General features: G+C 66.2%; 48 protein-coding genes (2 of these 48 only partly in view). 25 read left to right on the forward strand and 23 right to left on the reverse strand.

The features are described 5' to 3' along the window. Positions 1-4,404: the 5' portion of a glutamate synthase large subunit gene (gene gltB, locus MJO58_RS27165; RefSeq protein WP_239721544.1), read on the reverse strand. 180 nt of this gene lie to the left of the window's left edge; only the first 4,404 of its 4,584 coding nucleotides appear in the window; its start codon is at positions 4,402-4,404; its stop codon lies beyond the left edge, outside the window. 639 nt (positions 4,405-5,043) lie between these two features. Here gltB and MJO58_RS27170 point away from each other — a divergent pair. Continuing rightward, the gene (locus MJO58_RS27170) at positions 5,044-6,282 is read left to right on the forward strand and encodes a MinD/ParA family ATP-binding protein (RefSeq protein ID WP_239721545.1); all 1,239 of its coding nucleotides are present in this window, start codon (positions 5,044-5,046) and stop codon (positions 6,280-6,282) included. An 11-nt stretch (positions 6,283-6,293) separates the two neighbouring features. On the opposite strand, the gene sigI is transcribed toward MJO58_RS27170, so the two are convergent. Next, complete coding sequence (gene sigI / locus MJO58_RS27175; protein WP_239721546.1) at positions 6,294-7,178, reverse strand: RNA polymerase sigma factor SigI; 885 nt, start codon at positions 7,176-7,178, stop codon at positions 6,294-6,296. Between the two features lie 107 nt (positions 7,179-7,285). On the opposite strand from sigI, the gene MJO58_RS27180 reads away from it, so the two are divergent. Together MJO58_RS27180 and MJO58_RS27185 are read left to right on the forward strand one after the other, a co-directional pair. After that, positions 7,286-8,122, forward strand: a complete 837-nt coding sequence (locus MJO58_RS27180) for an NmrA family NAD(P)-binding protein (protein WP_239721547.1) — start codon at positions 7,286-7,288, stop codon at positions 8,120-8,122. 23 nt (positions 8,123-8,145) lie between these two features. Then, the gene (locus tag MJO58_RS27185) at positions 8,146-8,586 is read left to right on the forward strand and encodes a nitroreductase family deazaflavin-dependent oxidoreductase (protein ID WP_090597883.1); all 441 of its coding nucleotides are present in this window, start codon (positions 8,146-8,148) and stop codon (positions 8,584-8,586) included. 152 nt (positions 8,587-8,738) lie between these two features. On the opposite strand, the gene MJO58_RS27190 is transcribed toward MJO58_RS27185, so the two are convergent. After that, entirely contained in the window at positions 8,739-9,020 is a 282-nt protein-coding gene (locus MJO58_RS27190) for a WhiB family transcriptional regulator (protein ID WP_090597885.1), read from the reverse strand. Positions 9,021-9,464: 444 nt separating this feature from the next. Here MJO58_RS27190 and espM point away from each other — a divergent pair, with 444 nt between their 5' ends. The 15 genes from espM (at position 9,465) to MJO58_RS27265 (ending at position 27,893) form a co-directional block, all read left to right on the forward strand. After that, a complete protein-coding gene (gene espM / locus MJO58_RS27195; RefSeq protein WP_090597887.1) occupies positions 9,465-10,586 on the forward strand; it encodes an ESX-1 type VII secretion system transcriptional regulator EspM in 1,122 nt (373 codons plus the stop codon). A 273-nt stretch (positions 10,587-10,859) separates the two neighbouring features. Then, positions 10,860-12,164 (forward strand): EspA/EspE family type VII secretion system effector, encoded by a 1,305-nt coding sequence (locus MJO58_RS27200; RefSeq protein WP_090597889.1) that lies wholly within the window; start codon positions 10,860-10,862, stop codon positions 12,162-12,164. Positions 12,165-12,237: 73 nt separating this feature from the next. Next, the gene (locus MJO58_RS27205) at positions 12,238-12,552 is read left to right on the forward strand and encodes an ESX-1 secretion-associated protein (protein ID WP_090597891.1); all 315 of its coding nucleotides are present in this window, start codon (positions 12,238-12,240) and stop codon (positions 12,550-12,552) included. Continuing rightward, positions 12,552-13,430, forward strand: coding sequence for an ESX secretion-associated protein EspG (locus MJO58_RS27210; RefSeq protein ID WP_090597893.1), 879 nt, complete (start codon positions 12,552-12,554; stop codon positions 13,428-13,430). The genes MJO58_RS27205 and MJO58_RS27210 overlap by 1 nt, the downstream gene beginning before the upstream one ends. A 31-nt stretch (positions 13,431-13,461) precedes the next feature. Then, positions 13,462-14,073, forward strand: a complete 612-nt coding sequence (locus MJO58_RS27215) for a hypothetical protein (RefSeq protein ID WP_239721548.1) — start codon at positions 13,462-13,464, stop codon at positions 14,071-14,073. Further along, positions 14,070-15,791, forward strand: coding sequence for a type VII secretion AAA-ATPase EccA (gene eccA / locus MJO58_RS27220; RefSeq protein ID WP_090597897.1), 1,722 nt, complete (start codon positions 14,070-14,072; stop codon positions 15,789-15,791). The genes MJO58_RS27215 and eccA (MJO58_RS27220) overlap by 4 nt, the downstream gene beginning before the upstream one ends. Positions 15,792-15,794: 3 nt before the next feature. After that, on the forward strand, positions 15,795-17,237 hold the full coding sequence (gene eccB / locus MJO58_RS27225) for a type VII secretion protein EccB (protein ID WP_090597899.1): 1,443 nt from the start codon (positions 15,795-15,797) through the stop codon (positions 17,235-17,237). After that, complete coding sequence (eccCa, locus tag MJO58_RS27230) at positions 17,237-19,522, forward strand: type VII secretion protein EccCa (RefSeq protein ID WP_090597901.1); 2,286 nt, start codon at positions 17,237-17,239, stop codon at positions 19,520-19,522. Before eccB ends, eccCa begins: the two co-directional genes overlap by 1 nt. Then, on the forward strand, positions 19,519-21,273 hold the full coding sequence (gene eccCb / locus MJO58_RS27235) for a type VII secretion protein EccCb (RefSeq protein WP_090597902.1): 1,755 nt from the start codon (positions 19,519-19,521) through the stop codon (positions 21,271-21,273). Before eccCa ends, eccCb begins: the two co-directional genes overlap by 4 nt. A gap of 278 nt (positions 21,274-21,551) precedes the next feature. Next, positions 21,552-22,793, forward strand: a complete 1,242-nt coding sequence (locus tag MJO58_RS27240) for a PPE family protein (RefSeq protein ID WP_239721550.1) — start codon at positions 21,552-21,554, stop codon at positions 22,791-22,793. A 97-nt stretch (positions 22,794-22,890) separates the two neighbouring features. Then, entirely contained in the window at positions 22,891-23,193 is a 303-nt protein-coding gene (locus MJO58_RS27245; RefSeq protein WP_338048752.1) for a WXG100 family type VII secretion target, read from the forward strand. A gap of 43 nt (positions 23,194-23,236) precedes the next feature. Next, positions 23,237-23,530, forward strand: coding sequence for a WXG100 family type VII secretion target (locus tag MJO58_RS27250; protein ID WP_090597907.1), 294 nt, complete (start codon positions 23,237-23,239; stop codon positions 23,528-23,530). A gap of 106 nt (positions 23,531-23,636) precedes the next feature. After that, positions 23,637-25,508, forward strand: coding sequence for a MinD/ParA family ATP-binding protein (locus tag MJO58_RS27255; RefSeq protein ID WP_239721552.1), 1,872 nt, complete (start codon positions 23,637-23,639; stop codon positions 25,506-25,508). Beyond that, positions 25,505-27,073, forward strand: a complete 1,569-nt coding sequence (gene eccD, locus MJO58_RS27260) for a type VII secretion integral membrane protein EccD (protein ID WP_090597911.1) — start codon at positions 25,505-25,507, stop codon at positions 27,071-27,073. Before MJO58_RS27255 ends, eccD (MJO58_RS27260) begins: the two co-directional genes overlap by 4 nt. Before the next feature lie 85 nt (positions 27,074-27,158). Further along, complete coding sequence (locus MJO58_RS27265; RefSeq protein ID WP_239721554.1) at positions 27,159-27,893, forward strand: hypothetical protein; 735 nt, start codon at positions 27,159-27,161, stop codon at positions 27,891-27,893. A gap of 91 nt (positions 27,894-27,984) precedes the next feature. Here MJO58_RS27265 and MJO58_RS27270 read toward each other — a convergent pair whose 3' ends face one another. The 3 genes from MJO58_RS27270 to MJO58_RS27280 form a co-directional block, all read right to left on the reverse strand. Then, a complete protein-coding gene (locus MJO58_RS27270) occupies positions 27,985-30,222 on the reverse strand; it encodes an EspK C-terminal domain-containing protein (RefSeq protein WP_239721555.1) in 2,238 nt (745 codons plus the stop codon). 191 nt (positions 30,223-30,413) lie between these two features. After that, positions 30,414-31,892 carry an EspB family ESX-1 secretion system-associated protein gene (espB, locus tag MJO58_RS27275; protein WP_090597916.1) on the reverse strand — a complete coding sequence of 493 codons (1,479 nt, stop codon included), beginning with the start codon at positions 31,890-31,892 and terminating at the stop codon, positions 30,414-30,416. A 472-nt stretch (positions 31,893-32,364) separates the two neighbouring features. After that, on the reverse strand, positions 32,365-33,084 hold the full coding sequence (locus tag MJO58_RS27280; RefSeq protein ID WP_090597918.1) for an FkbM family methyltransferase: 720 nt from the start codon (positions 33,082-33,084) through the stop codon (positions 32,365-32,367). A 161-nt stretch (positions 33,085-33,245) separates the two neighbouring features. On the opposite strand from MJO58_RS27280, the gene MJO58_RS27285 reads away from it, so the two are divergent. Genes MJO58_RS27285 through MJO58_RS27305 form a run of 5 tightly spaced genes read left to right on the forward strand, consistent with a single transcriptional unit; the run spans position 33,246 to position 37,498 of the window. Continuing rightward, a complete protein-coding gene (locus MJO58_RS27285) occupies positions 33,246-34,214 on the forward strand; it encodes a TauD/TfdA dioxygenase family protein (protein WP_239721556.1) in 969 nt (322 codons plus the stop codon). Positions 34,215-34,227: 13 nt separating this feature from the next. After that, positions 34,228-35,067 carry a DUF6065 family protein gene (locus tag MJO58_RS27290; RefSeq protein WP_239721557.1) on the forward strand — a complete coding sequence of 280 codons (840 nt, stop codon included), beginning with the start codon at positions 34,228-34,230 and terminating at the stop codon, positions 35,065-35,067. A 7-nt stretch (positions 35,068-35,074) separates the two neighbouring features. After that, positions 35,075-36,067, forward strand: coding sequence for a sulfotransferase family protein (locus tag MJO58_RS27295; protein WP_239721559.1), 993 nt, complete (start codon positions 35,075-35,077; stop codon positions 36,065-36,067). Positions 36,068-36,071: 4 nt separating this feature from the next. Then, a complete protein-coding gene (locus tag MJO58_RS27300) occupies positions 36,072-36,725 on the forward strand; it encodes a hypothetical protein (protein ID WP_239721560.1) in 654 nt (217 codons plus the stop codon). Then, positions 36,722-37,498 carry a hypothetical protein gene (locus MJO58_RS27305; protein ID WP_239721562.1) on the forward strand — a complete coding sequence of 259 codons (777 nt, stop codon included), beginning with the start codon at positions 36,722-36,724 and terminating at the stop codon, positions 37,496-37,498. Before MJO58_RS27300 ends, MJO58_RS27305 begins: the two co-directional genes overlap by 4 nt. Positions 37,499-37,502: 4 nt before the next feature. On the opposite strand, the gene MJO58_RS27310 is transcribed toward MJO58_RS27305, so the two are convergent. The 17 genes from MJO58_RS27310 to MJO58_RS27390 all read right to left on the reverse strand — a co-directional run bounded on the left by MJO58_RS27310 (position 37,503) and on the right by MJO58_RS27390 (position 55,792). Then, positions 37,503-38,093 carry a DUF4254 domain-containing protein gene (locus tag MJO58_RS27310; RefSeq protein WP_090597929.1) on the reverse strand — a complete coding sequence of 197 codons (591 nt, stop codon included), beginning with the start codon at positions 38,091-38,093 and terminating at the stop codon, positions 37,503-37,505. Then, positions 38,086-39,075: a glycosyltransferase family 9 protein gene (locus MJO58_RS27315; RefSeq protein ID WP_239721563.1), complete on the reverse strand. Its 990-nt coding sequence runs from the start codon at positions 39,073-39,075 to the stop codon at positions 38,086-38,088. The genes MJO58_RS27310 and MJO58_RS27315 overlap by 8 nt, the downstream gene beginning before the upstream one ends. Positions 39,076-39,152: 77 nt before the next feature. Then, entirely contained in the window at positions 39,153-40,172 is a 1,020-nt protein-coding gene (locus tag MJO58_RS27320) for a glycosyltransferase family 9 protein (protein WP_090597934.1), read from the reverse strand. Positions 40,173-40,183: 11 nt separating this feature from the next. Further along, positions 40,184-40,969: a sulfotransferase family protein gene (locus MJO58_RS27325; RefSeq protein WP_239721565.1), complete on the reverse strand. Its 786-nt coding sequence runs from the start codon at positions 40,967-40,969 to the stop codon at positions 40,184-40,186. A 54-nt stretch (positions 40,970-41,023) separates the two neighbouring features. Then, entirely contained in the window at positions 41,024-41,371 is a 348-nt protein-coding gene (locus MJO58_RS27330; RefSeq protein ID WP_239721566.1) for a YbaB/EbfC family nucleoid-associated protein, read from the reverse strand. 148 nt (positions 41,372-41,519) lie between these two features. After that, positions 41,520-42,920 carry a type VII secretion protein EccE gene (gene eccE / locus MJO58_RS27335; RefSeq protein ID WP_239721567.1) on the reverse strand — a complete coding sequence of 467 codons (1,401 nt, stop codon included), beginning with the start codon at positions 42,918-42,920 and terminating at the stop codon, positions 41,520-41,522. Positions 42,921-42,928: 8 nt separating this feature from the next. Next, positions 42,929-44,275, reverse strand: coding sequence for a type VII secretion-associated serine protease mycosin (gene mycP, locus MJO58_RS27340; protein WP_090608262.1), 1,347 nt, complete (start codon positions 44,273-44,275; stop codon positions 42,929-42,931). Positions 44,276-44,432: 157 nt separating this feature from the next. Beyond that, positions 44,433-46,283, reverse strand: coding sequence for a type VII secretion AAA-ATPase EccA (gene eccA / locus MJO58_RS27345; RefSeq protein ID WP_239721568.1), 1,851 nt, complete (start codon positions 46,281-46,283; stop codon positions 44,433-44,435). Then, positions 46,280-47,821 (reverse strand): type VII secretion protein EccE, encoded by a 1,542-nt coding sequence (gene eccE / locus MJO58_RS27350; protein ID WP_090597940.1) that lies wholly within the window; start codon positions 47,819-47,821, stop codon positions 46,280-46,282. Before eccE (MJO58_RS27350) ends, eccA (MJO58_RS27345) begins: the two co-directional genes overlap by 4 nt. Beyond that, complete coding sequence (gene mycP / locus MJO58_RS27355; protein ID WP_434086391.1) at positions 47,818-49,467, reverse strand: type VII secretion-associated serine protease mycosin; 1,650 nt, start codon at positions 49,465-49,467, stop codon at positions 47,818-47,820. Before mycP (MJO58_RS27355) ends, eccE (MJO58_RS27350) begins: the two co-directional genes overlap by 4 nt. A 5-nt stretch (positions 49,468-49,472) precedes the next feature. Next, positions 49,473-50,966 carry a type VII secretion integral membrane protein EccD gene (gene eccD / locus MJO58_RS27360; protein WP_090597942.1) on the reverse strand — a complete coding sequence of 498 codons (1,494 nt, stop codon included), beginning with the start codon at positions 50,964-50,966 and terminating at the stop codon, positions 49,473-49,475. Beyond that, on the reverse strand, positions 50,967-51,995 hold the full coding sequence (locus tag MJO58_RS27365) for a MinD/ParA family ATP-binding protein (RefSeq protein ID WP_239721570.1): 1,029 nt from the start codon (positions 51,993-51,995) through the stop codon (positions 50,967-50,969). Between the two features lie 35 nt (positions 51,996-52,030). Further along, positions 52,031-52,864: an ESX secretion-associated protein EspG gene (locus tag MJO58_RS27370; protein WP_239721571.1), complete on the reverse strand. Its 834-nt coding sequence runs from the start codon at positions 52,862-52,864 to the stop codon at positions 52,031-52,033. Positions 52,865-52,923: 59 nt separating this feature from the next. Beyond that, on the reverse strand, positions 52,924-53,214 hold the full coding sequence (locus tag MJO58_RS27375) for a WXG100 family type VII secretion target (protein ID WP_090597946.1): 291 nt from the start codon (positions 53,212-53,214) through the stop codon (positions 52,924-52,926). 43 nt (positions 53,215-53,257) lie between these two features. Then, a complete protein-coding gene (locus MJO58_RS27380; protein ID WP_090597947.1) occupies positions 53,258-53,581 on the reverse strand; it encodes a WXG100 family type VII secretion target in 324 nt (107 codons plus the stop codon). 140 nt (positions 53,582-53,721) lie between these two features. Beyond that, on the reverse strand, positions 53,722-54,228 hold the full coding sequence (locus MJO58_RS27385; RefSeq protein ID WP_239723470.1) for a pullulanase: 507 nt from the start codon (positions 54,226-54,228) through the stop codon (positions 53,722-53,724). A 121-nt stretch (positions 54,229-54,349) separates the two neighbouring features. Next, positions 54,350-55,792 carry a CCA tRNA nucleotidyltransferase gene (locus MJO58_RS27390; protein WP_090597949.1) on the reverse strand — a complete coding sequence of 481 codons (1,443 nt, stop codon included), beginning with the start codon at positions 55,790-55,792 and terminating at the stop codon, positions 54,350-54,352. Between the two features lie 263 nt (positions 55,793-56,055). Between MJO58_RS27390 and MJO58_RS27395 the strand changes: the two genes are divergently transcribed. Beyond that, positions 56,056-56,787, forward strand: coding sequence for an NUDIX hydrolase (locus MJO58_RS27395; protein WP_239721573.1), 732 nt, complete (start codon positions 56,056-56,058; stop codon positions 56,785-56,787). Continuing rightward, a protein-coding gene (locus MJO58_RS27400; protein WP_239721575.1) for a DUF6049 family protein crosses the window boundary here: on the forward strand, positions 56,784-57,671 show its beginning. The gene runs 1,524 nt beyond the window's last position; only the first 888 of its 2,412 coding nucleotides appear in the window; it begins with the start codon at positions 56,784-56,786; its stop codon lies beyond the right edge, outside the window. Before MJO58_RS27395 ends, MJO58_RS27400 begins: the two co-directional genes overlap by 4 nt.

Raw genomic sequence — 57,671 nt, forward strand, 5'->3', positions numbered from 1 at the left:
TGCCTGGATGATGCCGTGCAGGAACTCGACGTCATCGGAGTCGAGCGTCTCCAGATCCACCATCTCGGTGTTCAGGTTCTGCGGCAGTACCTCGCCGGGGTCGTAGACGTAGGCCACACCGCCGGACATACCGGCCGCGAAGTTACGCCCGGTGTGGCCGAGAATCACCACCCGGCCGCCGGTCATGTACTCGCAACCGTGATCGCCAACACCCTCGACCACGGCGTGCGCGCCGGAGTTACGGACCGCGAACCGCTCGCCGACCACGCCGCGCAGGAAGGCCTCACCGCTGGTGGCGCCGAACAGGATCACGTTGCCGCCGATGATGTTTTCCTCGGCGACGTAGTCCACCGGCGCATTGTCCGACGGCCGCACCACGATCCGGCCGCCAGACAGACCCTTGCCTACGTAGTCGTTGGCGTCGCCGTACACCCGCAAGGTGATGCCCTTGGGCACAAAGGCGCCGAAGCTGTTGCCCGCAGAGCCGTCGAAGGTGATGTCGATCGTTCCGTCCGGCAAGCCTTGGCCGCCATAGGCTTTCGTCAGCTCGTGACCGAGCATGGTGCCCACCGTACGGTTGACGTTGCTGATGGTGGTGGAGAACCGGACCGGTTTACCCGAATCCAGCGCCTCGCGGCTCATCACGATCAACTGCTGATCCAGCGCCTTGTCCAGGCCGTGGTCCTGACGCGAGCTGCAATACAGGTCCTGGTTCATGAACGCGGACTCCGGCTCGTGCAGCACCGGGGCCAGGTCCAGCTTGTGCGCCTTCCAGTGCGCACGCGCCAGCGTGGTGTCCAGCGACCCCACTTGGCCGACGGCCTCGTTGAAGGTGCGGAAGCCCAACTGCGCCATGTACTCCCGGACTTCTTCGGCAATGAACATGAAGAAGTTCTCGACGAACTCCGGCTTGCCGGTGAAGCGATCCCGCAGCACCGGATTCTGGGTCGCCACACCGACCGGGCAGGTGTCGAGGTGGCAGACCCGCATCATGATGCAGCCCGCGACGACCAGCGGTGCGGTGGCGAAGCCGAACTCCTCGGCGCCCAGCAGCGCGCCGATCATCACGTCGCGGCCGGTCTTGAGTTGTCCGTCCACCTGGACGACGATCCGGTCACGTAATCCGTTGAGCAGCAAGGTCTGCTGCGTCTCGGCCAGACCCAGCTCCCACGGAGCACCCGCGTGCTTCTGCGACGTGAGCGGCGTGGCACCGGTGCCGCCGTCGTGGCCGGAGATCAGCACCACGTCGGCGTGTGCCTTGGACACACCCGCCGCCACCGTGCCGACGCCGTTCTCGGAGACCAGCTTGACGTGCACGCGCGCCGAGGGGTTGGAGTTCTTCAGGTCGTGGATTAACTGCGCAAGATCCTCGATCGAATAGATGTCGTGGTGCGGCGGCGGCGAGATCAGGCCGACGCCGGGCGTGGAGTGCCGGACCTCTGCCACCCACGGGTACACCTTGTGCCCCGGAAGTTGGCCGCCCTCACCGGGTTTGGCGCCCTGGGCCATCTTGATCTGAATGTCGGTGCAGTTGGTCAGGTAGTGCGATGTGACGCCGAACCGCGCCGACGCGACCTGCTTGATCGCGCTGCGGCGCCAATCCCCGTTGGGATCGGGATCGAAACGCTTGACGTCCTCGCCACCCTCACCGCTGTTGGATCGCCCACCCAGGCGGTTCATCGCGATGGCGAGCGTCTCGTGCGCCTCGGCGGAGATCGAGCCGTAGCTCATCGCCCCGGTCGAGAACCGTTTGACGATCTCGCTGGCGGGTTCGACCTCGTCCAGCGGAACCGGGGGTCGCACGTCGCCGCGGAACTTCAGCAGTCCGCGCAACGACGCCATCCGCTCGCTCTGGTCGTCTACCAGGCGGGTGTAGTCCTTGAAGATCTTGTACTGCCCGGTGCGGGTGGCGTGCTGCAGCTTGAACACGGTCTCCGGGTTGAACAGGTGGTACTCACCCTCCCGGCGCCACTGGTAGTCCCCACCGACCTCGAGTTCGCGGTGCGCGCGCTCGTCCGGCCGGTCCAGATAGGCCAGATCGTGCCGCACGGCGACGTCGGTGGCGATGTCGTCCAGCGTGATGCCGCCGGTCGGGCAGACCAGCCCGGTGAAGTACTCGTCGAGCACGTCCTCGGAGATCCCGATGGCCTGGAACAGCTGGGCGCCGGTGTAGGAGGCCAGCGTCGAAATGCCCATCTTGGACATGACTTTCAGCACGCCCTTGCCGGCGGCCTTGACGTAGTTGTTCAGCGCCTTGTCGCGGTCGATCCCGTCGATCACACCGCGGTCGAGCATGTCCTCGATCGATTCGAACGCGAGGTACGGGTTGACCGCGGCCGCGCCGCAGCCGATCAGCATCGCCATGTGGTGCACCTCGCGGGCATCACCGGATTCGACGACCAGACCCACATGGGTGCGGGTCCGATCGCGCACCAGGTGGTGGTGCACCCCGGCGACGGCGAGCAGCGACGGTATCGGTGCCATCTGCTCACTGGAATCGCGGTCGGACAGAATGATCACCCGGGCGCCATCGGCGATCGCGGCCGACGCCTGCGCACGCACCTCTTCCAGTGCGGATGCCAGCCCGGCGCCACCCTCGGCGACCGGGTACAGACAGCGAATCACCTTGGAGCGCATGCCATGTGGGTGCCCGTTGATCGGGTCATCGGGATTCAGGTTGATCAGCTTGGCCAGCTCGTGGTTACGCAGAATCGGCTGTCGCAGCATGATCTGGTGACACGAGTATTCGTCCGGGCTGAGCAGGTCGCGCTCACCACCGGTGGTGCCCTGCAAACTGGTCACCACCTCTTCGCGGATAGCGTCCAGCGGCGGGTTGGTCACCTGGGCGAACAACTGGTGGAAGTAGTCGTAGAGCATCCGGGGGCGCTGCGAAAGCACCGCGACCGGGGTATCGGTGCCCATCGACCCGATCGGCTCCGCGCCGGTGCGCACCATCGGCGCCACTAGCAGGTTTAGCTCCTCATAGGTGTAGCCAAAGGCCAACTGCCGCATGACAAGTCGATCGTGCGCCATCCGCACGTACTCGCCCTGTGGCAATGACTCGAGCGGCACCAGGTTCTTGTCGAGCCACTCCTGATACGGGTGCTCGGCGGCCAGCTCGGCCTTGATCTCCTCGTCCGAGACGATGCGGCCCTGGGTGGTGTCCACCAGGAACATCCGGCCCGGCTGCAGGCGCATCCGCTGCACCACCGTCGACGGGTCCAGGTCCAAGACACCCGCCTCGGACGCCATCACCACCAAACCGTCTTTGGTGACCCAAATGCGGGACGGGCGAAGGCCATTGCGGTCCAGCACCGCGCCCACGACGGTGCCGTCGGTAAACGTCATCGATGCCGGGCCGTCCCACGGTTCCATCAGCGACGCGTGGTACTCGTAGAACGCGCGCCGCGCCGGGTCCATAGTCTCGTTGCGCTCCCAGGCCTCCGGAATCATCATCAGCACCGCGTGCGGCAGGCTGCGTCCGCCCAGGTGTAACAATTCCAGCGCCTCGTCGAAGCGCGCGGTATCAGACGCGCCCGGGGTGCAGATCGGGAACAACTTCTCCAGATCGTCGACCGACCCGAAGATGTCGGTCTTTATCAGCGCCTCGCGGGCGCGCATCCAGTTCTCGTTTCCGGTGACGGTGTTGATCTCGCCGTTGTGGGCGATACGCCGGAACGGATGCGCCAGCGGCCAGGACGGGAAGGTGTTGGTCGAGAAGCGGGAGTGCACGATGCCCAGTGCGCTGGTCATCCGGTCGTCTTGCAGGTCAAGGTAAAAAGCCTTGAGCTGCGGGGTTGTCAGCATGCCCTTGTAGACCATTGTCTGGCCGGAAAGGCTTGGGAAATACACGGTTTCGCGGCCGGGCCCGTCTTGGCCAGGGCCCTTGGTACCGAGTTCGTGCTCGGCGCGCTTGCGCACGACGTAGCAACGGCGTTCCAGCGTCATGTCGGAAGCGCCGGTCATGAACACCTGCCGGAAGGTGGGCATCGCGTCGCGGGACAGCGCCCCCAGCGACGAGTCGTCGGTGGGCACATTGCGCCAGCCCAGCACCGTCAAGCCCTCGGATTCGGCGATCTTCTCCACGGCGGCACACGCGGCCGCGGCATCCTTGGACGATTGCGGCAGAAACGCGATACCGGTGGCATAGCTGCCCGGCGCGGGGAGCTCGAAGTCCACGACGTCGCGCAGGAATGCGTCCGGGACCTGAATCAGGATGCCCGCGCCGTCACCGCTGCGCGGCTCGGCGCCCTGGGCGCCACGATGCTCGAGGTTGACCAGTGCGGTGATCGCCTTGTCGACGATGTCGCGGCTCCGTCGGCCGTGCATGTCGACGACCATGGCAACCCCGCACGAATCGTGCTCGAACGCGGGGTTATACAACCCAACGCGCTTGGGCGTCATATGCACCTGCCTCTTCACCAGAACCTGCTGCGCGGCCGTTTTATTGGCTCCGATGGGGCTGCACCCGGAGGTTGCGAGCCGGCCCCTTCGGTCTTGTCGATAGGCTGTCTCCCAGGCGGAAAATGGTCCGATGGGGGAATCGTCCGTGCGGCGCTGAACGGTGGCGTGTACCCGGTCTCGACAAGTCGTAAAACGATATGACAAAAACCGCCTGACATGCCAACTTGGCCAAGTCTAACCCGCCGGGTAGCGCCAACGTAAATTCGCTGCGGCGACGATCGATGACCGGGGCAAATGTGCTTTAACCGCCGACAATCCCCCCGCGACAGCACAGACCCGAAACAGCCGGTCGCCGCCCCGGCCACCTATTCGGGTTTGCTGTGACCCCGGCCTTCGGATCGCGCCGGGATGGCCATGATCACACTGCGCGCGCGCATCCGTGCGGACGATCTCGATAAGGCGAGGCAGCCATGCCGCCCGTATTGCGCGCCGGCATGCGCGCCGGGGACCCCGGCCGTCACACCGGCACCGCGTTGGGGCCGACCGAGTTTGCGCGATACAAATGAGGGGCGCGCGGGGAGATACTGGGCCGATGCCGGCCCAGCGCGCCACGATCGATCGCCCGGCACCGAGGAGCCCATGAACGAGCGCGACGAATTCCTGCGGGACCGTCTGCAGCCCGACCGGCCCGGCACCCCCGCCGGTCCCCCTCCCAATCGCCAGCGAAGCGCACCGCCCCCAGCAGTTCCCCCGCCTCCGCGGCCACCCGGACCGCCGCCGTCGTTTCCACCGCGGCCACCGCAGCCGCCCCAGCCACGGCCCCCCGCCGGGCCGCCACCTCCGCGTCAGCCGCCCGTGGAGCAGCCGCGCCAGCAGGTCGCCTCCCCACCTCCGGCGCGGCCCGCCGGGCCACCCGTGCGGCCGGCTTCCACTCCGCCGCCCGTCATCCCGGCACCCGACGGTGCCCTGGTGCCCACCGGCAGGCCCGAACTGCCCGACACCGGGTGGCGACGCATCCTTCGGCTGCTCACCTTTGGCCTCGTCAAACTGGGTCCGTCGCCCGCACAACAGCAAGACGCCCAATTCGAAACCACCATCCGCACCGGCTTCCGCGGCAAGCACAAGGTCGGCGTCGTGGGTAAGGGCGGTGTCGGAAAGACCTCCGTCGCCGCCAGCGTCGGGTCGCTGTTCGCCGAGCTCCGTCGCGGGCAAGACCACGTGGTAGCGATCGACGCCGATACCGCCTTCGGCCGGTTGAGCAGCCGGATCGATCCGCGGTCGACGAGTTCGTTCTGGGAATTGACCGCCGACAAAAACCTCGAGACCTTCACCGACGTGGCGCAGCGAGTGGGCCGCAACGCGGTGGGCCTGCATGTGCTCGCCGGTGAACCGGCGTCCGGTCCACGCCGCGTGCTCGATCCCGCGATCTACCGGGAGGCCGCGTCGCGGCTAGATCGCTATTTCACGATCTCGGTCATCGACTGCGGCTCGACGATGGATTCACCGGTTACCCAGGAAGTGCTGCGCGACCTGGATGCGCTGATCGTGGTGTCCTCGCCGTGGGCCGATGGGGCGTCCGCGGCCGCCCGGACCATGGAATGGCTGTCGGATCAGGGCATGACCGAGTTGCTGCACAACACGATCGTGGTGCTCAACGACTCCGACGGGCACGCCGACAAGCGCACCCGGGCGCTGCTGGCCCGCGAGTTCGTCGACCACGGACAGCCGGTGGTCGAGGTCCCCTACGACCCTCACCTGCGCCCCGGCGGCGTCATCGACGTGACGCACGAGATGGGCCGCCCCACCCGCCGTAAGTTGTTGCAGGCCACCGCGCTGATCGCCGAGTTTTTCGGGAGGAGCCCCGAGCGGGCGAGCTGACCCGTCGCGCTTCAGCTGGCCGCGATCCGCGCCGACGGGTCGGCGATCGCCTCGATCTTGGTGACGAGGGCACCGCGCATGGTCAACACGATGGCGGCGAAAAGCCGGCGCTCGGCGAAGGCGAGTACCACCGGTTGCCCGGCGGGACCACTGACCAGGGTGACGCCCGGCCCCAGATAGCGCATCAGGTTGGTGGCCACCGCATCCGGACCATGGTTGATCTGCGGCGGCGGCGCCGGGTCGGCAAGGACGGTGCCCACACCCCAGACCGTCGGGTCCAGGACGGCGGTCAGCGCGGCGATGTCGCCGTTGGCGCAGGCGGTGATGAATTTCTCGGTGACCAGCTGGTGCTCGGCGGGGGCTACTTCAGTGGCCTTGGGCTGTGCCGCAGTGAATTTCGAGCGGGCGCGCCGCGCCAGCTGACGGCAGGTGCCGACCGGCCGTCCCACAGTTTCGGCGATCGTCTCGAACGGGACACCGAACACGTCGTGTAATACGAACGCGACGCGTTCGCCGGGGCTGAGCCGTCGCAAGACTTCCATCAACGCGGCGCGGACCTCGTCGTCCAGGGTGACCCGATCCGCCGGGTCCAGGCTGCGCGACTCGGCGACTTCGGCGCCGGGATCGCCACGGTCGGGCTCGCTCAACCGCTCGTAGCGCATTCGCGCCGAGCGCACCTGGTCGAGGCAGAGCCGGCTCGTGACGACGGTGAGCCAGCCACGGATGTCGTCGACTTCGTCGGTCCCGGTCCGCGACAGCCGCAGAAAAGCTTCTTGCGCAACATCTTCGGCGTCGCCGACGTCACCGAGGATTTGATACCCGAGATTGACCAGGTAGGGGCGGTGACGACGCCAAGCATCGGTGAGCTGGTCCGTTGGCGGCCGCGACTGGTTCATAACACATCGACGATCTGGTGCCGGAAAAAGTTACGTCTACCGACTGTAACTTTCCCGCCGTCGCGCCCGTCGTTGAGGAAGATCTTCGACCTTTCAGGAGGAACACCATGACCATCGTCGTAACCGGGGCGACCGGCAATGTCGGACGCCCCCTCGTTGCCGACCTCGTCGCCGCGGGCGCACGGGTGCGCGCCGTGACCCGCACCCCGAACACCGCCGGCTTTCGCTCGCCCGTCGAGGTGCTCGATTCAGCGGGCGAAGCGCTGCGGGGGGCCTCGGCGGTTTTCTTGAACTCGCGCGCGCTCGGCGAAACTCTCGCCGACGTCGTGGCCGAATGCCGGCGCGTAGGAGTCACCAAACTGGTTGCGCTGTCGGCGATCAACGTCGATGACGACTTCTCACGACAGCCGTCGCGCTTTCGCGGCGACCGCAACCGCGAGGTCGAGCAGCTGGCCGTCGGCTCGGGCCTGGCATGGGTGAGCCTGCGGCCCACGGTCTTCGCGACGAACTTCGCCGGGATGTGGGCCGCACAGATCCGCGCCGGCGATGTGGTAGCCGGGCCGTATGCCGCGGCATCGACCGCTCCGATCGTCGAGAGCGACATCGCGGCTGTCGCGGCTCGCGCTCTGCTCAGCGATGAGCTTGTCGGTCAACGGGTTCCGTTGACCGGTCCCCAGGCGCTGACCAACGCGGAACTGGTGGGGATCATCGGCACGGTGCTGGGGCGCCGACTGCACTACCGCGAGATTCCGGCGCAGGCAGTGCGGCAACGCTTCATCGATTTGGGTTTCGGCGCCGAGTTCGGCGACGCGTATACGGCCATGCTCGCCGAAACGCTGGACCACCCGGCACTTGTCACGCACGACGCGGAGAAGATCCTCGGCCGGGCACCACAGTCCTTCGCGCAGTGGGTGTCCGAGCACCGAGACCTGTACACGGGCTAGATCCCAGAAAAGGAGATTCAGACATGTCCGAACCACAGCCGCCGCGCTACCTCAAGCCGATGAACAAGGTGATGATGGCGGTGCAGAAACTGGGGATACCGACCGGGCCCGCCATGGTACTCACCGTGCCCGGCCGCAAGTCCGGTCAACCGCGCAGCACCCCGATGACGCCGTTTGAATTTCAGGGTGGCCTCTATGTCGTCGCGGGCTACCCGGGCGCGGACTGGGCGGCGAACGCCCGGGCCGCGGGTGCCGGCACCCTGGCCCGGGGCCGACGATCCCGCGAGGTCAGGATTGTCGAACTGACGGCCGAACAGGCGCGTCCGGTGCTGCGTGAGTTTCCGAAGAAGGTGCCCGTTGGGGTGTCGTTCGCCAAACGTTCGGGAATGGTGCGCGACGGGACGTCCGACGAATTCGAGGCGCTGGCGGGGCGGGTCTGCGTCTTTCGCTTCGATCCGGCGTGAGATGCAAGACAGCGCGAGAACCGTGGCTGGTTCTCGCGCTGTCCATTCGCCGGTCCGGGCTACCGAGGGGGCGCTCCAAAGATGGAGCCGCTCAACTGTTTCCACTCCGGTCCCGGGCGTTGTTCAACTGCGGACGCCTCAGGAGGCCGGCGTTAGGCCGATTTGGCGGTCTCGCGCACCGGGTATCCGTTGCGCTCGGCTAGCGACCGTAACTGGTTCAGGGCGAAGGCGCGCGGGCGGCCCGACTCGGGAATCACGACGCCGGCCCACAGGCCCTCGGCACCGGCTGACTCGACGGCATCGCGGGCACACATCCAGCGGCGGGGGCAAGCCCGGCACAGGGCCTTGGCCTCGTCGTCGGGAGCGGTCGTCCAGCGGTCCGGGTCCTGGGTGCACGCGCCCAACGGGATGTTGTACAGGGTTGTTGCGGTCATCGCTACGTTCCTCCAGAAAGCGTTGCAGTTCTGCGTCCTATGACTCGAAAGGGTATAGCACTAACCATCGCGATGCAACAGTTTGATGCTTTGTTTCCTTTCGGGCCTGCACGCAGGCGCTTCGGCCCATATTTCACGCGCCGCAGGCTTCACCTGGCTGAACTGGCGGAAAACGGTGGCGAAACGGTGCCTCAATGGTGGAGCCAACCAGGTCATACTCCCGGACGCGGGGACGCCGTGGCCGATATCGGCCGGGTGGAGTCTCAAACTGTAGCGGTGATGCGGTTGCGCGGTGGTTACTCCGAGGCGCCGTGCGCGGGCCGATTCCGTAACAACTTGACGTAGAACTGTAGCGGCGCGATAGAATTTGACGGGTGCAGCAGTTAAACTCCTGCTGGCGGACCGCCCGCCGCCGCGCAAATAGTGAGCGAGGAATCACCGACGATGTCCAGCGCCGCCTCGACTGCCCGCCCAGCTCTGCTGGTGGTGCACAGCGGCGACACATCGCACGCGATCGACCCCGGGCGCGGCGTGGTGACCATCGGCCGCGAACCTCAGGCCGGTGTGCAAATCGATGATCCTCAGCTCTCGCAGGAGCACTTGCGGGCCGAAACCACCGATGGACAGTGGCGCATCGTCGACAGCAGCCCGAGCGGCATGTTCGTCGACGGATTACGGACGACCTCCGTGACGATCACCGACAAGACGATCGTCCGGTTCGGGGACCCCACAGCGGGGAAAGCCCTGACGTTTGAAGTCGTCAGGCCGCCGAAATCCGTTGATCCACAGAAGGTTAGCGATTCCGATGAGCAGGGGGACAACATCGCGCCAATCGATCTGGATCCGGGCGTGGTTCGCGCCGGAGCCGCAGCCGCCGCCCGCCGTCGCGAACTCGACATCAGCCAGCGCAGCCTCGCGTCGGACGGGATCATCAACGCCGGCGCGCTGATTGCGTTCGAAAAGGGCCGCAGTTGGCCGCGCGAACGGACCCGCGCGAAACTCGAGGAAGTCCTGCAGTGGCCTGCCGGAACCATCGACCGGATCCGCCATGGGGAACCGGTCGCGGCGGATGACACCGCCTCTCAGGCCGTGCCGCTCGACGGTCCGGCGGCGGCCGAGGACCCCGGGGGTCACGGCGCGGCATCGCTGATCGCTCAGGCGGTCGTCGCCGCCGTGGACGGATGCAGTCTGGCCATCTCCGCGTTGCCGCCGGCCGAGGATCCCGAGTTCACCGAGCGCTCGGCGCCCATCCTCGCCGATCTGCGGCAGCTCGAGACGATCGCGGTCCGGGCCACCAGGATCAGCCAAATTACCCCGGAATTGATAAAGGCGCTGAGTGCGGTTCGCCGGCACCGCGACGAATTGATGACGCTCGGGGCCAACGCTCCGGACGCCCCGCTGGCGCAACGCTTGTACGCGGCCCGGCGCCGGGCCAACCTTTCGACACTGGAGATTGCACAAGCCGCCGGCGTCGACGAAGAAATGATTGTGCGCGCGGAGGACGACGAGCCTTTACCTGCGCATGTAACGGCCGCGATCGAAACTTTGATAGGCCACATCAACTGACTTCAGCGGGCCACCGGCGGTGCCACACACCTAATTGTTCGCTTTGTGGCAACCTCGCCGCAATGTTTACCGTGGCGGCCGAACGCCGGGTGGTGGAAGCTGTTGCCTAGCCGAAAAATTCGTGCACTGGACCCGCTCTGAGCGCTGTTAGGCTCGTTCTACCGTGCACCGGATCGGTGCACAGGATCTGCGAGCTTGAAGGGAAACACCGACGTGGCTTGGCTTAACGGGGCAACGGATTTAGCGACGTGCGTGAAGAGTTTCGGATCTGGCGTGACTGCCGCCTCGTCTGGCGACTGGGCCAACCTTGGTGCGAGCGCCGCCACGATCCTCGGTAAAGGGATGATCTACGCCGGCAAGCAGAACGCGGTTCTGGCAAAGGCGTTGAAAGAAAGCGGTACCAAAGTACTGCCGACGCCGACGGCCATTGTCGATGCCGCCGCGTTGGCCGTCACAGTCGTTGACTTGCTCAACGGATTTGGATCCCCCAACTCGGGTTCGGCCGTATCGACCGCGGCGGACAAACTGAACCTGTTCCTCAAGGACTTGGACCCCGGCGCCATTCCGGATCCGCGGGACTGGAGCGGCGCCGCGGCGACGGCCTACATCAACCAGGTCAACACGCTCAAGGGTTTCGTCGACACGTTCAAGACCTACGACCAGACCCTCAAGGGCTACCTGAGCAAGCAGGCCGGCGAGGTCAAGCAGGCACACCTGTGCTGCACGGTGAACGTGGCCGTACTGACCGCCGCCGCGGGTATCGCCCTGGCCCTCTACCTGATCCCGGTCGCGGGTCCGGGTATATCGCAGGCGTGGCAGATCGTCGCCGCTTTCGCGTGCTGCGCGGCAGTCTTCGTCGTCGAGATGCTGACCCTGTCCAGTTCGATGGGCATCTCCAACCAGTGCGCGAGCTTGGGTCAGCAATACGTCCAGCTGGGCAAGGATGTGGGCACGCAGCTGGCGGGCACCTTCGACAAGATCGACGGCAAGGTTGTGACGGACACCTCGTCGCAGCTGTCCGGCTTCCGCGCCGTCTCCGACGGCCTGACGGACTACTCGTTCGCGTCCTCCGGGAAGTCTGTCAACAAGCTGGCCGCCGAAGCGGGCGACAAGGTTTCGCCGGAGCAGAAGGCGCTGTTGGAGTCCTCGAGCGACAAAGCCGCCGCAGCGAAAACGTCGGACACCAAGAAGGATGCACCGGCCAAGGGCGACAAGACGACTCCCGCCCCGGCGGCGTTCACCCCGCCCAGCCTGGCTCAGATCGGGCAGGCGTCGCAGGGGCTCAGCACGGTCGGCCAGACCCTCGGCCAGGGCATGCAACAAATCCAGTCGCTCGCCCAGTCCGCCAAGGGCGCCGCTCCCGCGGCAGCCGCCGCCCCGGCCGCGGCTCAGGACGTCAGCGACGTCAAGGACGACGAGGACAAGAAGAAGAAGGAAGACGACGCCAAGAGGGACGCTGAAGCAGGTGCCGCAGCTGGTAAAGACGGCGGCGCCGAGCGTGCGCCCGTCGATGCCGCGGCGCCTGCGGCGGCACCGGCCGCCGCTCCGGCAGCAGCCGGCCGCGAACGCGTCCTGTAATAGCACTCGCACGTCAAAAACGCAGCGGGCCAACGCCATAGCGCGAAAAATCAAACGTTAAGGAGACCGACCAATGGCAAATCTACTCGTCTCACCAGCGATCCTCGAGACGCTGGCGACCAAACAGGAAGCCGCACAGAAGGATGCCCAAGCGGGGGCCGACGCCCTCAATGGCACCGGAAGCAACTGCTGGCTCACGCACGGCGTCATCAGCGGGTGCTCCAATGGGGCCTTCGACACCATCGAGGGCATCCGCAGGACCGCGGGCAAGGCCCTGGGAGACGCCAGTCTCCTGATGGCCGCAAAGCTGCGCACAGCCAAGTCAGCGTATCAGGGTGTCGACAGCGAGCTGGCCGGCAATCTCAACAAGCAACTCCTCGACAAATAATGTCGTCCGGTCCCCTTGCCGCCGGCCGCGCCGGTCTTGTTGACGACGTAGTCGGCGTCGAGGTGACCATCGACGGCATGCTGGTGATCGCCGACCGGTTGCAGCTGATCGAATTCCCTACGGCGCTTGGGATCCGGCACAACATCCCGCAAGACGACTTGCGCAAACTTGTCTGGGAACAGGTGGAGAAGGACCTCACCGAGCAAGGGGTGCTGAACGAACTGGGTCAGCCCCACCCGACGGTGGCGGCCATCATCGACACGCTCAGCAGGCCCGACCGGACACTGGAAGGCCGGTGGTGGCGCCGCGATATGGGCGGGGGAGTGATGGTGCGTTTTGCGGTGTGCCGCAAGGGCGATCGTCATGTCATCGCGGCTCGGCACGGCGAGCTGATCGCGCTGCAGCTGGTGGCGGCGCAAGTGGGTCTGGCGGGCATGGTGACCGCCGTGCTGGGCCCGGCGACGCCGGCCAACGTCGAACCGCTGACCGGCGTGGCAAGCGAACTGGCCGAATGCACCACCGCGGCGCACCTGGCCAACCTCGGCATCGCGCCCGCCACCGCCCGCGTTTACGCCGAGATCGTCGGCAACCCGGATAGCTGGGTGGAGATCATCGCCAGCGAGCGTCACTCCGGCGGCACCTGCACCCACACCGAGGTCGCTGCGGGCGTCCTCGACTCGCCGCTGGGCCGACTGGTGTCGCTGCCCCGCCGCGTTCACGGTGAGCTGTACGGAAGTTTTCTGCCTGGTTCCCAGGAGAATCTGCAACGGACACTCGACGGACTGCTGGAATTCCTCCCCGCGCGCGCCTGGCTCGATCACACTTCAGATGACGAAGCCGCGCACACCGACCACACCCACGCCTCGTACCGAGGCTGATTTCCGCCGCTACCGATGAAAGATGGATCCCATGTCCCAGCATGATGAGCACGACGATCTCTCCGCCTTGGACTTCTCCTCCTACCAGTCCGGATCCGACGACGGCCACGATTCCGGCGACGCCCTGGACTTCTCCGCCGCCGACGACACCAGCGACGAGTCGCCCGCCGACGCCTTGGACGCCTACGCGCCGACCGAGCCCGAGGAGGCCGACACCGAGCTGGAGGCGATCGCCGCCACAACCGAGGCCTCCGACGACGACGAAGAAGACGAAGAGGACGGCGTCCAGCAGTTCACCGTGACCAACCCTCCCGAGACGGTGTCGGTGTCGGCACTCATCGACGGCCGCACTCAGCGAGTCGCACTGTCGCCGACCGCGACGAACTTGACCGAGGCCGAGCTCGCCGACGAGATCGTCGTGCTCGCCGAGTTGGCCCGGCAAAAAGGACTGGCCGGGCAGCGTAGCTACGTGATGGACAGTGCCGCCGAGAACGCCGGGCTGCAACAACTCAGCGACATGGGGTTGGACAGCACCCAGCTGCTGCGTGACTTCGTGGATACCGGCATGCGGTTGCCGACGGAGGAACAGGCCGAGACGGCACAGGCCGAAGTCTTCGCCGTGCGCTACGCCGCCGATAAATGAGCGAGCATCTGGCCGGCCTGTTCGAAAGCGCCGTCGGCATGCTGCCGGTCTCGGAGTCCCGGGCGCTTGACCTGTTCACCGAGATCACGAACTACGACGAGAGCGCATGCGACGCATGGGTCGGCCGAATCCGGTGCGGCGACAACGACCGGGTGACCTTGTTCCGGGCCTGGTACTCGCGTAAGAACTTCGGGCAATTGTCGGGGTCTGCCCAGGTCTCGATGACCGCTCTGGGCGCCCGGGTTCCGATCGGCGGCCTCTACGGCGACATCACGTATCCGGTCAATTCGCCGTTGGCGATCACGATCGGTTTCGCGGTGAACGAAGCATCGGCGGGCAACTACGCGGATGCCCTGGAGGCCGTCGAAGCCAGCCCGAGCGCCGGTGCCGAGCACCTGTTGTCGTGGACCAAGGCGGTGGTCTACGGGGAAGGGCAGCGCTGGACCGAGGTCATCGATGAAGTCCGGGCCGCCGGCAAGTGGCCCGACACATTTCTGGCTGCTGCCGCCGGCGTCGCACATGGGGTCGCGGCCGCCAATCTCGGTTTGTTCACTGAAGCCGAGCGCCGCCTGACCGAGGCGAACTCCTCACCGGCGGGCGAGGCGTGCGCGCAGGCCATCGCCTGGTATCTGGCGATGACCCGCCGCGGCCAGGGCAACGAAGAAGCCGCGGTGGCCCTGCTGGAGTGGCTGCAGACGACCCACCCCAGCCCCAAAGTGACTGCGGCACTCAAGGATCCGTCTTACCGCCTGGCGACCACCAGCGCCGAGCAGATCGCCGCCCGGACAGACCCCTGGGATGCGGGCAGTGTCGTGGCCGACACCTCGGGGCGGGAAAAGCTGCTCGCCGAGGCGGAGACGGAGCTACGCCGACAGATCGGACTGACTCGCGTCAAGGATCAGGTCGAGCGCTACCGCGCCGCGACCCAGATGGCCAAAGTTCGCGCTGCGCGCGGCATGAAGGTCGCGCAGGCGAGCAAGCACATGATCTTCACCGGGCCGCCGGGCACCGGAAAGACGACCATCGCGCGTGTGGTGGCCAACATCCTGGCGGGTTTGGGCGTCATCCAGGAACCGAAACTCATCGAGACGGCCCGCAAGGATTTCGTCGCCGAATACGAAGGACAGTCTGCGGTCAAGTCCGCGAAGACGATCGACCGCGCCCTGGGCGGTGTGCTGTTCATCGACGAGGCCTACACACTCGTTCAGGAACGCGAGGGCCGGTCCGACCCGTTCGGCCAAGAGGCGCTCGACACGCTGCTGGCCCGGATGGAAAACGACCGAGACCGTCTTGTGGTGATTATTGCCGGCTACAGCAATGACATCGATAGACTCCTGGAGACCAACGAAGGCCTGCGATCACGGTTCGCCACCCGTATCGAATTCGACTCCTACTCCCCCGAGGAGATTCTCGAAATCGCGAAAGTCATTGCCAAGAACAACGACTCGGAGCTCAGCGTGGAGGCGGCCGAGAACCTCCTGGAGGCTGCGAAGCTGCTGAGCCAGCGGACGGTACGCGGCAAAGCCGCGCTGGACATCGCCGGCAACGGACGTTATGCACGACAAATGGTGGAGGCCGCGGAGCAATACCGTGATATGCGCCTGACTCAAGCGGTCGACTTCGAGGAGCTCGACGCGGACTTCCTGCGTGAGATCAGCGGCGAGGACATGGCGGAAGCGGTGGCAGCGGTGCACGCGCGGCTGGCCATTACCGAGTAGCCCATGGCGGGAATTCGGCTCACCACCAAGGTCCAGGTCAGTGGTTGGCGCTTCCTGCTCCGGCGGTTGGAGCATGCCATCGTTCGCCGGGACACCCGGATGTTCGACGACCCGTTGTCCTTCTACGGGCGGGCTGCGGCGCTGGGCATTGTCATCTCGGTGGTGATCCTGGTGGGCGCCTTGGCGATGGCGTATTTCAAGCCACAGGGCAAGCTCGGCGGCGGCAATTTGTTCGTCGACCGCTCCACCAACCAGCTGTACCTGATGGTGTCCGGGCAGTTGCACCCCGTCTACAACCTGACATCGGCACGCCTGGTGCTGGGCAATCCAGCCGAGCCCACCGTCGTGAAATCCGCTGAGCTGGGCAAGTTCCCCAGGGGCCAGACGGTCGGCATCCCCGGCGCTCCCTATGCCACGCCGGTGTCGTCGGATTCGGCGTCGGTGTGGGCACTGTGCGACACCGTCACCAAGGCCGAGACCATCAATCCGACCGTCCAGACGTCGGTGATCGCGATGCCGCTGTCGCTGGACTCCTCGGTGGATGCGCTGCAGCCCAACGAGGCGCTGCTGGCCTATTACCAGGGCAAGGACTGGATCATCACGTCGACCGGCCGGCACGCCACCGATCTGGCCGACCGCACGCTCACCTCGGCGGTGGGCATACCCGTGAACGCCAAGCCCAGCCCACTGTCCACCGCCGTCTTCAACGCGCTGCCCGACGGTGGATCCTGGCAGCTGACCCCGATCCCGGATGACGGTGCCCCCAATACCCTTGGGCTGCCTGACTTTCTGGTGATCGGGTCGGTGTTCCAGATCCATGCGCAATCGGGGCCCCAATATTTCGTGGTGTTGCCCGACGGCGTCGCACCTATCAACGCCAACACCGCGGTGGCGCTGCGCGCGGTTCAGTCGCACGGCCTGGTCGAGCCGCCGTCAGTGGTTTCGAGTCTGGTGGTCAGAATCCCCGAACGCGTGTACAACTCACCGCTGCCCGACCAATCGATCAAGATCGTCAACCGGCCGAACGAACCGGTGCTGTGCTGGACGTGGGAACGCAAACCCGGCGAGCAGACTCCCCGGACGGCGGTGGTGACCGGTCGGCATCTGCCGGTACCGACATCGATGATGGGCCAGGGCATCAAGCAGATCCAGGGCCCGGCAACGATTTACATCGACGGCGGCAAGTATTTGCAGCTGCAGTCCCCGGATCCCCGGTACGGCGAATCGTTGTACTACGTCGACCCGCAGGGCGTGCGGTACGGGATATCCGACCCTAAGGCAGCCGCCTCGCTCGGCCTGCAGTCGCCAAAGCCTGCCCCATGGGAGATCATTCGTTTACTGGTCGACGGTCCGGTGCTGTCTAAAGAAGCTGCCCTGCTGGAGCACGACACACTGCCCGCCGATCCGAGCCCTCGAAGATTGCCCGCAACGCCCGGAGCTGGTTGATGTCCACACGAAAGTTCACTCCATCGGTCACCCGCGGCCCCCGCTTGACGCCGGGCGAGATCGCGGTCGTGCCGCCTGAGGACCTCGGTGTCGATGTCCCGCCCAGCTTTGTCCAGCGAGTCATGCCCTATGTGATGGGTGTGTGCATGCTCGGCATGATCGGCATCATGGTGTTCACCGGCACCAAGGCGCTGTCGCCGTACATGATGATGACGCCGCTGATGATGATCATGATGTCGTTGAGCATGGTCGGCGCCGGCGGAGGCGGCGGTGGCAAGAAGGTGCCCGAGATCAACGCCGACCGCAAGGAGTACCTGCGGTATCTGGCCGGACTGCGCCCCCGGGTGACGTCGTCTGCCACCGCGCAGGTCGCCTTCTTCAGCTATCACGCACCCCACCCCGACGATCTGCTGTCGATCATCGGCACACCGCGGCAGTGGTCGCGCCCGGCCAGCGCGGATTTCTACGCTGCCACCCGCATCGGAATCGGTGACCAGCCGGCGGTCGACCGGCTGATGAAGCCGTCGGTCGGCGGCGAGCTGGCGGGTCCGACCGCAGCACCTCAGCCGTATTTGGAGCCGGTGGCCAACATGTGGGCGGTCAAGTTCTTGCGCACCCACGGCCTGATCCACGATTGCCCAAAACTGCTGCAGCTCAGGACATTTCCGACGATCGCCATCGGCGGCGACCCGGCCGGGGCGGCCGGCTTGCTGACGGCCATGATTTGTCACCTCGCGGTGTTCCATCCGCCGGACCTGCTGGCCATCCGGGTGCTCACCGAAACGCCGGACGATCCGGAGTGGTCCTGGCTAAAATGGCTTCCGCACGTGCAGCATCCGACTGACACCGATGCGGCCGGCCCGGTCCGGATGATCTCCGCCCACCCGGAAAGCCTCTCCGATCTCGCCGCCCGCGGTCCGCACTCACCGGATTCGACGCCGGGCGGACCCTACGTCGTCGTCGTGGATCTGACCGGCGGCAAGGCGGGGGTACCGCCCGACGGCAGGGCCGGCGTCACGGTGTTCACGCTGGGCAACCATCGCGGCTCGAACTATCGGATTAGGGTGGCGGCGGACGGGACGGCCGACGACCGCCTGCCCGGCCAGCAGTTCCGTCAGGTGACAGCCAGCACCGACCACATGTCGGCGCCGCAGGCGGCGCGCATCGCCAGAAAGCTGGCCGGCTGGTCGATCACCGGCACCATCATCGACAAGAAGGCCAGCACCGGTGGCGCCAAGAAGAAGGTGGCGACCGAGTTCTACCAGCTGGTGGGCGCCAAGAGCGTCGAGGACATCACGCCCGCGCGTTGGAAGATGTTCGCGGACAAGGATCTCGATCGGCTCAAGATCCCATTCGGTCATCAGCTCAAGACCGGCGAAATCATGACTCTGGACATCAAAGAGGGTGCCGAATTCGGGGGCGGGCCGCACGGCATGCTGATCGGGACCACCGGGTCGGGAAAGTCCGAGTTCCTGCGCACCCTCATCCTGTCGCTGGTATCGATCACTCACCCCGACCAGGTGAACCTGTTGCTCACCGACTTCAAGGGTGGTTCGACCTTCCTGGGCATGGAGAACCTTCCGCATACGGCTGCGGTCATCACGAACATGGCCGAGGAAGCCGAGCTCGTCGGCCGGATGGGTGAGGTGTTGACCGGCGAGCTGGACCGCCGGCAGAACTTGCTGCGCCAGGCCGGGATCCAGGTCGGTGCGACCGGGGCGCTCTCCGGTGTGGCCGAGTACGAGAAGTACCGGGAGCGCGGCGCCGACCTGAAGCCGCTGCCAACGCTGTTCGTCGTCGTGGACGAGTTCGCCGAGTTGCTGCAAAGTCACCCAGACTTTGTCGGGCTGTTCGACCGGATCTGCCGCGTGGGCCGTTCACTACGGGTGCATCTGTTGCTCGCCACCCAGTCGCTACAGACCGGTGGGGCGCGCATCGACAAATTGGAGCCCAACCTCACCTACCGGATCGCGCTGCGCACCACCAGCTCTCATGAATCCAAGTCGGTGATCGGCACGCCCGAGGCGCAGTACATCACCAACAAGGAGAGCGGCGTCGGGTTCTTGCGGGTCGGCATGGAAGACCCAGTGAAATTCAGCACGCTGTACACCGGTGCCACCTACGTTCCGCCGGTGCGCGCCGAGACCAACGGCGAGGCCGAAACCGTGGACGGCGCCCGCCCCAGCCCCCGGAGTATGCAAATTCGACAGTTCACTGCGGCTCCGATCCTCGATGACCTCGAAGATGCGGAACCCACACCCATTCACGGCGGAGTGCCGGCATGAGCACCGAGGCCAAGGGGAAGCCGCTGAGCGAGGTGATCCTGGACCAACTCAGCACCGTCGAGTCGCGGGCATACAAGATGTGGTTGCCGCCGTTGACCCATCCCACGGCGGTCGACGAACTCGTCAAGCGCGCCGATCTGAAACCGTTGTACTTTCCGCTCGGAATCATGGACGAGCCGCGCCGGCACCTCCAAGAACCTTGGGGCGTAGACGTTTCCGGTGGCGGCGGCAACATCGGCATCGGTGGTGCGCCGCAGACCGGAAAGTCCACGCTGCTGCTGACCCTGATTCTGTCGGCCGCTGTCACCCACACACCGCGACAGGTCCAGTTCTACTGCATCGACCTCGGTGGTGGCGGGTTGATGTATCTGGACAATCTGCCGCACGTCGGAGGGGTGGCCACCCGGTCCGAGCCCGATCGGGTCATGCGCGTCATCGCGGAGGTGCAAGCCGTTCTGCGGCAACGAGAAGCCACCTTCAAGGAGCACCGGGTGGGTTCGATCGCGAGCTACCGCGAATTGCGCGCGGACCCGAACCAACCCGTGGCCGCAGATCCGTTCGGCGATGTCTTCCTGGTCATCGACGGGTGGCCGGCCTTCGTCGCCGAATTCCCCGACCTGGAGGCAAACGTCCAGACCCTGGCCGCGCAGGGCCTGTCGTTCGGCATCCACACCATCATCACCACGCCGCGGTGGACGGAATTGAAGTCGCGGGTGCGCGATTACCTCGGCACCAAGATCGAATTCCGGCTCGGTGATGTCAACGACACTCAGCTGGACCGCGCCACCCGCGATATTCCGGCGAACCGCCCCGGCCGGGGCATGTCGATCGAGAAGCACCACCTGATGATGGGTACGCCCAGGCTCGACGGCGTCAACAGCACCGACGGCCTGGTCGAGGCACTCACGGTCGCGGTGAACCACATTGCGTCGCACACCACCGAGGAAGCACCTCGGGTCAGGGTGCTGCCGGAGCGGATCCATCTTTACGAACTCGATCCGGAGCCACCCGGGCCGGAGTCCGACTACCGCACTCGCTGGACCATTCCGGTCGGCATCCGCGAGACGGACCTGACGCCGGCCTACGCCCACCTGTACGCGGCGAACCACATCCTGATCTTCGGTGCGGCCAAGTCGGGTAAGACCACCATTGCTCACGCCATTGCCCGAGCCATCTGTGCGCGCAACAGTCCGGACCAAGTGCGTTTCATGTTGGCCGACTATCGGTCCGGACTACTGGACGCGGTGCCGGAGAGCCACCTACTCGCCGCGGGAGCGATCAACCGCAATGCTCAGTCGCTGGACGAGTCGATCAAAGCGCTCGCGGTTAACCTGCAAAAGCGGTTACCGCCGTCGGATCTGACCGCAACTCAGTTGCGGTCACGGTCGTGGTGGACAGGATTCGATCTTGTGCTATTGGTCGACGATTGGCACATGATCGTCGGCGCTTCCGGGGGGATGCCCCCAATGATGCCGTTGGCTCCATTGTTACCAGCTGCTTCGGATATCGGATTGCACATCATCGTTACCTGCCAAATGAGCCACGCGTATAAGTCGACCATGGACAAGTTCGTCGGCGCGGCCTATGGTGCGGGATCTCCGACGCTGCTGCTGTCCGGCGACAAGGCGGACTTCCCCTCGAGGGAGTTTCAGGTCAAGCGCCGGCCCCCTGGCCAGGGAATTCTCGTCACACCGGACGGCAAGGACGTCATCCAGGCCGCCTACATCGACCCTCCAGAAGAAGTGCACTGACCACCCGAAGCTGGCGGTTAGGATTATCCCAACGCTCGTTACAGGAGCCGGAACCGAAACGCGATAAACCGCGCCGGGGACTGCATTGTGCGATTAAGATTTTCACTGCGACGAAATAGTTTGCGTTTACTTAGAATTTGATATTCGTTCACGTGGATTCGAGGAGGGCCGGCCAAAAATGCGCCCCACCCCGCATTGTTCGAACGAACGAAACTTTCGCGTAACAGCAGACCCCGAGAACTGACGCACGACATACCTCGTACCAAGGGAGACCGAGCATGCTGTGGCACGCTATGCCACCGGAGCTGAACACCGCACGGCTGATGGCCGGCGCGGGTCCTTCGCCGATGCTCCAGGCCGCTGCGGGTTGGGAGGCACTGGCCGCCAGTCTGGAGGCCGAGGCCGCCGAATTGGCCGCGAGCATGACCGCGCTGTCCGGAGCGTGGACCGGGACCGGCAGCGAGCGCGCGACGGCCGCGGCCACGCGGATGGTCATGTGGTTGCAGACCGCCGCGGCGGCCGCGCAGAAGCGCAGCATGCAGGCCGCGGCACAGGCCGCCGCCTACCTGAAGGCGTTGGGGATGACGCCGTCCCTGCCGGAGATCGCGACGAACCACATCACCCACACGGTTCTGACGGCCACCAACTTCTTCGGCATCAATACGATGCCGATCGGATTCAACGAAGCGGATTATTTCGTCCGGATGTGGAACCAGGCCGGCGGCGCCATGGATGTCTATGCCGCCGAGACCGCCGCCAACACGGTTTTCGAGCCGCTGCCCGAGATGTCGCCGATCCTCGCACCCGGAATGGACGCCGCGGCCGAGGCGGAGGCCCAGGCCGGGGCGGCCGGGCTGCTGAGCACGATGTCCGACGAAGCCTCCGAATCCGGGCCGTTGGGATCCGCAACTCTGCTCCAGGCGGCGAAGGCCGCCGGCGACGACGACCTCACCCCCACACCCTCTGGGGTGGACCAGGTTTCGCAGCTGATGAACGGGCTGGGGCAGCTCAGCGGACCCATGCAGCAGCTCATGCAGCCGCTGCAGCAACTGACGTCGATGGCCGGTCAGTCCAGCAGCATGGGTGGTTCAACCTTGGGCGACCTGACGATGGGTGGCAGCCACGTCGGCGGCGAGCTCGGTAAGGGCGGCGCGCAGCTGGGTCTGATCGGGGCACCGCCGCTGTCGTCGCATCCGCTGCTGGGCGGCTCGGGCCCGAGCGTCGGCATGGGGCTGATGCACGCGGAGCAGCTTCCCGGCTCCGGCCTGAGCGGACCCCGCACGTCGATGATGAGCCAGTTGCTCGACAAGCCCGGTGCAGTTGTCGCGCCGGCCGGCGCCGGCGCCGGGTCGTCGGCGGGAGCCGGCGCCGCGCCGCTCGGTGCGGGTGCCGGCGCGCAATCCGCCGCTGGTTCCAAGGCCGGGATGTCAGCCCCGGTTGCGCTTGCGCGCGAAGAGGACGAAGGCACCAACCTCCACTACGACGAGCTACACGGCATCGACGACGGAGACGACTGGTGAGCGTCCACCACAACAGACTTCCCGGCCGCCCGGGCCGGAAGACTTGCCATGACTTGGCGAGGAAAGAGCACACAGAAAGTAGTTCAACATGGCAGAAATGAAGACTGATGCCAGTACCCTCAGCGCCGAGGCCGCGAACTTCGACCGGATCGGTGGCGAGCTTCAGGGCGTCATCAAGGGCGTAGAGCACACCGGCGGCGAACTCGCCAGCCACTGGACCGGCCAGGCCGGCTCGGCGGCCCAGTCCGCGCTGCAACGCTTCCAGGAAGCCGGCAACGCGCAGATCAAGGCGCTCACCGACATTCACGAGAAGATCAGCCACGCGGGCGTTCAGTACCAGCGCGCCAACGAAGAGCAGGCCTCGAACCTGCAGTCGACCGCCGGCAACATGGGCTTCTGAGCCCACCTAACCCCTCAGCATCAGAAAGAAACGGAGACAAATCATGTCGGAAGCTCAGTCATGGAATTTCAGCGGCATCGAGGCCGGTGCCAGCTCGATCGCGTCGTCGGTGCAGACCGTTCAGGGTCTTCTCGACGAAGGCAAGCAGTCCCTCGCCAAGCTCGCCGAGGCTTGGGGCGGTTCGGGTTCGGAGGCCTACCAGGCCGTGCAGAACGACTGGCAGACCAAGTCTGACGAACTCAACAACTCGCTGCAGTCCCTGTCGCACACCATCACCGAGGCCAGTGCGGCAATGGCCAGCACCGAGCACGGCGTCAGCGGCATGTTCGGCGGTTAGAACGGCAAACAACGTCGAAACACGGGATCAGGCGAGTTCAACCGCATGGGAGAACTCGCCTCTTCTCGTGTTTTCGGCGTCTGAATTGAATTCTTGAGAGGTTCTCATGGGGGCCGACTACGACCGGCTCTTTCAGCCGCCCGCGGGGGGCGAAACCCCGGATGACACAGCGGATTCGGGTTTCGATGTCGATGCCGGCTTCGACGTCGATTTCCCTGCCGCGCCAGCACCCAAACCGGCGGGCACGGCCCAGCCCAACGCACCGGCTCCGCCGCCGATGCCGGTCGACTGGGACCCGGCGCAGTCGGCCCGGCCCGAACCCCAGCGGCCACCCATGCCGGTGGAATTCGTCGAGCCGCCGGCAGCGGCCGAGCCCGAAACCCACCGCCCCCCCATGCCGGTCGACGAAGCCCAGCTACCCCCGCCGGCGCGACCCGGCCCCCACGGACCTCCGATGCCCGTCAGCTACGACGAGCTGTTTGCCCAGCCCGGGGGAACTGAATTCCCGGCGGCGGGATCCGACTTCGATCTGAATCCCGGCTTCGACATGAGCGCTCCGCCGAAGCCGGCCGGCCCACCACCGCCCAATGGCCACGCGCGGCCGCCGATGCCCGTCGACTGGGAGGACCGGCCAGCGCCCGCGCAGCCCGAAAACCGCCGTCCCCCAATGCCCGTCGACTTTGAGGACCGACCACCACCGGCACGGCCCGAAAACCCCCGTCCCCCAATGCCGGTTGATTGGAACGACCAGCGTCCACCGGCCCGGCCCAAGCCGCCGCCGACCCAACCGCCGGGGGCGCCTCCCCCACCGCCGCGCCGCGCGCGCCAGGCTCCTCGCGATCCCGCCGAGACCCGACGCGGCCCCACCGCCGGCCCGCCCCACGGCCAAACACCTGATGCCGAGCAGCGCCGCGGAAAGCCTGGTCCGCCACGCCCGCAGCCCAACCCGGCCGGACCGGCCCATCGTGCCCCGCCACCGATGCCGCCGACACAACGCGTTGCGGTGCAACCGGATTCGGCCCCGGCACACTCGGTCGCCGATCAGCCAGGAGCGACTTCGAAGATCGGCGTCAAGCCCGCGAAGAAGTCCAAGACCCGGATGGTTTCGCGCCGAGGTTGGCGACGGTGGGTCCACAAGCTGACGCGCATCAACGTGGGCCTGTCTCGCGACGAGAAGTACGACCTGGACCTACGGGATCGCATTCGCCGCAGTCCCCGCGGTTCGTATCAGATTGCGGTATTGGGCCTGAAGGGCGGAGTCGGCAAGACGACCGTGACGGTCGCCCTCGGTTCGGCTTACGCCCAGGTGCGCCGTGACCGCATTCTGGCTTTCGACGCCGACGCGAGTTGCGGAAACCTCGCCGACCGGGTTGGGCGTCAGTCCGACGCCACGATCGCAAACTTGTTGGCCGACAAAGACTTAACTCACTACAACGATATCCGCGCGCACACCAGTGCCAATGCCGTGAATCTGGAAGTACTTCCGGGCGAGGACTACAGCACGGCACGGCGCGCATTCAGCGAAGCGGATTGGCACTACGCATCTGAGGCGGTGTCGAAGTTCTACAACCTGGTGCTCGCCGACTGCGGGGCCGGCCTATTCGACCCGGTCACCCGCGGCGTGCTCTCGACGGCGTCGGCGGCGGTGATCGTGACCAGCGCGTCGATCGACGCTGCCCGGCAAGCCGCGGTCGCGATCGACTGGTTGCGAAATCACGGCCACCAGGATTTGTTGGCCCGCGCGTGTGTGGTGATCAACCATGTGTCGCCGGGCGATCCCAATATCGCCGTCACCGAGCTGGCGCGGCAGTTCGAGCAGTATGTCCAGCCGGGTCGGGTCATCGTGTTGCCCTGGGACAAGCACATCGCGGCCGGTACCGAGATCCAGTTAGGCCTTCTCGACCCCGCCTACAAGCGTAGGATCCTGGAACTAGCCGCCGCACTGTCCGACGATTTCGACAGGAGTGAACGTCGTTGAGCGCGCCCACCGCTACTGATTCTGCTGCCGGTGCGGGAGCCGCAGCCGCTCCGGCAGCCGCGGGCACGGCCCCCGCCAAGCCCTCGACAACGCGGGTCACGATCCTGACGGGCCGACGGTTGACTGATGTTGTGCTGCCCTCTTCGGCGGCTATCGAGACCTATATCGACGACACGGTCGCCGTGTTGGCGGAGATCCTCGGAGAGACGCCGGCGGATGTCCTCGCCGGTTTCGACTTCGCCGCGCAGGGCGCATGGACATTTGCCCGCCCGGGCGCCCCGCCGCTGCCGGCCGATCAATCGCTGGATGACGCGGTCGTCGTCGATGGGTCGTTGCTGACGCTGGTGTCGGTGAGTCGCACCGAGCGCTACCGCCCCCTCGTAGAGGACGTCATCGATGCGATCGCGGTACTCGACGAATCCCCGGAGTTCGACCGCAAGGCATTGAACCGCTTTGTCGGGGTGGCAATTCCGGTCGTGACGACGGCGATTACCGGAATCGGCGCCGTGGCGTGGGTGGCCAACGGGCACCACCTGTGGTGGCCGGTCGGGTTGGGGATTACGGGACTGATTGTGCTGATGGGCAGCTGGGCCGCCAACAAGTTCTACAAGAATCCGAACTTGTCGGAGAGCCTGCTGGCGACGGCGTTCCCGCTGATCGTGGTGGCCGTGGCGATGGCCATTCCGCGACCGCGCGGGATGACCAGTTCGTTCGGGCCGCCACAGCTTGCCGCCGGTGCCGCGGCCGTTCTGTTCTTGACGCTGATCACCCGTGGCGGCCCCCGGCACCGTACCGAGCTCGCATCGTTCGCCGCGGTCACCTCGATGACGCTCACCGCGGCCGCCTTCGCGTACGGATACGGCTGGCAGCAATGGGTTCCGGCCCTGGCGATCGTGTTGGGTTTGTTCACCGTGACGAACGCCGCCAAATTGACGGTCGTCTTCGCGCGGATCGCGCTGCCGCCCATCCCGGCACCCGGCGAAACGGTGGAACACGAGGAACTGCTCGATCCCATTGCGGGCGAAGAGGTACCCGAAGACAAAGAAACCCGCACCTGGCAGGCCATCATCGCGTCCGTGCCCGATTCGGCCGCCCGGCTGACCGAACGCAGCCAGGTGGCCAAGCAGCTGCTGACCGGTTTCATCACGGCCGGCACCCTGGTGCTCGTTGCCGGTGTCATCGAGGTCCTGGTGCGGGGACACTTCTTCGTACACAGCTTGGTGGTGGCCGGCCTGGTCACGATGATGTGCGCGTTCAGGTCCCGCCTCTACGCCGACCCCTGGTGCGCGTGGTCGTTGCTGGCAGCCACGGTCGCCATCCCCATCGGGGTCACCATTCGGTTGAGCATCTGGTATCCGACGAGCGCCCGCTGGTTCGTGCTCATCCTGTTGGTGACGGCCCTGGTGGCCTTGGCGGTGGTCGGCGCGGCGACCGGGATTCGCCGCATAACACCGGTGATGAAGCGGACGCTGGAATTGCTGGACGGCGCAGTAGTCGCGGCGATCCTTCCGTTGCTGCTGTGGATAACCGGCGTCTATGACACTGTCCGCAATATTCAATTCTGAGCAGACGCCGAAATATTGCTGCACTTGGCCTGCGGCTCCTTCGGTAAAATTTCTCTGATAGCCGGCACGTAAAGGGATGAGAACGATGACTGAACCACTGGTGGTTGATCCCGCTCGTCTCAAGGCTGCGGGCGTCGCCGTTCGCGACCAGCAGCTACCCGCGGCCCCGTCGCCGATAACGGCGCCCGGGACGGATTCCGTGTCGGCCGCGATCAACGAGACATTGCCGATCATCGAATCGCCCGTGGTGAAGGGGTTGCCGGACGCGCAGACGGCCCTTACCAATACGGGTTCGAAGATCGTCACGGCAGCCGACATGTACGCCCAGACCGACCAACGGCTCGGCGAGAACGTCAGCAAGGTGCAGTTTTTGGCCGCTTCCGAACCCGGTGGGACGGACCAACCGGCAAGTGCGTCCAAACTGCTGGGCGCCCAGACAAACGACAAGAAGGCCGACGACAAAGACGGCAAGAAAGACGACAAGAAGCCGCGCCCGGTGACGCCGACCGACCTCAGCCAGTTCGCTGCCATGGGTCAGGCGGTGCAACCTCTCTCCCAGGGCCTGCAGACGGTCATGTCGACCGCGCAGCAGGCCGGCAGCGGCATGGGAAGCGCGGCGCCGGCGAAGCTGGCCGACGACACCAAAAAAGACGACACCACCAAGCCCGACGACGCACCCGCCGACGAATCGCGATTGGTCGACGCGACAACGAAGGACCCCGAAGGCGCCGCGTCGGGCACACCGGGCTCCGGTAGCGCTCCCGTCGAGGCACCGGCCGCCGGTCACCCGGGTACGACCCAATCCGAGATCGGGATCTAGCGACACCCGCCTCGAAATTTCTTGGAATTTCGAGGCGGCCAGCCCACGCCGCGGGGCCGGGTCTTTCAGTTAATGGTCGCCAGTCCGCCGGCTACGCCGGCGCCAGCACAGGCGCCTCAGCCAGGGCGGCATTGACCAGCTCGCCGATGTACTTCCAGTACATCCAGTCGGCGACCGCGGTGCGCTGTTCGTCCGCGTCGATCGTGGTGTGCGCCTCCCTCAGGAGGACCTCTTCGGCATGCGCGGCGTAGGTCTGGAAGGCCTGCAGGTGCGCGGCCTGGCGGCCGCTCGCGTCGCTCGCCATGGGCTTCATCACCTCGAACCACAGCATGAAACGGTCGTCCGACGGTGCACCGGGGGCTGGTGCACCGGCATCGGCCGACGGGAGCGGCATCTGGGCGAGCAAGTCGCCCATTCGCACCGGCCCCGGTCCCGGGGTGACGAGCACCTCCGCGACCTCGGGCTCGACCACCTCGGCGGCTTCGGGCTGTGGTTCGGGCTGCGGCTCCACCGCCGGCTCGGCCCCCTCCGGAGGCGGCGGCAGCAGGTCGGCCAGGCGCGTGTCGGGCGTCGCGGCCAGCCGTTCGGCCGCTTCGGAATCCACGACCGCCAGCCGGGGCCGGCCGATCATGTCGCCGGTGTCCGGGATGTCGTCGGGTTGCAGAACGATCGTCGCCACCCCGGCATCGGAGTTGGCCAGCTGCTCTTGGGTGCCGATGACCGCCCGCAACTCCATCTCGTGGTGGGCCGCCCAGCCCTGCACCGCCATCACCGGATAGGTCGCCCAGCGCGCCCGTTCGCCGGCGGGGATCGTCTCGTCGGCGCTGGCTAGATAGACCTTCTCCGGCAACTCCACACCGTCGGGGATGTAGGCCAGCCCGTAGCTGTTGGCGACCACAATCGCACCTTCGGCGGTCACTCCGGTCACCCAGAAGAACCCGAGGTCGCTACCGCCCATGTCGGGCGCGTTGAGTGCGGCGGCGATACGACGGGCCAACTGCAGCGGATCGGGCCCGGCGCGACGGGCCGCGTCGGCCGTCGCGGCCGCGGCGAGCGCGTCGCGTTCGATGCGTGCTGCCGAAACCGGAATGGCCGCGGCCGTCGCCACGATCGCTTCCCCGACCTCGGCCCGGTCGGGATGCATCGGTTGCGCTCGAGGCTTGCTCTTGCCCGAACCCCGAGCGGTAGCTGCCGGTCGCGCACTGGCCGATTTGTCGGCGGCCTTCTCTGCGGCTGGGGCACCGGACCTTCCGCCCGGCCCACCGCTGCCACCAGATCCGCCCGCTCCGCCGGCGCCGCCGGCACCCATCGGGGCGGTCGGCACGCCTCCAGCGCCGGCATGCGCACCTGCGGCTTCCTCGCCGGATGCGACCGATGCCGGCATGACACCGGGTCCCGACGCCGCGGCGGGCGTCACGCCCTTGGGTCCGCCGGCGGGGCCGGCTCCAGGCTGTGGCAACCCGGCCGCCGGACTCAACGGCACTGCGGGAGCGGCCGGCCCCAGCGGAGCGGGCGGGCCGACGGGCCCGGCCGGCGCAGGCGCTGGCCGCGGCCCAACCGGCGACGGCCCGGGGGACGGCTGCAGACCACCGCCATCCAGCGGCGGCGTCAGCGGTCCGAGCCCGCCACCACCCGGAGTCGGGGGGGTGAGCCCGCCACCACCCGGGGTGGGTGGTTTAAAACCACCACCCCCGGGAGTGACAGGCGGCGGCGTGGGCCGGGGGGAGGGGTACGGGGACGGTGACGGTGACGGGCGGGGACCGTCCGGAATGTTGACCGGGGGTGGTGTTTTCTGGTCGAGCAGATCCTGCAGCGCGTTGGCCGGCGGCTTCCACAATTTGCTCACCATGATCTGCGCGGCGGTGCCGTCGACGATGCTGACGTTGGCTCCCAGCGTGGTGGTGACCACCGTGTCGATCTGCTGGGTGCGCTCGGCTTCGTCCAGGCTGGAATCCTTCTCCAGGCTCTGGATTGTCCGATGCGCCTCGACCACGTTGTCGGTGACGTCCGACTTGGCCTGCACGATCGTCTGGGCAACGTACTTGTGCCAGGTGATCACGGTGGCCAGACCGTTTTGCAGCGTCACCAATCCGTCGATCAGCGTGCCGAGTTGGCCGTTGGCGGCACCGGCCGCGCTGCCCGACCACGACTCCGCGTCGAAGAGTTCGGTCCGCTGAGACTGGCAGGCCTCCAACACGTCGGTCACCTGGCGCAGCACCTGCAGGTACTCCTGGGCGCGGTCGTAGTAGGCCTGCTCATCGACGTCGGGCCAGCCGCCCGGAACGAGCATCTGCTCGGCATATCCCCCCGTTGGCTTCGCGAGGCCCATCAGCTACTCCTCCGCAAGGCGGGACACGCTGCATCGGTGCCGCCGACCGCACGAGCGGTAGCGGCTAGCAGGTTGCCGGACATCATGAGTAATAAGCGTAATCGAGGTCGGGACAGACTAACTGCGGCAAAATTCCGGCTCGTTGGCGACCGAAACGGGTGCGTCAACTGTGATCGGACCGTCGCTTTGAATCATTGCTTTTCGGACGGGCCCTTGCGCGGACGATTACCGATCACGCCCTCGGTCCACGACCGCTCCTCGGTGTAGAGAGCGTCCTCGTCGGCTCCCGGTATGCGCTTGCCTTTGCCGCCACCCTTATCACCGTGCCCGCCCATCGGCATTCCACCCATTCCGCCGCCCGCGCCGCCGGCGCCCGGCAGTCCCTTGCCCAGACCCGCGGTGGCCGGACCCGGGGCCGCCGCCGCGGCCGGGCGCGACGACGCTTCGCCTGCTCCGGCGGCGTCTTGCAGCGGCATCTTCGGCATCCCGCCCATCCCACCGACCGATGCCGGTTTGATGCCTCCCGCACCGCCTTTCGGGGCGCCTTGCTTCTGCATCGCCTTGTCCACCAGCGCCTGGGCGTCCGGGGTCGGCGGGGTTTGCGGCGTGCCGCCGCCCAGTCCCGACGGCAAGGTCGGCATGGCCGGCATCATCGGCATGTTGGCCGACGGGTCGGTGGGAACGTTGATATCCGGAACATCCGGACCGTCCGGAACGTCGGCAGGATCGGGTATGACGAACGCGCCGAAAGGTGCGGTTGGGTTCGCCGGGGACAGGGGAATTCCGCCGGTCGACATGTAGGTCTGTAGTGCGGTTTCCGACCTTTTCTGCAATTTTTGGTACCAGTCAATCGCCATGTACAGGTAGGGGCTTTTGTTCTGGACGTAGTACCTGTACCAATAGTCACACTGCGACACTTCGTAGGACGCGGGGTGCTCACCGTCTTGGCCCCATTGCACGGGATTGCCGGGATAGCTGCCCGATGGCCTGACCTTATTGTGCGCGTCGGCCACCATTTGAGCTTGTTTGGCCAGCGTCGTGAACTGTGTGACCATGCCGAATATCCACTGCTTCTGTTGCGTGAAATTCGACTCGACGGACGCCCTCGCGTCACCCTCCCAGTTGACGAACGGCCGGAAGCGGTAGGCGAGCTGCTGAAACTTCAGCTGGTAGCTGTTCCACTCGGAGGCGAAGGCTCGAAACGCCGTCCCCTGGTCGGGCGATTCGATATCCGTCGCCGCCTGTCTCACCTCGTAATAGGGGTATGAGAACGGCGGTGGTGGCGGCGGCGGGGGCGGTGGCGCCGGGATGTAGTCCGGGTCGCACATCAGCGATGCCTTGTCGTTCGCCGACACCTTCGCCGACGAGCCGCCGGACGTCCCGTCCATGTTGATCGCGTTGAGGTCGTCGGCCGCCCCCTCGTCGGCCTCCTCGTACGCCTTGGCGGCGTTGCGGAGGGACTTCGCCAGCGAACTCCATTCCCGCTGGCACGCTTGGACGTACAAGCGCAACGAGTCCGCGTTGATCGCGATCTGCACGGCAGCATCGCGGACGAATGACAGAGCGCACGGCGCCTGCGGGTTGCCCACCGGCATTTTCGGCAGCGGCGCCTCGATTTCGTCGGCCCTCGCCATGAGTTCTTGGTATTCGACGTTAACCGTTTGCGTCATATCGGCTCATTCTCCTCGTGCCCAAGCCACTGTGCTCGGTAGCTCACTTCTCTGGCAGCACCGGCTCGATCAGCGAGGTGCGAACCCCATGGATGCCAATTCTGTTGTGCCGCTGTATTGTTCGTTCGGCGCGCGTGGCAGGGCGACGCTGTCATCCGGCGGCCCGCATCTCCGTGTCGCCTGGCAGCAAGATGTGGTGCAATCACCGGCCACCTCTTTCGTCTTGCGAGGACATGCGGCGGCCAGCGGTGCTCCGACCACGACCGAATGCAATCGTAATGCACCAAACAGGGCCCACGTGCACCGATTTCACACCTGATCATCGCGGCTCTCGCGGTTTTCGCACGGCTATTTTTCGACACCACACCGAGCGCTGGCTCGACGGGGTTCGGATTCAGGTCGCCGACATCACCCGTTAAGCTCCGGTCCCCTGTCATTCATCCACAGTCCATTTCTGCGGTCGGGTCGGCGGTCAATCGTGCCCGCGGAAAAACACACCATCGGCTTGCAGCACTTGGCCGGTGCGGATATCGATGAAACCGGGCACCAATCCCGTCAGCATAAAACCCAACGAGTCCATCAGATCGAACGCCTCTTGAAACAGCATTCCCCCGTCGTACAAGGGTTCGAACGACAACTCTAATTCGATGCCGACACAACGGTCGTTGACGGTTGCGATGCCGCCATCGATGACTTGTTTCTCAAACCCCTGGACATCGATTTTTAGAAACACAACGTCGTTTGGCGCTAGGACTTCCGATGCGACCGAGTCGAGCCGGGACACGGTCACTTCCTCGGTGCCGACGTAGTTTGCCCGGGGAAACACGTCACGATGTCGTTGCAGCATCGGCAGGATGGAGCTGCTTTCGCCCGCGTTGCCTGCGACATTCATCGAAATCGCCCCGTCGAAATCACCCAGCGCACAGCGCCGGCAATCCCACCGCGGGAGCTTCGAGGCGCTGCGCTGCAGGCGGGCGAACGGCCCGGAGAGGGGTTCGAACGAAACGATGCGGCCGTCGAAATCTGCCTCACGCAAGCGGCCGGCGTACTGACCGGAATTGGCACCGACATCGAGAACGACGTCGACGCCTCGAGATTTGAGTTCATCCACGAATCTGCGCCGCCACTCCAATTCGGAATGGTAGTTCTTCACCTCCTTCTCGGCCCGGTTGGTGATCCAATACAAACCCATTGCGTCACACTAACATTGGTCCATTCGGCTACCGAATGGTTACGACGAGCAGCGCCCGCGGCCGGCGTGGTTATCCCCGAAGCGCGATATGCCCCCGGAGCGGCCATTGATGGGTATATTCGCATCGCCACGCCCATCCGCAATCAGGAGGGACCACCGCGATGGTAAGGCCGGCGGAAATCGCCCTCACCGTCACTCAATTGGGCACCCATATTGGCGCGCGGATCGATGGGGTGCGGCTCGGCGGTGATCTCGATGCGGGCGTGGTGGATCGGCTGCAGGCGGCACTGCTGCGTCACAAGGTGATCTTCTTCCGCGACCAGCACCACCTCGACGACGAGCTGCATTTCGCCTTCGCCAAGCGGCTCGGCGCGCCGATCCGGGTGTTCGGCGCCAATGCGATTCCCGATGGCCCACCCGGGGTGTCTGTGGTCGACTCCCAACGCGGCAAGGCAACGCGCTGGCATACCGACCACACGTTCACCCTCAACATCCCGAGGGCCTCGATACTGCGTGCGGTGACCCTGCCCGGCTACGGCGGATCGACCTTGTGGGCATCGACCGCGGCGGCCTACGCGTCGTTGCCCGCGCCGCTGAAACACCTCACCGAAAATCTCTGGGCACTGCACAGCAGCAACCGCTACGACCAGCTCGGCTACGTCGAGGGGGTAGGCGCCGTGTTGACTCCGGGTGGCACCCCCACCCCGTACCGCGCGCTGGAAGACACCAACATGCTGAGCAACCAGCTGCAGGCCGCGCGCGAAGAGGAATCCACCTTCCGGGTCGAACATCCGGTGGTGCGGGTGCACCCCGGTACCGGCGAGCGCACGCTGCTGCTCGGGCAGTGGGCGCGCGGATTCATCGGCCTCGAAAGTTACGAGTCGCAAACGCTGTTCGAGTTGCTGCAACGCCGTATCACGTTGCCGGAGAACACTATCCGGTGGGATTGGCAGCCAGGGGACGTGGCGATATGGGACAACTACGCCACCCAGCACCGCGCGGTCGACGATTACGACGACGAGTACCGCCTCATGCACCGTGTCGCGTTGATCGGCGAGGTCCCGGTCGATATACACGGACGGCGCAGCCGGCAGCTCAGCGGTGGGACACCCGAATCGATTACCGACTAGGAAGCGGGAATCCATGTCAGCGCAGGCGTCCGGCGGTAGCGAGCTCACTGCGGGCGATCGCGAACTCATTGCCTACGAGCTGCACAGCGGGCACGGAATCGAGTTGGTCCCCGCTTCGCGGGATCGCGGCTGGATGGACTCGACGCGCGAACGATTCGCCAATCGTTGCCTGCCCCTGCTGATGGCCAACCAGGCCGGTTGGCTTGTCATGAATACGGCGCGGGTGCGGGCGCGGTGGAACGGCGCGGCCGCGCAGGACTCCATCGAATTCGACTTCGGCGACCGTACGCCGACGTTTCGGCCGACCAGCCACTTCGGCCACGGGATCATTACCTGGAGCCTGCCGTTCCTGTTCCGCACCCCACCCGGTTTCAATCTGCTGGTCCGGGGTCCGGTCAACTGTCCGAAGCATGGTATCGCGGCACTGGAAGGACTAGTCGAGACCGACTGGTCGCCTTCAACTTTCACGCTCAACTGGAAGTTCACCCGGCCACGGGTCTGGGCGACCTTCGAAGAGGACGAGCCGGTCGGCATGCTGGTACCGCAACGGCGGGGCGAGCTCGATGAATTCGTGCCGAAGACGGTGTCGATCGCGGCGGCACCCGACGAATTGCGCGCGGCCTATCACACCTGGTGGCAGAACCGCCGTGCGTTCAACACGGATCTGCAGTATCCCGGGTCGTTCGCTCGCCAGGCGGGTTGGCAGAAGGACTACATGCGGGGCAAGCTCCCCGACGGCTCGGCGGCACCGGATCATGAAACCCGGATGCGTTTACGGCCGTTCATGCGCGTCGAAGAGGAGATCTGCGGATGGCCGATTCCGACCCTAACCCGCCCCGACGAAACCCGCTGAACTTCTGATGGGCCGCACCGAACTCGCCGACTGGACGCCGATCCGATTGGATTTCTCCGGTCCAGCCCCGGCGGTCTGGTGGGCCGATCTTTCGGGCGAGCGGTTCACCGATCCGTTCTTCGACCAAACCGTCGCCCGCTGGGAATCCGGCCCGACGGCGCGGCCGCTGGTCCGCACCGGCCTCGACGAGCTCGAGGGTCTCGACGGCACCCCGTCACTCGATCCGGCGGGCATCATCTTTCATCTCTCGCGGTGCGGGTCGACCCTGGTGTCCCGGCTGCTCGGCACATTGCCCGGCATCGTCGTGGTGGCCGAGCCGGCGCCGCTGAACTCGCTGCTCGGCCTCGATCCCGCACAGGTCGACCCGGCCTTCCTGGTCAAGGCGGTGCGGCTGCTGGTGCGCGCGCTCGGCCGACGCCGGCACGGCGACGAACGCCGACTCGTGCTCAAGTGCACCAGCTGGAACATCGTCCGTCGAGAGGTGCTTGCCGCGGCGTTCCCCCAAACACCCTGGATCTGGGTCCAGCGAGATCCGGCTCGCGTCCTGGCCTCGCTCCTCGCCGAACCGCCGGGTTGGCTGGCGCCCGCGGCCGATCTCGTTAAAGCCGCGCCGCTCTTCGGGATCGATCCGACTTTGGTACCCGCGATGGAGCGTGCCGAGTTCGCGGCCCGTGCGCTCGCCGCAATGCTCGAGGCCGCGGCTGACCAGCCGGTCGGGCGGCTTGTCCTCGACCATGCCGACCTGCCCGATGCCGTATGGGCCTGTGCGGCACCGCATTTCGGGCTGCCGACCAGTGCAGACGCGATCGACCGGATGGCCGAGCAATCCCGGTTCTACTCGAAGGACCGCGCACCTCGGCCCTTTGCCGGCGGCGGCGCCGAAGAGCGGCCGGTGTCCGAAGCGACGCGAAAGATTGCCGAGCGATTCGCCGCACCCGGCTATCGCGCGCTGGACAGCGTGGACTTGACCCGAGCCACACGCCTACCAGACGGGGCGTGACGAAATGGCGTTGTGTGCCGACGTCGCTCTGGTGAGCCTCGGGATGTCGTGCCAGGGAGCAATCCAACTGCAGGTACACCGCGCGCTCGTGGCCGAAATCGTCGGGTCAGCTCCCGTCATCAAACGCACGCCGTTCGACTGGCTGATCTGTCCGCCCGCGACCGCTGCGACCATGATCGCAACCGATCGGTACTACCCGCAGCGTGCCGCGGAGTTGGAATGCCGCCCCGACGCGCCGCCGCGTTGGCCTGCCGTGGGTGACTGTTATTTCTGGGATGAGCCGAAAAATGTTGCGTCGTACCCTGATTCATTCACGGCGAAGTTTGCGCACATATCGCAGACGCTCAGAGGCGTCGCCGGATTCACGCGCCGGATATTCTTCGTCGCCAACACCCAAGACAACCTCGCCGACGAAGTCCAGGCCGTGGCCGCGATCCCGTACATCTTCACCGACGAGGCGATCGACCGCCTCGCCGCTGCTGTATCACAACGCTTTGGCGGGGACCTCTATGTGGTGTCGACACCGACGCGCCACGAACTTATGGCGCCCGCCAACCTTGATCGGCTGCTGCTGATGGATGTCACCCCGGGTATCCGCGGCTCGGATTCCGACTGGTCCGCGGCCTTTCGCACGATGCTGCGGCGGTCGATGACGTGAAGCTGGACATCCACCTGCAGACCCATTCCGACATCAGCGTGCACGGTGCGCACCGCTACGTCGACGCGCCCAAAAGTGAGATCCTGCTGCGCTGTGCGCAATCGCTCGTCACGTCGATCAATCACGCCGAGGGCGACATCGTCTTGCGGGTCTTCGATGACCACTCGTCGCGCGAAGTCCTGCCGACGCTGCACCGGATACTCGAAACATGCAGCCACCCGGTCGAATTCATTGCGCTCGACGCTCGCGGGTACAACGCATCCTGTCTCGCGTCATTCTCCAGGGCGCGCGACGAAGCCCGCGAGCTCGTGTATCTCGTCGAAGACGACTACCTGCACGCCCCCTCCGCGATCCAAGAGATGCTCGACGTCCACGTGTTGCTGCAGCAGCGACTCGACGGCGGTGAGGTCGCGCTGCATCCGTATGACGATCCGAAGAATTACTGGAGCCCGATATTCAGTCGAGAGGACTGTCGCGTCGTATACGGCACCAAGAGGCACTGGCGCACCAACACACACACCACGAATACCTGCTGGTTAGAGATCGAGACGCTGCGCCGAAACTGGGAGCTGTTCGAGCTGCTCGCCCGGTATTCGAGCACGCCCTACGGCCAGCAGCACCATATCTTCGAAGCGTCGACCATCAACAAGATCTGGCGAGAGCAAGTCACCCTGTATACCCCGATACCCTCACTGGCACTTCATCTTCAGTACGAGGAACACAAGGACCCCTACCTCGACTGGAGGCAATGGTGGGCGGCCGCGGCCTATTGATGCCTCAGGGGTGGTAATTCTCGAACAGGTCGCAATAGCTTCGTTGCGCTGCCGACTTGAATTGCCGGTACACCTTGAAGCGCACCTCGCCGGCCTGCATGCGCGCGAGAAGCCGCTCGAGCCCACCGAACAGGTCTTCGTGCTGCTCGTCGAGCACGGCCAGACGGGCGCCGGGCTGGTCGTCACGATTCGTATGCACGATCCGTAGGGCAAGAACGGACAGCCGGTCGACTATGGTGCCGGGAGTTTCGGTGTGCAGCGGCGCATTTGGGTTCAGGTCGACGCGATCAAGCACGTTCGCGTCGAGGTCTTCGATCGCCGCATTGCGCCGGGCGTTGACCTCGTCGATGCAGCGTTTCCGGCGCGCTACCTCCTGGGCGTCGGTGCCGGGCCGACGAACGGCGTCTTCGTGATGCCACAGCGCGAAGTTCAGTGCGTGCAGGTAAAGGGCCTTCGCCGCGATGCCCTCGCGAGCGGCAGCCTCGGTTGACTCTTCGGTGTGCCAGCGCATCGCAAAGTCGTTGAACCGACGCACGGCGGCGAGTAAGTCCGCGCTCGTTGAGTCGTGCAGTACGCCTTCGGACCGCTCAGACATGCTCTGCCACGACCTCTTCCAGCGCCGCGAGCACTTCCTCCACCGTGATTTCCGTCATGGTGCTCCGGTCGATGTGCCGGTGCGGCCCGAATCGGAATCCCCATAGCTCGGGCCGGGTCGGTCCGAATAGGCCGACGCCGGGCACCCGTGCCAGATCCGCGGCGTGCAGCATCGCGGAGTCGACGCCGACGAAAAGGTCCGCGTTCGCGACCATCCCCATAGCGAGGTCGAGTGGGAGCCCAAGATAGGGAAAGACGCGATCACGCTCGCGCCCGACGTTGAGTTCCTCATCGCCCATCCCGACCACCCACACCACAAAGTCGCGGTGGCGCGACAAGAAACGGTCCAGCACATCGATGAACCTGGTTGCAGGCCAACGCTTGTCTGTCCAGCCGGCATCGGCGTGCACCACCATTACCTTGGTACCGGCGGGTACGGCGGCGCGAATGGACCGGGCTTCGTCCCGCACGGACTGCGCGAGCGGCACTGGCTGGGCATAGTTTTCGACGCGCAGCGACGGATCGAACAGCCGGGCCAGCTTGAACGTCAGGTCGGCCGAGTGTGGCAGATCCCGCGGGACGATGATGTCGTAGTCGTCGTCGGTAGGGAAGCCGATACTCGTGGTGGGAGCCAGGCGTCGCCACAGGGAGCGGATGAATATGTTCGACGGGATGTCCCACGGGATGGCGTTGATAAAGACATCGACGGCGCCGATGTCGGACGCCAATTCGTCGTAGTCGAGGGTCCGGCTTGCCTGCCGCCCTATCGGGGGTCCCCCCGGGGCCGTGCCGGTGATGTCGATCAAGCGCGGGCTGACCGCATGGAAGCAGAGGTCGAAGGCTTCCTTGGGACAGACTAATGTGAGTGGGGCGGTGAACATTTCGGCCAGCGCGCGCAGCGTCGGCAGGGTCAGGATGGAGTCGCCGATCAGGGTGGAGAAATACACCACCGGGGTGCGTGCCCGCAGCAGGTTGGCGAGCACGTCAGGCTCAACACTTGACGTGCGACCGCCCCGCAGAACTGTAATTTCGTTCAACCCGACCAACCTCCAGCGAGAGCTTAGACGGCCGGGCCATCGCGTCGCACCACAATGTCATGGTCGACCAGGTCTTCCAGCGCGTTCAGGACCGATTCGACGGTGATGTCGGCCATCGTGCTCATATCGATGTGCCGGTGTGGCGCGAACCTGAACCCCCACTCGTCGGCACGCGTTGCGCCGAAAAGCCCGACGCCGGGCACTCGCGCCAGATCGGCGGCATGCAGCATGCTGGAATCTATCCCGACGAAAAGGTCTGCGGTGGCGACCAAACCGACGGTGAGGCCCAGTGGCAATCCGAGGTGCGAAACCACGCGGTCGCCATGCCGGCCGACATTGAGGTCCTCGGATCCCATCCCGACCACCCAGGCCACGAAGTCGGGGTGGCGCGCCAAGAATTGATCCAGCAGATCGATGAATCTGGTGACGGGCCAGCGCTTCTCCATCCAATTGCTGTCCGCATGCACGACGAGCACTTTGGCCCCGGCGGGCACCGCGGCCCGGATCGATCGGGCCTGCTCCTGCACTGGCGCCGGGATGGGCACCGGCTGGGCATAGCTTTCGATGCGCAGCGAGGGATCGAACAGCTGGGCCAACCTGAATGTCGAGTCCGCGGAGTGACAATCCCCCTTGGGGATCACGATATCGTGGCCTGCGGTGGTGAAGCCGATGCTCGTCGTGGGCGCCAGGCGTTGCAGGAGGGGGTGGATGATGATGCTGGACAGCGAGCTCCACGGCAGCGTGTCGATGAAGACATCGACCGGACCTATCTCCGCCGCCAGCGCGTCGTAGTCGGGGGGCCGCTGCGGACCTCCCGGCAATGGCGGCGGGCCCATCAGGGGCAGTCCCGTGACGTCGACAAGACGCGGGCTTATCTCCCGAAAGCACAGGTCGAACGCGACCTTGGGACAGATCAATGTGATTGGTGCACTGAACATTTCACCCAAAGCGCGCAGGGTGGGCAGCGTCAGCACGGCGTCGCCGACATTGGTGACGAAACAAAACGCGGGTCTTTGCGCCTGCAGCAGTTCACTTAACGCCATGGCACACCCGGTCAGTTGTAGCCGAAGCGCTGCGCCAGGGCATCGACCCGAGACCAGGCCGGGTCGTCGGCGTCGATGCGGGCCCGAGCCCGTGGCGCCTGGTGAAGCGCCGCAAGGTTGCCGGCCTTCCACGGCAGCGGGACGCCACTGCGGTAGAACTGGTTGTCGCCGACAGTCTCCGGGGCGTGATGAGTCAATGCGACCGGGTTGTCGGAAAAACTCAGCCCCCACCGCTGCAACGCGGTGTCGAGTGTCTCCCTGGGCTGAGCCGCAAAGTCTTCGTAGCGCAGCGTCACCAATTCGGCGTCGTCAGCCGCCAGCGGGTCCAGGGAACCTTCCACCAGCGCAAGGGCTTCGGCAACAGTGTCCTTGATCCAGAAGTCCAAATCGGTGCGCTGGTCCGAATCCCGGTGCAGCAGATACGAGTTCACCACCTCACGCGGATCGCGCAGCACGAACAGGACGACGGCCTCGGGAAAGCATCGCCGCAGGCCCGCCAGCCGCATCGCATATCTCGGGTTCTTCTCGCCCCAGATCGTGCAGGGCTGGGCGATTTCGCTCATGATCGCCCGCAGCGCCTGGGCCGGGTTCGCCGTCTCCTGCAGGCGGCGCCGATAAGCCTGGTAGCGGTCGCGCTCCAGCAGGAAGGCCGCCAAGGTTCCCACGATCGGCCCCGCCGACCGATCGACTTCGATCAGATCGATCTCGTCGAAGATCTTGATGTCTTCATGGTCGTTGAGGAACTGGGTGACGATGGTCAACCCGGACCTCGGCGGCCCAACGACAAACAGCTGCACGGCTTGACCGTATCCCCTGAACGGTCGCCCGCCGCAGCGACAATGTCGGTTCCCCTAGTCCTCCCCGGCGATCTTCTGCAGCGAATCGACGATCTTGGACAACTTTTCGAAGGTCTCCACCTGACCCGCCTCGATGCTTGCCGACGCTTCGGCAGTGGCCTTCGCGAGCGCCTCGTTGATGCGTTCCTGCACTGTTTCGGCGCCCAGCCGCAGCAGGCCGTCCTCGATGTGAACCTGCGTCACACACATGTCACTGTTGATGACCACCTCGACCGTCTCAGATTCGTCCTTGGCCGTGAAGGAGCCGGTGCCCCGCTGCTTCAAGGCGCCCTCGAGGACGTCGCTGAACTTCTTGAACTCGTCCATGACCGCAGTGGCCTGCGGGTGCTCGTGTGGTTGCACGTCAGATCTTCCTTCGCGTCGGGGATAACCAGCCTGCCTGGGCGGGTGTCTCGGCCAGGCAGACTCTTAGTGTAAGGCGGCGCGCAGCACCTCGAAGACAGTTAAATACCTGTTCATCTGGGCCAACCAGGTGCCCGGAGCGAAGGCGTCAGGAGGCTTCGCGCCGGCCGGGCAGCGCGCTCAGGTATCGACTTTCGTCGGGCTGGGAAACCGGCTGGATCGGCAACTGGCGGTGCCGCGGGGTGCTGATCACGTTGTTGCGCAGGATCACCCGGTCCACCCCAGAATGCCGGCCCAGATAGGTTGTCGCGTGCGGCCACGACACTTTCGACTCCGGCCCGACGTCCGCGCCGATCAGATCGGCGAATTCCTGGAAATGCGCCGCGAGCGTCACGGTTCCGCCCGCGGCCGCCGCACGGACGGCGAATTGCATGAATGCCCGGGCATCACCCAGGTTGATGCTCGCGTCGACATCGTCGAACGGCATGTAAACCGGATACTTGCTCGCCGTCTCGCCGACCAGTACACCCGCCGACCCGATCGGCAGTTGCCAATGGCGGCCGGAGACGACGGTCTGGCCTTGCAGCGCGGCCCGCTGCCCACCCGATACGCGCGAAAAACCGCGCGGTCTTTTCGCTTTTTTCGCCGTGGTCAGCAGCACCGTGGAACGTGGCGCCATCCCCGCGACGATGCGGACTCGGGTGATCGTGTGATCGGCCGGCACCGACCACCAAACATCCGGGCCGCCCGGTGCGATGTAGGCGGCGGTGAAGTTGTCCTGCCCTTTGATCCTCGACCACTTCTCCCGCACGAAGCTGATCTCAGTCGCGTGGTCGAAATCGTCGAAACTGCGCGCACATTCGGCATCGACGCCATGGCTGGCCAACCGGTCGGCAATCCGCGTGGTCGACGCCACCAGGTAGCGGGCGATCCCGGCGACGCCCTCGTCGCGCCGCCGGGCCGACGCCTGAGCGCGCTGCGGATCGGCGCGCATCATGATCCAGGTCCGCCGGTAGGCCGGCGCCGGGTCACGGCCGATCACTTCCCGGTACAAATCCAGCACCTCCGCGGACGCCGTGGTGCCCACCCGGAAGCCGGACGACACCACATCGGCCTCCAAGTCGGGACAGTGCACCGCGAGCAGTTGCTCCAGCAACCGCGTGTCGACCACGTCGTCGGTGTTCGCCTTCCCGTCGACGACCACCGTCGGCGTGAACGGCCGCGGAATGAGCTCGATGACCGCGACCAGATGCTCGCCTTGCCAGCGCACGGCCACGTGGTCGCCGGGCAGAACGGTGGCACCGACCTCGGCCTCGGAGGGGAGTTCGGGTGACCGACGATGCCGCAGCAGCCAAGCGAACATCGCCACCACCCAGCCGGTGAGCCGCCGGCCGCGGAAGGTGACCGTCGCGATTACGGCGCCGACCGCTACCAGGGTTGGGCCGGCCCACTCGTAACGCGTCCCCATGAACAGCAGGATGCACAGCGGGCCCAGCGCGGCTGCCCACATCGCGTGACCGCTGCTGAACCGGAGTCGTAGTGATCGCATGGGCGTCGTCAGGGCCGTTTCAGGGCTCGCCCGACGAGCGCGGCCAGTCCCAGCGCGACGATCAAACCCATGACCCCCATCGTGACAGCATCGATCGGCCCGTGATCGGGGCCCGGCACCGGCACCGGGGCTTGAATTGCTTTGACCGGATCCACCGTCGCCGGCGGGCCGGCCGGGATGTCCCAGGTGAGCGCGGCGACCGCATCGATGATGCCCGCACCGACGGCATCGTCGACGCCGCCCCCGGGGTGGCGCGCCGTCGCGGCGATCCGGTGCATGACTTGGGCCGGCGTCAGGTCGGGGAATTTCTGCCGCACCAGCGCCGCCAGACCGGACACGTACGCCGCCGCGAACGAGGTTCCCGCGATCGGCACCGGACCCTCCTTGCCCGACAACGCATCCACCGGGTCGCCGCCAGGGCCGAGCGCGATGACGTTGTCGGCGGCGGCGGCCACACTCACCCACGGTCCATGCATCGAAAACTCACTCGGTGCCCCGTTTTGCCCGACACCCCCGACGGTCAGCACCAGCGGCGCGTACCAGGCCGGCGTGACGATCGTCTGAACCACTTGCCAGCCGCGCGGATCGGAGGGAATGGCCGCGTCGGGCGGCGGATTCTGCTGGCAATCCCCGCCGACGTTGCCGGCCGCGACGACGACCACGGCGCCCTTGACGTTGACCGCGTAATTCAGCGCGCCACCCAACGTGGTCTCGTCGACCTGCTTTTTTGCCTTGAAGCAGGCGGCCTCGCTGATGTTGATCACTCCGGCACCCAGATTGGCTGCGTGCACCACCGCGCGGGCCAGGCTGCGCACGGAGCCGGCGGCCGGCGTCGCGTTCGGGTCGGCTTGGTCGGGTTGGGAATCCTTCGGCTCGAAGGCCTCCGACGTCTGGCGCACCGAGATCAGCCGCGCGTCGGGTGCGACACCGACGAATCCGTCGGTCAGCGAGGGCCGCCCGGCGATGATCGATGCGGTCAGTGTCCCGTGCGAGTCACAGTCGGAGAGCCCGTTGCCGTCCTTGACGACGAAATCGCCACCCGGCTCGGCCGGAACGCGGGGCGAGGCGTCCACCCCGGTATCGATCACGGCCACCGAGACACCGGCGCCGGTTGCGAACTTCTGGGCCTGGGTGATGCCGAGGTAGGTATTGGGCCACGGTGCATCGTGGAAATTGGTGCCCGGCAGCGATAACGGCGCCTTACAGACACGCTTCTGTTCGAGGGGCTGATCGGGACCCGTCACATCGGGTGGAACCGCCGTCGAGTCGATTAACGGGGGCGATACCGCCACGGCAGGAGGTGCACTGATCATGGCTAGCATCAACGCCACCGTGATCAGCAAGATACGGTGCACCGCCGGACGCTCCATTCGTCAGCCTTGTTTCGCCACCGCACTATCCCGGTCGCGGGCCTGCGTGCATCTTAAGCTTTCCGGCTGCGCCGACAACGGGGTTTCCCGCAACGCTGGCCACCTGCGCGCCCGAGCGCATCCGCTTAAGAGTCGCGGCTGATCAAAGCACTATCGGCACATGCTTTTCCGCACATGCGTCCCGCACCGCCGCAACGATGTCCTGGGTACGTAGCGTTTGCAGATCCTCTACCGTCACCGACCCTTTGTCGACACGGTGCTGCGCGGCCACCCGGGAGTCGCGCAATCGTTCCGCGCGCTCAACGACATTGCGCGCGAATCGGCCGTTGTGCATGACGTCGATGCCGTGCTGGCCATCGGGTGCGCGGTACCCGCGCAATGTTGCGCAGGCGGCGGTCAGCGCCTCGGCGGTGGCGGGGTCGAGAACCGTGGCGCGCGGCTTGCCGTAGCGGACCGCGATTTCCACCAACTCATCAGGTGTGTAGGACTCGAAGCGCAGTTTGCGGTTGAACCGGCCCGCCAGACCAGGGTTGACGGTGAGGAATTCGTCGACTTCCTTTTCGTATCCCGCGCCGATGAAGCAGAAGTCGAAGCGGTGCACCTCGAGCGCGACCAGCAGCTGGTTGACCGCCTCCATGCCGATCATGTCCGGCCGACCGTCCTGGTGGCGTTCCACCAGCGAATAGAACTCGTCCATGAACAGGATGCGGCCCAGCGACCGATTGATCAGCTCGTTGGTCTTGGGCCCCGACGCGCCGATGTGCTCCCCGCAGAAATCCGCCCGCTTCACTTCGACGATCTCCGGATGGCGCACGATGCCCAGCCCAGCGTAGATCTTGCCGAGCGCCTCGGCGGTGGTGGTCTTACCGGTGCCCGGTGGTCCGACCAGCAGCATGTGGTTGGTCTGATTGGCCACGGGCAGGCCCGCCGCCAGCCGCAGCGCACGAACCTCGATCTGGTCTTCAAGTTCGGCTACCGCGCGTTTAACGTCGGCCAATCCGACTTGGTTGTCGAGTAGCGCGCGACCCTCCTGCAGCAGTTCGGTGCGACGCTCCCGGTGCTCCTCCTCCTGTCGCTGCTGCTCTGACAGCTCGGTGGTCACATCCCATTTGTTGGTGCGGGAACTGATGGCGTCCTCGTCGGTGACGACCAACTGCAGGGCGGGGTCGGCAAGCGCTTGCTTGGCCGGCTCGATCAACGCGCCGTTGATCGTCGCCTTGGACAGCCAGATCTGCGCCTTGGGCTCTTCGCCGAGCTGGCGATGTGCCATCCCCCGCACATAGGCGAGGTCGGCGGCGATCAACGGGAAGTCGGTGGGATCGACTGCGGTGACAGCGGTCTCGAGGTGCTGACGACGCGTCTCGGTCGGGCCGCCGAACCCGGCGCGCAGTTCGACCCGATCGGTCCATTCCAGCGCGACGCGCGCCTGCCCGAGATGGGCCGCGGCATGTGCCGCCAGCGTGCAAGTGGCCGCGGTGACCGCCGACATGATGATGGCCTGCGGTGGCAAGATGGCCGCCGCCACCGAGATGACGTCCGGCCATCGTTGGGTGGCGAACATCAGATAGGACTCGATGTACTGCTTCCACTGGTGGTTCTCCCAGGTGTCGAGCAGCGTCGAATCACCAAGCAGCGCTTCGGCTTTCTCGTATTGGCGATCGTCGATGAGCGCACTCGCCAGCGCCAGGCCGGCATGCGAGGCCTCGGTCACCGAGATCGACAGATACGGCCCGGCTTTGATCGGGGCCGACAGTCGCGCCCCGATCCGGTTGGTCTCGCGGTGCAGCCGGCTGCCGTAGTTGTAGAGCTGTTCGACGGTCGACAACGCCTCGTCACCCGCGGCGATCCGGCCCAGCCAGGCGTCGGCCATCGAGGGGTCGACTTCGGTTGCCTCCCGAAACCGGGCAGCCGCGGCGGCGGGGTCGCTGTCGAGCAACGCCATCGCCGCATCGAAATACTTTCGCGCGGCGGCCGGCGTCGTGCTGCTGGTCATGGGGTGTCCACCGCTTCGAGATCAGGGGTTCGCAATGACATCGGTTCCGACGATACGTATCTATTCTCGGCGCGGAATAGCTCCACTTCGACCACATGCAGGTGACCGTCGGCCGCGATCACATCGACCGTCGCCGGACCCGTCTGGGTGATCAACACGTTTGCGGTTCCCCGGTACGGCTCGCCCGGCTCGCCTATCGAGATGAGGGTGTTGGGTCGCGGCGCCGGCGACATGCTGCCGTCGACGACGCTGACCGTGGTGCCCGACACCGGCTTCGGCTGATCGGTCACGGCGACGTCCGGCATGCGAACACTGGCCCACCGCTGCATGTTTCGAGTGTGCACGGTGATCCGCTCGCCGGCACCGGCCAGGCGGATGATGAACCGCTTGGCCAGCGCGTCCTCTGCGGCGACATGCACCCGGCTGAACTCCCCGGCGTCGTCGAGCGGCAGCAGCATGCGATTCCCGCCGGCGACCTTGCCGAGCAGCACACCCGACGGTCCGATCGGCACGACGAGCGGACCGTGCAGCACACCACGACGGATGCCGCGCAGGGGTGGCAGCGGTCCGCACAGACTGGCGGCGACGGCTTGGGCCTGCTCGCCCCACAGGGTCTTCAGTCGCATGCTCAGCGATGCCGAAGGTGGCTGGGCGCTGCGTACGGTGACGGTGGCCGTCGCGGTGCCGTCACTGAAAAGCGTGATGTTCTGCACGATCCCGTCGACGCGTGCCGACCACGCTTCGGCCAGCGTGTCCGAGGTGATGTCGCCGGGCCGGTACCAATAGGTGGTCAACCACCCGCTGTCGCCGCGCACCGATCGCCACCGCCGATTCGAGACGTCCAGCGCCGAGCGGCCCAACCGCCGCTCCATCTCAACGATGTCGGTGGCGGTGGCGACCTTGGCGCGGATGCCGTGTTGGCGCAGCGCCGCGCTGATCCGCTGGGCGGCCGCGAGGGTGGCGGTACCGAGCGAGGTGCGCCCGCGCAGCGCCTCAACATTGGCCAGGGCCGCGATGCGCACGATGAGCCAGGTCTCGCGTTGGCCGGCGTAGGGCGGCGTGCCGATCAGCGTGTCATACACCCGGGGATAGTCACCCGTGCTGCGACGGCGAGCGCCCGCAGTGACAACGCTGAGCGAATCCAGGGTGAGACCCAGGCTCTGGTGCAGCAGCGGCATCAGTTCGGTGACATCGAAGGAGTTTTCGGTATAGGTCGCGGTGGAACCGGTGAACAGCGTTGGTGCGTGCGCCTTTCCGAGCAGCTGGACCGCGGCCACCGCGACGCCGTCCTGGTAGCGGATGCCGCCACCGGCACGGTCGTTGGCCACCGTGAGCGGCTCGGTCCACGCGATCGGGCGACGGCGCCGAAGCCACAGGATCAGCCAGGACCACATCGGCTGACCGCGCCATCGGATGGCGCCGAGCGCGATTCCGGTCACCAAACCCGCTGCCGCACCGGGGTATCCGCCAACCGCCCATCCAATCGTGGCGGCGATGAAGATGGCGAAGATGATCGTCAGCTTCGTGGCGGCGGTCATCGCTCGCGCCTCGCTCGAACGATCAGCGCGACGACGGCGATCGTCGCCGCCACGACACCGGCGAAGATCATGGCGACATTGCGGGCGCGGTGATCCGGTAGCGGTGGCGGCGGTGCCGGGTGTAGAACACGACTGGCAGCCGCGGGTGAAAGCCGTTCCCCCGCAGGCACATCGAAGGTCAACGCGGCCACCGGGTCCACTACGCCGTAGCCAACTTGGTTGTCTACACCGCGGGGTGGATTGTGCGCGGTCTGCAGAATCCTGTTGATGATCTGGTGCGCGGACAGTCCCGGATATTTGGCCCGCACCAAAGCGGCCACCCCGCTGACATACGCCGCGGAAAAGCTGGTGCCCCAGAACGGCATGTTCTTCTCGCCCGGCCGGATCGGCGGGTAGCCATTCACCGGTCCCCCGGTTTCCGGCGATAGGCCCATGATCCCGACGCCCGGTGCCGCCGCCGCGACCCAGGGTCCTGCCAGGCTCTTGTTGATCGGTGCGCCGGTGTTGTCGACCGCGCCCACCGACAACACATAGTCGGAGAACCAGGACGGCGACGATACCGTCTTGACTTGGTGCCAGTCGCGCGGGTCGGACGCGTTGAGCGGGTCGAAGGTCGGGTTTTGGGCGCAGCCTTCTTCGTTGTCATTGCCGGCGGCGGCGACGATGACCGCGTCCTTGACCGTAGCCGCGTACCAGACGGCGGCGCCGATGGCGGTCTGATCCAGCGGATCGGCGGCCGAAACACAGGCTGTGACACTGATATTGATCACTTTCGCGCCCATGTTCGCCGCGTGCACAATCGCGCTGGCCAGTGTCGCGATGGTGCCGGCCTTCTTGCGTCCCTCGAAGTCGCCGCCGCCGGGGTTCACCGGCTCGAAGGCACGCGAGGACTGGCGGATGGAGATGACGGTCGCGTGCGGTGCGATGCCCGCGACTCCGTCGGGTGCGCCCGGGGGCGGTGGTGGCACCTCGGGATCGTCGGGCTGTCCGGGCGCCGGGTCCCCCGGCCCGTTCGATGGCGCGTCCGGTGGGGGCGGTGGTGGCGGCGGTGCCACCGTCTGGGTGATCGTCACCGGCGAGGGCGGTGGCGGAGGTGCGGGCGGCGGCGGTGGTCCGCCGGGTGGCGGTGCTCCCGCATCGGTTGGCGGCGGGCCCGCCGGTGGCGGGAAGGCGGGGGTGCTCGGCATCGGGGCCGGCATCGGAGTGCCTTGCGGCGCGGCGCCAATCACGGACGCCACGACGGTGCCATGCGCGTCGCAGTCGCTCAGACCGTCACCGCCCATGATGTAGTCGCCACCGGCCACCACCGGCAGTCGGCGACTCGGGTTGATGCCGGTGTCGATGACCGCGACGGGCACCCCGTTGCCGGTCGAGTACTGCCAGGCCTTGCTGACGTTGAGCATCGTGAAACCGGGCGCGGGCAGGGCCACGTTCGGATCGGCGACGGTAATCGTTCGCGCACAGGCGAAGGCTTGCCGCATCGGCTGATCGGACGCCGGCTTGCCGTCGGCCGGCACCCGGCCGGGATCCACAACTGGCGGTGGAATCCCTTGAGCCGCAGGTAGTCCCGCTATCAAGGTGACCAGCAGGCTCGTCAGCGCCGTGGCGGCGACCCGCTGGGTCATTGCGCGAGCGGTGAGCGCCATCCGGGTCATCGCATGCGCACCCAGGTGAACAATCCGCCGATCCATGCGGCCAGCGGCAGGGCCGCGATGATCGCTGCGATCTCCACCCATTCGGCGGTCATCCGCACCAACGGGGTGAATCGGGTGATCGGCACGAGCAGGGCGGCCAGCAGGCCGGTGCCGCCGAACACGGCCAGAACCAGGGCGCCCCAAAACAGCCCGTAGCCCGATGAAGTGGACTCGTGCAGAACGAATTTCGCGACACCGACGCACAACGCCGCGGCGGCGCCGCAGACCAGCGCGATCGCCTGTCGTTTGTCGGCGAAAGCCCGCCCCCGGCTGATGAAGATCACTACGAACAGGCCGGCCAGCACGGCGGCCGGCAGACTGCGGTCGCGACCCGGCATCAGGGTGGTCCACACCGCGACGGGCAGGGTCAGGCCCGCTCCCACGCAGATTCCGGTCAGTACGTTGTTGGCGTGGACCGCCGCGAGCGCGATCTGAGCACCGCGCGGCGTGGTGTCGGAATTGGCTTCGTCGTCGGCGCCTTCCTCGACCGGCGACACCGCGTCAGCGGGTAGGCCCGCGCTGCGCCGGAACAGATCGCGCCCGGTGATCGAGCCGAAGTAGGGCGGCCGGATCCGCGCGACCCACAGCGCGATCGTCGGGGCCATGGTCAGCAGCAGGAGCAGGGCGACAAGCGCGCACATGCCCAGCCATTGCGCCGGCACGGGCCACCACATCCGGGCCGCGGCGGCCGCCCCGCCGAGACCCAGTACTGTCACCACGGTCGCGGCCACATTCGCGTGACGCCCGGTCGCGGACGTGATTCCACAGGTCAGCACCGCGCCTGCCAGAGCGGCGATAAACGCATGCGCGGCCCCGACCTGTCCCGGCGCGCCGGACGCGAGGCTGGCCGTGAGCAAGGGCAACGCGATCCAGCCGAGCCCGTCGACCATGTCGGTGCGACCCGGCCACCATCGCCACGCCGTGGTCGCGCCACCGGCGATCAGCAGACCGGCCACCCCGGTCACGATGGTGGGCATCAGCGAGTCGGTTGAGACGCGTTGGCGCACAGCCAGTCCCAACAGGGTCAGGGAGACCATCGCCAGGATTACCAATGCGGTGTGCGCGGCGGTTTTGAGCGTGACCGGCTCGAACAGTGCCTTGCCGACCCGGGCCAAACCCGTCGACAACGACTCGTACTGCGGCTCGAACGATTCCCCTGCTACCGCCGGGACCAGGGTGAGCGTGGCGCCGTCTTCGACGCCGAGTTCGTCAAGCGTCTTCGTGACGTCCAGCCGTACCCCGTTGGCCTTGTGAAGTTCGTATCCGATGCCGGACTCCAGTCCGATGAAACCCCGGCGTTTGAGTTCCTCGTTGAGTAGCTCGACGACGTTGTCGATGAAGGCCTCGATCGGCACCGAGGCCGGATAGACCTGCGAAACCAGATGTTCTCCGCATACGACGGCGACCGCACAACGGGCTGGAAACGAGACCTTACCCACGTATGGGGTCATTTAACGCGGCCTGTCGGCATCTGGAATGTATTTGTCGGCCAATGCCGCGGTGATTTCGAATATGCGCAGGCGGGTTTTCTTTTTCAATTCATGCCGGGTGTCAATGATCCCGCCCTTTGCGAGGAATGGGTCGTACGGCATGAATTCGACGGTTGCGCCCGATTGAGCGAAACGCTCGGTGAGATAAGTGCGCGCCTCCGCGTCGTATTTATCGCGACTGTCGTTGAGGATGACCATGCTGCGCGACACCAGCTCGTGGTAGCCCATCGAGCGCAGCAGGTCGATCGCGCGGGTCACCGGCAACGAGGTGTCGGCGGTGAGGCCGGACACGAAGACCAGGGTGTCGCACGCGTCGAGCACCGCCTTCATCACCGGGTGCTCGAGATCGTCGGAGGTATCCACCACGATCACGGTGTGGGTGCGGCGCAGCCGCGACAGCACTCCGGAGAACATCGAGGCCACCAACGGTCGCGGCTGGTCGGACGCGCGGTTGCCGGCGAGCACGTCGAGTCCAAGGCTGTTCTGCCCCAAGTGTTCTCGGATATCGGCGTAGCCCTGCACGTCGGTGTCGTTGAGGACCGCCGCGTAGTCGCCCGGCGGAGATTCGTCGATCCGCCCGGCCAGCGTGCCGAAGCCGGGGGCCGCGTCGATCGCGACGACGTTCTCGGGCCGACACTCGCGGAACACCGCACCGATGCAGGCGGTCATCGTGGTCTTACCGACGCCCCCCTTTCCCGAGACGACCCCCACCACGTACTGCTTGCGGATGTGACGACGGATGCGCTCCTGCAGCTCGCGATAGTGTCTCTCGGACGGCGATTCGCCGAAGTTGATGACATGGCCCGACACCTGATACAGGAATTTACGCCAGCCTCCGCCGGGCGGAATTTTGCGCGGGGCGACCATATCGGAAATGCGTAATGTTCCGGACACTGAATCTTGGTTTTGGTACTGCGGGGCGGGCGGTTCTCGCCGAGTCGGTCCGCCCTGATCCGGTGAATTGGATGAGCCCGTCCACGGATTCGTCACGATGCCGATGCTATCATTTTGGCACTGCCTTTCGACTACACGACTTTTCGGTACGAATGCCATTCCTCGTGGGCCGGTAACCGCCGCACCATCTGGTTGATCGCGATACCGATGTTGGTCTTGGTCCCCGGCGCGATGATCATCCAGTTCTTGCCCCCGGACGAAACCTGTTCGGCGACGACACGTCCTTCCGTCGTATCGATGATCGTCACCGCGCCCGGTTCAAAGTGCGTCCGGGTGGCCAGGCCGGTTTCCACCCCAGACTGCAGGGCGACGAACGAGGCCTGGGCCGAGCGACTGGGATCGGTGGCCAGTTTCAACATGTGCACCTGATCGGCATCGAGGCCTTGATTGCCCAGAAACTCGTGCAGCGATCGCTCGTCGGTGGCAGTGGCGCGCATCGCGTCCGCATCCAGCGTGACCGGCCGTAGCGGCGCGGGATCATTTGCGCCGCATAGTCTTTCGATCTGTGCGTTGAGCGCCGCACTGGCCGTGCCCTCGTTGTTCGCGATGCCCGCCCCGGTGATCCGGACCAGGTCTCCGGATCGTTCGATGGCGACCCACCACTGCGCGAACCTGGCGAGCAGTGCGCGCGCCGGTTCGCCGCCGTCGGCCAGGCGGAAATGCACCAGCAATCCGATGTCGCGGCGCGACAGCACGGTCAGCCATTCGACGATCGCGCCGTCGACGGAATCGGTTTCGTCGATCGCCCCGGCGGCGCGCAGCTCCGCGGTCACCGGGTGTGCCAGCGCCGCGTGTTTGGGCTCGACGCGGGGCAGATGCGGTCGCAGCCCCATCTCGGGAGCCAGGACCTCGATGCCGGTGAGTACTTGTAGGACCCAGAGGCCGTCTAGAGAGGTGGTCAGCACGGTCTTCCCTTAGAGCCAAGCGCGGGGCGCACGCTTACGTGCGCCCCGCCGAGCCCTGGTTACACGAAAAAGGCGCCGATCGCGTTGTCGGCGTTGATCGCGGCCTCGTGCACATTGCCGACGGTGTGCCCGTGCAGGCTGACGGTCTGAATCATGTCCTGCAACCCGTGCAGCATCTGCTGTTGCGCGTCGAAGAACGCCGTGGCGCCCTGGCCCTGAAAGAACTCGGCCAGCGACTGGGTGATGTGCAGCACGTCGTCGTGAATTTCCATCAACTGCGCGGCTTGGGTTGCGATGTCACCGGTGAGGCCGCTGACGACGGCGTGGTTGTAGGTAATCTGGTCTGACATTTTTGTTATTCCTTACGGTAATTGGGCTATTGGGGTTACCGACTTAGGCGGACTGGGCTCCGCCGAACACACCATTGAGGTTGTGGGCCGAATCGGCTTCGTGGTGTTCCATCAGCGTGGCCGTCTTGCCGAGACCGTGCGCCAACCGGTTGCCGCCGGTCATGATCTGCTGCAGGTCGTGCTGGATTTGGCCGGCCGTGTTCAGCGACGTCGTCCCCGCCTGGCCGGTCCACCCGGCGGCGCTGACGACGTTCTCGTGGCCGCTCAGGTATTGATTGGCGATGGCGGCTGCCTCTTGCAGGCGCGACTCGATCTTCTGCTGTGAAGCGCGCAGCAGGTCCGGTGTGACAACGGTTGAACTTGGCATTTTTTCTCCCTCGATTTCCTAGGCCTCCCCGACCGGATATGGATAAGAGTGTAGACAGGGATCGGGGTCTGTCACTTCAGTTGGTTTGCCTGCTGCACAGGCGTTGATCTACCCATTCGCGAAAGCCGTAAAACACCATGTCAAAGCCGGGTCGCGCCATCTGCGGACCCGTCACCGTCGGTATCGGATAACCGGACATCCCAGCGCCCGTCGCCGTCGGTATCCACATAACCGGTCACGCCGGTCTCGTCGGTGCACAGCACCCGGTCGGCCACCCCATTGCCGTCGACGTCCAGCAGCCGATCGTCTGGATGCCCTATCCCGTCGAAGTCGACCAGCGGCCCGCCGGTGTGCTCGATCCCGTCGAGCCCGTACCAGCGCAATCCCCCGGCCCGGTCCACCGCCACCGCCCACGTTCCCGACCCGTCGTCGGTGAAGTACGCCTCGGGGGTGCCGTCATTGTCGAGATCGAGTACCGCGTGATCGACCAATCCATCCCCGTCGAAGTCGGCTAACGCGTCGTCGCGCATGCCGTCGTGGTCGAAGTCCAGCCCCATCGATTCGAGACGGCCGTCGTGATCGAGGTCCAGGTCGGGTTGGCCGTGCCACATCGCCGCGCCGTTATCGCCTGCCAAGCAGTAGTCCATACCTTTCCGACGCACGTCGAACGTCGGTGGTTCCGGCGCCGCCGACACGTCGGCCCGCAGGATCTTCAATGCTTCGAAATGGGCAACTACTAAAACTCGTCGGCGGCGCCCACGGCCAGACTCAAGCGTTGCCGCGCGTCTTCCACCAGGCGAGCAGCTCCGCGGTGGCTTCCTCGTCGGTCAGCGGGCCGCGGTCCAGGCGTAGCTCCTTGAGGAACCGCCACGCCTCGCCGACCTGCGGCCCGGCCGGGATGTCCAGCAGCTCCATGATCCGATTGCCGTCCAGATCGGGCCGCACCCGCGCCAGATCCTCCTGGGCGGCCAGCTCGGCGATGCGCGCCTCGAGCCGGTCGTAGTTGGCCTGCAGCCGTGCGGCGCGGCGCTTATTGCGGGTGGTGCAGTCGGCGCGGACCAGCTTGTGCAACTGCGGCAGCAGCGGCCCGGCGTCGGTGACGTAGCGGCGCACCGCGGAGTCGGTCCACTTCCCGTCGCCGTAGCCGTGGAACCGCAGATGCAGATACACCAACTGGGAGACGTCGTCGACCATCTGCTTGGAGTACTTGAGCGCCCGCATCCGCTTGCGCGTCATCTTGGCGCCGACGACCTCATGGTGGTGAAAGCTCACGCCGCCGTTTTCTTCGTGGCGTCTGGTGGCGGGCTTGCCGATGTCGTGCAGCAACGCCGCCCAGCGCAGCACCAAGTCGGGGCCGTCGTCTTCGAGTTCGATGGCTTGGCGCAGCACGGTCAACGAGTGCTGGTAGACGTCCTTGTGCTGGTGGTGTTCGTCGATGGCCATCTGCATGGCCCCGACTTCGGGCAGCACGACCTCACCCATCCCGGTCTGCACCAGCAAGTCGATCCCGGCGACCGGGTCGGCGCCCAACAGCAGCTTGTCCAGTTCGGCGGCCACCCGTTCGGCGCTGATCCGGGCCAGCTGCGGGGCCATCTCCTCGATCGCCGTCCGCACCCGGGGGGCGACGGTGAACCCCAGCTGCGAAACAAACCGCGCGGCGCGCAGCATCCGCAGCGGGTCGTCTCCGAACGACACCGACGGCGCCGCCGGGGTGTCCAGTACGCGCGCCTTGAGCGCCGCCAAACCGCCGAGGGGATCGAGGAATTCGCCCGGGCCGGCCGACGTGATACGCACGGCCATCGCGTTCGCGGTGAAATCGCGGCGCACCAAGTCGTCTTCAAGGCGGTCACCGAACTTCACCTCGGGATTGCGCGACACCTGGTCGTAGCTGTCCGCGCGGAACGTGGTGATCTCCAGGCGGTGCTCGTCCTTGCCGACGCCCACGGTGCCGAATTGGATGCCGGTCTCCCAGACCGCGTCCGCCCAGCCCCGCACGATCTGCTGCACCTGCTCGGGCCGCGCGTCGGTGGTGAAGTCCAGGTCGGGGCTCAACCGGCGCAGCAGCGCGTCGCGCACCGATCCGCCGACCAGATAAAGGTCGTGCCCCGCGGCCTCGAACAAGGCGCCCAATCCGCCCAGCGCGGCGGCGTGCTGATTCAGGGCAATCCACGCCGACGTCAGCAGCTCTACATCGTCGGCGGCTTCAGACACGTTCGATCAGCCTAGTCGTGTGACGATGCGGGCAGGGACGGCCCGCTGAGGAGCACAACAATTCAGCCTAGTCGTGTGACGATGCGGGCAGGGACGGCCCGCTGAGGAGCACGACAATTCAACTCAGTCGTGTGACGATGCGGGCAGGGACGGCCCGCCGAGGAGCACGACAATTCAACCTAGTCTTCCGCGGGCCGTCGTCGCGCCCGCACCAGCGGCGAGTGTGTCCGGAAGAACAGCTCGTGCCAGCTACTATCGCTTGGGTGTCGGATGGCGAACAAGCCAAACCACGTCGACGTCGGGGGCGCCGCCGCGGTCGTGGCGGTGTCGGCGCGTCCGAAAACGACGCCGACGCCAAGGTGACCGCCGACTCGGCGGCAAACAACAGGCGTCGACCGCGCCCAGCCCGCCGGGTGCCGGAGCGGCTGCGGACCGTGCATGAGACATCTGCGGGCGGCCTGGTCATCGACGGCATCGACGGCCCGATGGACGCGCAGGTCGCGGCCCTGATCGGGCGCATCGATCGGCGTGGACGGATGCTGTGGTCGTTGCCCAAGGGGCACATCGAACTCGGCGAGACGGCCGAGCAGACCGCCATTCGCGAGGTCGCCGAGGAGACCGGGATCCGCGGCAGCGTGTTGGCCGCACTCGGACGCATCGACTACTGGTTTGTCACCGACGGTCGTCGGGTGCACAAGACCGTGCACCACTATTTGATGCGCTTCTCCGGCGGGGAGTTGTCCGACGAGGACCTTGAAGTCGCCGAGGTGGCGTGGGTGCCGATGCAGGAACTGCCGTCGCGGTTGGCCTACGCCGACGAACGTCGGCTCGCCGAAGTCGCCAACGAGCTGATCGGAAAGCTGCAGACCGACGGTCCCGCCGCGCTTCCGCCGCTGCCGCCCAGCACGCCCCGGCGCAACCCGCAGACCCATTCCCGAACCCGGCATTCCGACAAGCCCCGCGGTCGTAAGAACGGTCACGGGCCGGGGCCGTGACCGCGCCCCGACTCTGCTGGGCCGCCTTGTTGCGCCTTGCCGTCGTGATCGGCATCGTCGCCGGTTTTGCGGTGGTACTCACCGGCCCCATCGGCGCGCCCCGCGCCGCGGCCAACGAACCCGGATCGACGCCGTTCGTCCGCGTCCGCATCGACCAGGTGACCCCGGACGTCGTCACCACGACCAGCCCGGCGGTCGTCACTGTCAGCGGAACGGTGACCAACATCGGTGATCGCCCGGTGCGCGACGTGATGGTCCGGCTCGAACACGCCGCCGCGGTCACCACCTCGGCGAGCCTGCGCACCTCGCTGGATGGCGGCACGGATCAATACCAGCCGGCCGCCGACTTCCTCACGGTGGCACCCGAACTCCAGCGGGGCCAAGAGGTCGGTTTCACCCTGTCCGCGCCGCTGCGCTCGCTGGCCAAAGCGTCGCTCGGGATCAACCAGCCGGGTATCTATCCCCTGCTGGTCAACGCCAACGGCACCCCCGACTACGGTGCCCCCGCCCGCCTGGACAACGCGCGGTTCCTGCTGCCGGTGATCGGGGTGCCGCCCGACCGCGCCGATGCCCTGGAATCCGCGGTCGCGCCGGACACCTCGAAACCCGTGTGGGTGACCATGCTGTGGCCACTGGCCGACCGCCCCCGGTTGTCCCCGGGCCAACCGGGCGGCACCATCGGAGTCCGCCTGGTCGACGACGACCTGGCCTCCTCATTGGCCACCGGCGGCCGGCTGGACATCCTGCTGTCCGCGGCTGAGGTCGCAACCAGCCATGACGTCGACCCCGACGGCGCGGTCGGCCGCGCGCTATGCCTGGCCATCGACCCGGACCTGCTGGTGACCGTCAACGCGATGACGGCCGGCTATGTCGTGTCCAACTCC

The sequence above is a fragment of the Mycobacterium lentiflavum genome (assembly GCF_022374895.2).
GTDB classification, from domain to species: Bacteria; Actinomycetota; Actinomycetes; order Mycobacteriales; family Mycobacteriaceae; genus Mycobacterium; species Mycobacterium lentiflavum.

Bases quoted from the DNA above. Each gene is read 5' to 3' on its own strand.
- espB (WP_090597916.1), bottom strand. From the start codon at position 31,892: ATGACGCAAACGGTTAACGTCGAATACCAAGAACTCATGGCGAGGGCC.
- eccB (WP_090597899.1), top strand. From the start codon at position 15,795: ATGGCGGGAATTCGGCTCACCACCAAGGTCCAGGTCAGTGGTTGGCGC.
- MJO58_RS27280 (WP_090597918.1), bottom strand. From the start codon at position 33,084: ATGGGTTTGTATTGGATCACCAACCGGGCCGAGAAGGAGGTGAAGAAC.
- MJO58_RS27170 (WP_239721545.1), top strand. From the start codon at position 5,044: ATGAACGAGCGCGACGAATTCCTGCGGGACCGTCTGCAGCCCGACCGG.
- eccCb (WP_090597902.1), top strand. From the start codon at position 19,519: ATGAGCACCGAGGCCAAGGGGAAGCCGCTGAGCGAGGTGATCCTGGAC.
- MJO58_RS27300 (WP_239721560.1), top strand. From the start codon at position 36,072: ATGGCGTTGTGTGCCGACGTCGCTCTGGTGAGCCTCGGGATGTCGTGC.
- MJO58_RS27310 (WP_090597929.1), bottom strand. From the start codon at position 38,093: ATGTCTGAGCGGTCCGAAGGCGTACTGCACGACTCAACGAGCGCGGAC.
- eccA (WP_090597897.1), top strand. From the start codon at position 14,070: ATGAGCGAGCATCTGGCCGGCCTGTTCGAAAGCGCCGTCGGCATGCTG.
- eccA (WP_239721568.1), bottom strand. From the start codon at position 46,283: ATGACCAGCAGCACGACGCCGGCCGCCGCGCGAAAGTATTTCGATGCG.
- eccE (WP_239721567.1), bottom strand. From the start codon at position 42,920: ATGCGATCACTACGACTCCGGTTCAGCAGCGGTCACGCGATGTGGGCA.
- MJO58_RS27205 (WP_090597891.1), top strand. From the start codon at position 12,238: ATGGCAAATCTACTCGTCTCACCAGCGATCCTCGAGACGCTGGCGACC.
- MJO58_RS27240 (WP_239721550.1), top strand. From the start codon at position 21,552: ATGCTGTGGCACGCTATGCCACCGGAGCTGAACACCGCACGGCTGATG.
- MJO58_RS27375 (WP_090597946.1), bottom strand. From the start codon at position 53,214: ATGTCAGACCAGATTACCTACAACCACGCCGTCGTCAGCGGCCTCACC.
- MJO58_RS27255 (WP_239721552.1), top strand. From the start codon at position 23,637: ATGGGGGCCGACTACGACCGGCTCTTTCAGCCGCCCGCGGGGGGCGAA.
- MJO58_RS27210 (WP_090597893.1), top strand. From the start codon at position 12,552: ATGTCGTCCGGTCCCCTTGCCGCCGGCCGCGCCGGTCTTGTTGACGAC.
- eccD (WP_090597942.1), bottom strand. From the start codon at position 50,966: ATGACCCCATACGTGGGTAAGGTCTCGTTTCCAGCCCGTTGTGCGGTC.
- MJO58_RS27215 (WP_239721548.1), top strand. From the start codon at position 13,462: ATGTCCCAGCATGATGAGCACGACGATCTCTCCGCCTTGGACTTCTCC.
- MJO58_RS27250 (WP_090597907.1), top strand. From the start codon at position 23,237: ATGTCGGAAGCTCAGTCATGGAATTTCAGCGGCATCGAGGCCGGTGCC.
- sigI (WP_239721546.1), bottom strand. From the start codon at position 7,178: ATGAACCAGTCGCGGCCGCCAACGGACCAGCTCACCGATGCTTGGCGT.
- MJO58_RS27320 (WP_090597934.1), bottom strand. From the start codon at position 40,172: ATGGCGTTAAGTGAACTGCTGCAGGCGCAAAGACCCGCGTTTTGTTTC.
- MJO58_RS27380 (WP_090597947.1), bottom strand. From the start codon at position 53,581: ATGCCAAGTTCAACCGTTGTCACACCGGACCTGCTGCGCGCTTCACAG.
- MJO58_RS27290 (WP_239721557.1), top strand. From the start codon at position 34,228: ATGTCAGCGCAGGCGTCCGGCGGTAGCGAGCTCACTGCGGGCGATCGC.
- MJO58_RS27295 (WP_239721559.1), top strand. From the start codon at position 35,075: ATGGGCCGCACCGAACTCGCCGACTGGACGCCGATCCGATTGGATTTC.
- MJO58_RS27285 (WP_239721556.1), top strand. From the start codon at position 33,246: ATGGTAAGGCCGGCGGAAATCGCCCTCACCGTCACTCAATTGGGCACC.
- MJO58_RS27185 (WP_090597883.1), top strand. From the start codon at position 8,146: ATGTCCGAACCACAGCCGCCGCGCTACCTCAAGCCGATGAACAAGGTG.
- MJO58_RS27190 (WP_090597885.1), bottom strand. From the start codon at position 9,020: ATGACCGCAACAACCCTGTACAACATCCCGTTGGGCGCGTGCACCCAG.
- MJO58_RS27245 (WP_338048752.1), top strand. From the start codon at position 22,891: ATGAAGACTGATGCCAGTACCCTCAGCGCCGAGGCCGCGAACTTCGAC.
- MJO58_RS27265 (WP_239721554.1), top strand. From the start codon at position 27,159: ATGACTGAACCACTGGTGGTTGATCCCGCTCGTCTCAAGGCTGCGGGC.
- eccCa (WP_090597901.1), top strand. From the start codon at position 17,237: ATGTCCACACGAAAGTTCACTCCATCGGTCACCCGCGGCCCCCGCTTG.
- espM (WP_090597887.1), top strand. From the start codon at position 9,465: ATGTCCAGCGCCGCCTCGACTGCCCGCCCAGCTCTGCTGGTGGTGCAC.
- MJO58_RS27180 (WP_239721547.1), top strand. From the start codon at position 7,286: ATGACCATCGTCGTAACCGGGGCGACCGGCAATGTCGGACGCCCCCTC.
- MJO58_RS27270 (WP_239721555.1), bottom strand. From the start codon at position 30,222: ATGGGCCTCGCGAAGCCAACGGGGGGATATGCCGAGCAGATGCTCGTT.
- mycP (WP_434086391.1), bottom strand. From the start codon at position 49,467: ATGGCGCTCACCGCTCGCGCAATGACCCAGCGGGTCGCCGCCACGGCG.
- MJO58_RS27385 (WP_239723470.1), bottom strand. From the start codon at position 54,228: ATGGACTACTGCTTGGCAGGCGATAACGGCGCGGCGATGTGGCACGGC.
- eccE (WP_090597940.1), bottom strand. From the start codon at position 47,821: ATGACCGCCGCCACGAAGCTGACGATCATCTTCGCCATCTTCATCGCC.